This window comes from Marinobacter lacisalsi, from assembly GCF_042651045.1.
In the GTDB taxonomy this organism is placed as follows: Bacteria; Pseudomonadota; Gammaproteobacteria; order Pseudomonadales; family Oleiphilaceae; genus Marinobacter; species Marinobacter lacisalsi.
In genome coordinates this window covers 169401-227071 of sequence record NZ_JBHSDI010000007.1, presented here as the reverse complement: position 1 = coordinate 227071, position 57671 = coordinate 169401, and the positions used below count along the sequence as shown (strand labels likewise).

52 protein-coding genes (2 of these 52 cut by a window edge) are annotated in these 57671 nt (G+C 61.2%); 19 read left to right on the top strand and 33 right to left on the bottom strand.

Annotated features, from left to right (window positions below; genetic code table 11):
• The 5 genes from ACFOZ5_RS04605 to bioB all read right to left on the bottom strand — a co-directional run.
• On the bottom strand, nucleotides 1–391 hold the 5' portion of the coding sequence (locus tag ACFOZ5_RS04605; RefSeq protein ID WP_379885885.1) for a putative metalloprotease CJM1_0395 family protein. Its footprint begins 302 nt before the window's first position; 391 of the gene's 693 nt are visible here — the first part of the coding sequence; it begins with the start codon at nucleotides 389–391; its stop codon lies off the left edge, out of view.
• Nucleotides 392–419: 28 nt separating this feature from the next.
• On the bottom strand, nucleotides 420–665 hold the full coding sequence (locus ACFOZ5_RS04600; protein ID WP_379885883.1) for a flagellar biosynthesis protein FlgE: 246 nt from the start codon (nucleotides 663–665) through the stop codon (nucleotides 420–422).
• 407 nt (nucleotides 666–1072) lie between these two features.
• On the bottom strand, nucleotides 1073–1777 hold the full coding sequence (bioD, locus tag ACFOZ5_RS04595) for a dethiobiotin synthase (protein WP_379885763.1): 705 nt from the start codon (nucleotides 1775–1777) through the stop codon (nucleotides 1073–1075).
• Nucleotides 1778–1836: 59 nt separating this feature from the next.
• A complete protein-coding gene (gene bioF, locus ACFOZ5_RS04590) occupies nucleotides 1837–3018 on the bottom strand; it encodes an 8-amino-7-oxononanoate synthase (protein WP_379885761.1) in 1182 nt (393 codons plus the stop codon).
• Complete coding sequence (bioB, locus tag ACFOZ5_RS04585; RefSeq protein ID WP_379885759.1) at nucleotides 3018–4073, bottom strand: biotin synthase BioB; 1056 nt, start codon at nucleotides 4071–4073, stop codon at nucleotides 3018–3020. The genes bioF and bioB overlap by 1 nt, the downstream gene beginning before the upstream one ends.
• A gap of 49 nt (nucleotides 4074–4122) precedes the next feature.
• On the opposite strand from bioB, the gene ACFOZ5_RS04580 reads away from it, so the two are divergent.
• Nucleotides 4123–4968 (top strand): ComF family protein, encoded by an 846-nt coding sequence (locus ACFOZ5_RS04580; protein ID WP_379885757.1) that lies wholly within the window; start codon nucleotides 4123–4125, stop codon nucleotides 4966–4968.
• Here ACFOZ5_RS04580 and ACFOZ5_RS04575 read toward each other — a convergent pair.
• Nucleotides 4909–6018, bottom strand: coding sequence for an NAD(P)/FAD-dependent oxidoreductase (locus ACFOZ5_RS04575; protein ID WP_379885755.1), 1110 nt, complete (start codon nucleotides 6016–6018; stop codon nucleotides 4909–4911). The genes ACFOZ5_RS04580 and ACFOZ5_RS04575 overlap by 60 nt on opposite strands.
• A 152-nt stretch (nucleotides 6019–6170) precedes the next feature.
• Here ACFOZ5_RS04575 and ACFOZ5_RS04570 point away from each other — a divergent pair, with 152 nt between their 5' ends.
• From ACFOZ5_RS04570 to cmoB, 4 genes are all read left to right on the top strand, one after another.
• Nucleotides 6171–7190, top strand: a complete 1020-nt coding sequence (locus ACFOZ5_RS04570; RefSeq protein WP_379885753.1) for a serine/threonine protein kinase — start codon at nucleotides 6171–6173, stop codon at nucleotides 7188–7190.
• 76 nt (nucleotides 7191–7266) lie between these two features.
• Entirely contained in the window at nucleotides 7267–7623 is a 357-nt protein-coding gene (locus tag ACFOZ5_RS04565) for a kinase (RefSeq protein ID WP_379885751.1), read from the top strand.
• 10 nt (nucleotides 7624–7633) lie between these two features.
• The gene (cmoA, locus tag ACFOZ5_RS04560; protein ID WP_379885749.1) at nucleotides 7634–8395 is read left to right on the top strand and encodes a carboxy-S-adenosyl-L-methionine synthase CmoA; all 762 of its coding nucleotides are present in this window, start codon (nucleotides 7634–7636) and stop codon (nucleotides 8393–8395) included.
• Between the two features lie 54 nt (nucleotides 8396–8449).
• Complete coding sequence (gene cmoB, locus ACFOZ5_RS04555; RefSeq protein WP_379885881.1) at nucleotides 8450–9409, top strand: tRNA 5-methoxyuridine(34)/uridine 5-oxyacetic acid(34) synthase CmoB; 960 nt, start codon at nucleotides 8450–8452, stop codon at nucleotides 9407–9409.
• Nucleotides 9410–9487: 78 nt separating this feature from the next.
• Here cmoB and ACFOZ5_RS04550 read toward each other — a convergent pair whose 3' ends face one another.
• The 11 genes from ACFOZ5_RS04550 to ACFOZ5_RS04500 all read right to left on the bottom strand — a co-directional run bounded on the left by ACFOZ5_RS04550 (nucleotide 9488) and on the right by ACFOZ5_RS04500 (nucleotide 22832).
• Nucleotides 9488–10783, bottom strand: coding sequence for an adenylosuccinate synthase (locus ACFOZ5_RS04550; protein ID WP_379885747.1), 1296 nt, complete (start codon nucleotides 10781–10783; stop codon nucleotides 9488–9490).
• A gap of 84 nt (nucleotides 10784–10867) precedes the next feature.
• The gene (locus tag ACFOZ5_RS04545; RefSeq protein ID WP_379885745.1) at nucleotides 10868–12055 is read right to left on the bottom strand and encodes an ATP phosphoribosyltransferase regulatory subunit; all 1188 of its coding nucleotides are present in this window, start codon (nucleotides 12053–12055) and stop codon (nucleotides 10868–10870) included.
• A gap of 166 nt (nucleotides 12056–12221) precedes the next feature.
• Nucleotides 12222–13103: a protease modulator HflC gene (hflC, locus tag ACFOZ5_RS04540; protein WP_379885743.1), complete on the bottom strand. Its 882-nt coding sequence runs from the start codon at nucleotides 13101–13103 to the stop codon at nucleotides 12222–12224.
• A 2-nt stretch (nucleotides 13104–13105) separates the two neighbouring features.
• The gene (hflK, locus tag ACFOZ5_RS04535) at nucleotides 13106–14320 is read right to left on the bottom strand and encodes an FtsH protease activity modulator HflK (protein ID WP_379885741.1); all 1215 of its coding nucleotides are present in this window, start codon (nucleotides 14318–14320) and stop codon (nucleotides 13106–13108) included.
• Between the two features lie 116 nt (nucleotides 14321–14436).
• On the bottom strand, nucleotides 14437–15744 hold the full coding sequence (gene hflX, locus ACFOZ5_RS04530; protein ID WP_379885739.1) for a ribosome rescue GTPase HflX: 1308 nt from the start codon (nucleotides 15742–15744) through the stop codon (nucleotides 14437–14439).
• A gap of 174 nt (nucleotides 15745–15918) precedes the next feature.
• Complete coding sequence (gene hfq / locus ACFOZ5_RS04525) at nucleotides 15919–16170, bottom strand: RNA chaperone Hfq (protein ID WP_379885737.1); 252 nt, start codon at nucleotides 16168–16170, stop codon at nucleotides 15919–15921.
• Between the two features lie 149 nt (nucleotides 16171–16319).
• On the bottom strand, nucleotides 16320–17327 hold the full coding sequence (miaA, locus tag ACFOZ5_RS04520; RefSeq protein ID WP_379885735.1) for a tRNA (adenosine(37)-N6)-dimethylallyltransferase MiaA: 1008 nt from the start codon (nucleotides 17325–17327) through the stop codon (nucleotides 16320–16322).
• Nucleotides 17327–19261, bottom strand: a complete 1935-nt coding sequence (gene mutL / locus ACFOZ5_RS04515) for a DNA mismatch repair endonuclease MutL (protein WP_379885733.1) — start codon at nucleotides 19259–19261, stop codon at nucleotides 17327–17329. Before mutL ends, miaA begins: the two co-directional genes overlap by 1 nt.
• A gap of 116 nt (nucleotides 19262–19377) precedes the next feature.
• On the bottom strand, nucleotides 19378–20730 hold the full coding sequence (locus tag ACFOZ5_RS04510) for an N-acetylmuramoyl-L-alanine amidase (RefSeq protein WP_379885731.1): 1353 nt from the start codon (nucleotides 20728–20730) through the stop codon (nucleotides 19378–19380).
• Between the two features lie 10 nt (nucleotides 20731–20740).
• Nucleotides 20741–21274: a tRNA (adenosine(37)-N6)-threonylcarbamoyltransferase complex ATPase subunit type 1 TsaE gene (gene tsaE, locus ACFOZ5_RS04505; protein ID WP_379885729.1), complete on the bottom strand. Its 534-nt coding sequence runs from the start codon at nucleotides 21272–21274 to the stop codon at nucleotides 20741–20743.
• The gene (locus ACFOZ5_RS04500; RefSeq protein WP_379885727.1) at nucleotides 21267–22832 is read right to left on the bottom strand and encodes an NAD(P)H-hydrate dehydratase; all 1566 of its coding nucleotides are present in this window, start codon (nucleotides 22830–22832) and stop codon (nucleotides 21267–21269) included. The genes tsaE and ACFOZ5_RS04500 overlap by 8 nt, the downstream gene beginning before the upstream one ends.
• Nucleotides 22833–22948: 116 nt before the next feature.
• Here ACFOZ5_RS04500 and queG point away from each other — a divergent pair, with 116 nt between their 5' ends.
• Nucleotides 22949–24007, top strand: a complete 1059-nt coding sequence (gene queG / locus ACFOZ5_RS04495; RefSeq protein WP_379885725.1) for a tRNA epoxyqueuosine(34) reductase QueG — start codon at nucleotides 22949–22951, stop codon at nucleotides 24005–24007.
• Between the two features lie 182 nt (nucleotides 24008–24189).
• Here the strand turns inward: queG and orn are convergent, their stop codons facing one another.
• Nucleotides 24190–24738 (bottom strand): oligoribonuclease, encoded by a 549-nt coding sequence (gene orn, locus ACFOZ5_RS04490; RefSeq protein ID WP_379885723.1) that lies wholly within the window; start codon nucleotides 24736–24738, stop codon nucleotides 24190–24192.
• 75 nt (nucleotides 24739–24813) lie between these two features.
• Here orn and rsgA point away from each other — a divergent pair, with 75 nt between their 5' ends.
• Nucleotides 24814–25866 (top strand): small ribosomal subunit biogenesis GTPase RsgA, encoded by a 1053-nt coding sequence (gene rsgA, locus ACFOZ5_RS04485; RefSeq protein ID WP_379885721.1) that lies wholly within the window; start codon nucleotides 24814–24816, stop codon nucleotides 25864–25866.
• 11 nt (nucleotides 25867–25877) lie between these two features.
• On the opposite strand, the gene motB is transcribed toward rsgA, so the two are convergent.
• A complete protein-coding gene (gene motB, locus ACFOZ5_RS04480; RefSeq protein ID WP_379885720.1) occupies nucleotides 25878–26837 on the bottom strand; it encodes a flagellar motor protein MotB in 960 nt (319 codons plus the stop codon).
• Between the two features lie 62 nt (nucleotides 26838–26899).
• Nucleotides 26900–27751, bottom strand: coding sequence for a flagellar motor stator protein MotA (gene motA / locus ACFOZ5_RS04475; RefSeq protein WP_379885718.1), 852 nt, complete (start codon nucleotides 27749–27751; stop codon nucleotides 26900–26902).
• 212 nt (nucleotides 27752–27963) lie between these two features.
• On the opposite strand from motA, the gene asd reads away from it, so the two are divergent.
• Nucleotides 27964–28857 carry an archaetidylserine decarboxylase gene (gene asd / locus ACFOZ5_RS04470; protein WP_379885716.1) on the top strand — a complete coding sequence of 298 codons (894 nt, stop codon included), beginning with the start codon at nucleotides 27964–27966 and terminating at the stop codon, nucleotides 28855–28857.
• Here the strand turns inward: asd and epmA are convergent.
• Nucleotides 28820–29821 carry an EF-P lysine aminoacylase EpmA gene (gene epmA, locus ACFOZ5_RS04465; protein ID WP_379885714.1) on the bottom strand — a complete coding sequence of 334 codons (1002 nt, stop codon included), beginning with the start codon at nucleotides 29819–29821 and terminating at the stop codon, nucleotides 28820–28822. The genes asd and epmA overlap by 38 nt on opposite strands.
• 13 nt (nucleotides 29822–29834) lie before the next feature.
• On the bottom strand, nucleotides 29835–30407 hold the full coding sequence (gene efp / locus ACFOZ5_RS04460) for an elongation factor P (RefSeq protein ID WP_379885712.1): 573 nt from the start codon (nucleotides 30405–30407) through the stop codon (nucleotides 29835–29837).
• A gap of 45 nt (nucleotides 30408–30452) precedes the next feature.
• Here efp and epmB point away from each other — a divergent pair, with 45 nt between their 5' ends.
• The 3 genes from epmB to ACFOZ5_RS04445 all read left to right on the top strand — a co-directional run bounded on the left by epmB (nucleotide 30453) and on the right by ACFOZ5_RS04445 (nucleotide 35911).
• On the top strand, nucleotides 30453–31496 hold the full coding sequence (gene epmB, locus ACFOZ5_RS04455) for an EF-P beta-lysylation protein EpmB (RefSeq protein ID WP_379885710.1): 1044 nt from the start codon (nucleotides 30453–30455) through the stop codon (nucleotides 31494–31496).
• Nucleotides 31497–31741: 245 nt separating this feature from the next.
• Nucleotides 31742–33568 carry a GTPase gene (locus ACFOZ5_RS04450; RefSeq protein ID WP_379885708.1) on the top strand — a complete coding sequence of 609 codons (1827 nt, stop codon included), beginning with the start codon at nucleotides 31742–31744 and terminating at the stop codon, nucleotides 33566–33568.
• Between the two features lie 258 nt (nucleotides 33569–33826).
• Complete coding sequence (locus tag ACFOZ5_RS04445; RefSeq protein WP_379885706.1) at nucleotides 33827–35911, top strand: EAL domain-containing response regulator; 2085 nt, start codon at nucleotides 33827–33829, stop codon at nucleotides 35909–35911.
• Nucleotides 35912–35948: 37 nt separating this feature from the next.
• On the opposite strand, the gene serB is transcribed toward ACFOZ5_RS04445, so the two are convergent.
• Nucleotides 35949–37172, bottom strand: a complete 1224-nt coding sequence (serB, locus tag ACFOZ5_RS04440) for a phosphoserine phosphatase SerB (protein ID WP_379885704.1) — start codon at nucleotides 37170–37172, stop codon at nucleotides 35949–35951.
• Nucleotides 37165–39462 carry a DNA topoisomerase IV subunit A gene (gene parC, locus ACFOZ5_RS04435; RefSeq protein WP_379885702.1) on the bottom strand — a complete coding sequence of 766 codons (2298 nt, stop codon included), beginning with the start codon at nucleotides 39460–39462 and terminating at the stop codon, nucleotides 37165–37167. Before parC ends, serB begins: the two co-directional genes overlap by 8 nt.
• Nucleotides 39463–39769: 307 nt before the next feature.
• On the opposite strand from parC, the gene ACFOZ5_RS04430 reads away from it, so the two are divergent.
• A complete protein-coding gene (locus ACFOZ5_RS04430) occupies nucleotides 39770–40000 on the top strand; it encodes a hypothetical protein (RefSeq protein WP_379885700.1) in 231 nt (76 codons plus the stop codon).
• A gap of 39 nt (nucleotides 40001–40039) precedes the next feature.
• Here the strand turns inward: ACFOZ5_RS04430 and ACFOZ5_RS04425 are convergent, their stop codons facing one another.
• Nucleotides 40040–40621, bottom strand: a complete 582-nt coding sequence (locus ACFOZ5_RS04425) for a YceI family protein (protein WP_379885698.1) — start codon at nucleotides 40619–40621, stop codon at nucleotides 40040–40042.
• Between the two features lie 56 nt (nucleotides 40622–40677).
• The gene (locus ACFOZ5_RS04420) at nucleotides 40678–41238 is read right to left on the bottom strand and encodes a cytochrome b (RefSeq protein ID WP_379885696.1); all 561 of its coding nucleotides are present in this window, start codon (nucleotides 41236–41238) and stop codon (nucleotides 40678–40680) included.
• 548 nt (nucleotides 41239–41786) lie between these two features.
• Here ACFOZ5_RS04420 and ACFOZ5_RS04415 point away from each other — a divergent pair.
• Entirely contained in the window at nucleotides 41787–43073 is a 1287-nt protein-coding gene (locus ACFOZ5_RS04415) for an EAL domain-containing protein (RefSeq protein WP_379885694.1), read from the top strand.
• 29 nt (nucleotides 43074–43102) lie between these two features.
• On the opposite strand, the gene parE is transcribed toward ACFOZ5_RS04415, so the two are convergent.
• The 5 genes from parE to ACFOZ5_RS04390 form a co-directional block, all read right to left on the bottom strand.
• Nucleotides 43103–44998, bottom strand: a complete 1896-nt coding sequence (gene parE / locus ACFOZ5_RS04410; protein ID WP_379885692.1) for a DNA topoisomerase IV subunit B — start codon at nucleotides 44996–44998, stop codon at nucleotides 43103–43105.
• Nucleotides 44999–45098: 100 nt separating this feature from the next.
• Nucleotides 45099–45593, bottom strand: coding sequence for a protease complex subunit PrcB family protein (locus tag ACFOZ5_RS04405; RefSeq protein WP_379885690.1), 495 nt, complete (start codon nucleotides 45591–45593; stop codon nucleotides 45099–45101).
• Nucleotides 45594–45615: 22 nt separating this feature from the next.
• A complete protein-coding gene (locus ACFOZ5_RS04400) occupies nucleotides 45616–48294 on the bottom strand; it encodes a S8 family serine peptidase (RefSeq protein WP_379885688.1) in 2679 nt (892 codons plus the stop codon).
• A 195-nt stretch (nucleotides 48295–48489) separates the two neighbouring features.
• Entirely contained in the window at nucleotides 48490–49476 is a 987-nt protein-coding gene (locus tag ACFOZ5_RS04395; RefSeq protein ID WP_379885686.1) for an NADPH:quinone oxidoreductase family protein, read from the bottom strand.
• A 174-nt stretch (nucleotides 49477–49650) separates the two neighbouring features.
• A complete protein-coding gene (locus tag ACFOZ5_RS04390) occupies nucleotides 49651–50226 on the bottom strand; it encodes a BLUF domain-containing protein (protein WP_379885685.1) in 576 nt (191 codons plus the stop codon).
• 157 nt (nucleotides 50227–50383) lie between these two features.
• Here ACFOZ5_RS04390 and ACFOZ5_RS04385 point away from each other — a divergent pair, with 157 nt between their 5' ends.
• The 5 genes from ACFOZ5_RS04385 (at nucleotide 50384) to ACFOZ5_RS04365 (ending at nucleotide 54114) form a co-directional block, all read left to right on the top strand.
• The gene (locus ACFOZ5_RS04385) at nucleotides 50384–50998 is read left to right on the top strand and encodes a trimeric intracellular cation channel family protein (RefSeq protein ID WP_379885684.1); all 615 of its coding nucleotides are present in this window, start codon (nucleotides 50384–50386) and stop codon (nucleotides 50996–50998) included.
• Nucleotides 50999–51106: 108 nt separating this feature from the next.
• Nucleotides 51107–52402, top strand: a complete 1296-nt coding sequence (locus tag ACFOZ5_RS04380) for an NCS2 family permease (RefSeq protein ID WP_379885682.1) — start codon at nucleotides 51107–51109, stop codon at nucleotides 52400–52402.
• Between the two features lie 86 nt (nucleotides 52403–52488).
• On the top strand, nucleotides 52489–52965 hold the full coding sequence (locus ACFOZ5_RS04375; protein WP_379885680.1) for an adenine phosphoribosyltransferase: 477 nt from the start codon (nucleotides 52489–52491) through the stop codon (nucleotides 52963–52965).
• Nucleotides 52966–52982: 17 nt separating this feature from the next.
• Entirely contained in the window at nucleotides 52983–53645 is a 663-nt protein-coding gene (locus ACFOZ5_RS04370; RefSeq protein WP_379885679.1) for a fumarylacetoacetate hydrolase family protein, read from the top strand.
• Nucleotides 53646–53664: 19 nt separating this feature from the next.
• Nucleotides 53665–54114: a VOC family protein gene (locus tag ACFOZ5_RS04365; protein ID WP_379885677.1), complete on the top strand. Its 450-nt coding sequence runs from the start codon at nucleotides 53665–53667 to the stop codon at nucleotides 54112–54114.
• A 74-nt stretch (nucleotides 54115–54188) separates the two neighbouring features.
• On the opposite strand, the gene ACFOZ5_RS04360 is transcribed toward ACFOZ5_RS04365, so the two are convergent.
• A complete protein-coding gene (locus tag ACFOZ5_RS04360; RefSeq protein ID WP_379885675.1) occupies nucleotides 54189–56096 on the bottom strand; it encodes a RecQ family ATP-dependent DNA helicase in 1908 nt (635 codons plus the stop codon).
• A gap of 126 nt (nucleotides 56097–56222) precedes the next feature.
• Between ACFOZ5_RS04360 and ACFOZ5_RS04355 the strand changes: the two genes are divergently transcribed.
• Nucleotides 56223–57545, top strand: coding sequence for an ABC1 kinase family protein (locus ACFOZ5_RS04355; protein ID WP_379885674.1), 1323 nt, complete (start codon nucleotides 56223–56225; stop codon nucleotides 57543–57545).
• 19 nt (nucleotides 57546–57564) lie between these two features.
• Here ACFOZ5_RS04355 and ACFOZ5_RS04350 read toward each other — a convergent pair whose 3' ends face one another.
• On the bottom strand, nucleotides 57565–57671 hold the end of the coding sequence (locus ACFOZ5_RS04350; RefSeq protein ID WP_379885672.1) for a hypothetical protein. Its footprint extends 427 nt past the window's final position; only the last 107 of its 534 coding nucleotides appear in the window; the start codon falls outside the window, past its right edge; the stop codon is at nucleotides 57565–57567.

Below are 57671 nucleotides of genomic sequence, written 5' to 3'. Positions count from 1 at the left end.
TGGAGACTTCACCACCCACGGCATACTGGTTGCCGTCCGGGCCTCGCTGGTAGGTGTAGCTGACGGCGCCGGCATGCTGTCCACCCACGGCCTGATGGGCCTGTTCATGGGCCCGGACTTCCCGATCCCGGGCTTTCAGGTCCCGGAGCTCCTTGAGCTGGGCTTCATCGAATTGCTGGCCGTTCTGGCGGGTCTTGTCTTTAGCATCATCAGGACGCTGTTCGCCGCGGGCATTCCGGGCCTCGGAGGCTTCGTCGGTGGCCCGGGCCGTTTCCGGATCCCGGGATTCAGCGATGCTTCGGCTTTCCGAACCCGTCACAGGTTGTACGGTGCCACGGGCAGTGGCCGGCTGGACCGGGAACGGGTTAACAGAAGGGAGTGCTGAGGAAATCGCCATGGTCTGGCCCGGGACGGCTATATCAGGCGCGAAGATCCAGCAATGTGCCAAGAGTTTCGTCGGCGGTCTTGACCACCTGGGCGGAGGCTTCAACGCTGCGTTCGTAGAGTTTCAGGTCGACAATGGGTTCGATCATGCTGTTGCCGCCTTCGGCACTGCCACGGGGGCCGTCAACACCACCACGGGCGATCTTGCGGGCCGCGCCTTCCATGCCTTGCATGCCGTCCTGGATGCCCTGGATGCCAATGTTCAGTGCATTGTTGATCATCATGGGACTGCTCTCCAGACTCCGAACCAGACTATAGTGAGCCACAGATGTGTATAAATTTCAAACAGGATTGGTTACGGATTGTTGCCGGGCTGGGCCTTTGAACTTGGCGGGCTGAGCGATCAATTGGGGACCCTGTTCCGGGACACGCCGTGAATACATCCCTGTAGGCTCTTCGAAAACGTCCCTGTTTTCGAAGGTCCCGGAAAGCCATACCCGTCACTTGTTCCCCAAACTGAGGCGTGTAGTCAGCAACAGTTGAAGTGGAGAGGCCGCACAGGACCTGGGCTGCCGTCCATGGCCGAACCGTGAAACGCTGTCGCGTCTCACCCATGTTTTTGAAGGCCCCGGAACAAGGTTCCAGCCATTCTCTTCCGAGCCGGTGAGAAGCCCTCAAAGGATCAGCTTCAGATCTGGGGAGATATTCCCGTCAAAGGCGCGATGTCCAGCTCCGCCGCCAACGCATTAATATCCAGATTCGCTAACCAGGGCAGCACACCCAGGCAAGGTGCCCCCATATGCCCTTTCAGGAAATCCAGGGTTTCTTCCTCGCAGCTCATGACGGTTTCATCAGGCCGGTTGGCAACCCAGCCGGCGACCGTCAGGCCGTCGTGGCGGATGGCTTCGGCGGTGAGCAGGGCATGGTTGATGCAGCCCAGGCGCAGGGGGACGACGATAATGACGCCCAGACCCAGTTCGGCAGGGAGCCGGGCGTAGGTTTCCCGGTCGTTGAGGGGGACGCGCCAGCCGCCTGCTCCTTCGATGAGCATCAGGTCGGCGGGCTTCATCATCAGGCCACGAGCCAGGCCTACCATTCTTTGGGCGGAGAGTTTGCGGCCGGCCTGCTGGGCCGCCACGTGGGGGGCGATGGCCGGTTCCAGGGCGATGGGGTTGACCTGTTCATAGGGCAACACCTCGGTCATGTGCTCCATCAGCAGCAGGGCGTCTTCGTTCTTCAGGCCGTCAGGGGTCTGCTCGCACCCGGAGGCCACGGGCTTCATGGCGACGGTGCGCAGGGACAGGTCGGCGGCTTTCCGGAGGATAGAGGCGGATACAATACTCTTGCCGACTTCAGTGTCGGTGCCGGTGACAAAATAGGTTCTTCTGGCCAAGGCTCTGTCCTCCAGGTGAATGAGGGGCGGATTTGATGGATGCAGGCATCGGGACGGCGTCAGACGTTGGCGAGCGCCCGATCGGTCACCGCCCTGGGCGCACTTTCCCGCAGGGCATCGAGTAACTGGTCCAGCTGGTCTTCGGTGTGAGCAGCGCTGAAGGTTACCCGCAACCGGGATTCCCCCTTGGGCACTGTCGGCGGCCTTATCGCCGTGACCAGGATACCCCGCTTCTCAAGAGCGGTACTCAGGCGCATCGCCTCATGGGGATCGCCGATCATGATGGGCTGGATCGGCGTGGCCGATGGCATCAGGTCGTACCCCATGGTCGCGGCTTCCGAACGGAAACGGTTGACCAGACGTGCCAGGTGGCCGCGACGGTGCTCGTCATGCTCGACCAGGTCGACGCTGCGACAGGAGGCCGTGGCCAGGGCCGGAGGCATGGCCGTGGTGTAGATGTAGGAGCGGGCTTTCTGGACCAGGTAGTCGAGCAACATGGGTGGGCCGGCCACGAAGGCGCCGCTGGTGCCAAAGGCCTTGCCCAGGGTACCCACAACCAGGGGCACATCCTCTTCCGAGAGCCCGGCGTCCAGTACCGCCCCCCGGCCCTGCGGGCCGACACAGCCGAAGCCGTGGGCGTCATCCACAATCAGCAGGGCATCATGTTGACGACATAACGACGCCAGCTCCCGCAATGGCGCAATGTCGCCATCCATACTGAACACACCATCGGTTACCACCACCTTGTGGCCGTCGGTGGCCGCCAGCTGTTCCGCCAGGGTGGCGGTATCGGCGTGGGGATAGATGTTGACCTGCGCCCCGCTGAGGCGGCAACCGTCGATAATGGAGGCGTGGTTGAGGGCATCCGAGAAAATGGTATCGCCCTTCCCTGCAATCGCGGTGATCACGCCCACGTTGGCCATATAACCGGTGGAGAAGAACAGGGCTCCGGAGCGCCGGGTGAAAGCCGCCAGCCTGTCCTCAAGACGGTGGTGCTCGCTGTGGTGACCGCAAATCAGGTGAGACGAGGCACCGCCGAGGCCATGTTCGACCAGTCCGGAGGTGGCGGCATCCACCAGCTCCGGGTGGCTGGCCAGCCCCAGGTAGTCGTTGGAGCAGAAGGCCAGCACCGGGTCGCCATCCGCCGTCAGCATTGGCTGGTGGGGCCCGGACATGTGCCGGCGTATCCGGTAGAGCCCTGCCTCGCGGCGCTGCTCCAGTTCAGCGGCGAAGTCGCGCATCAGGCGCTCTTGGCAGCGTCGTAGAACAGGTGGCGGTTACGCTCTTCTTCCAGGGCGTGGACCAGGGCTTCTTCGTGTTCGTCTTCTGTGTGCTTGACGGCACGCTCTTCCGGACGGATGCCAAGGCGGTTAAACAGCTGGCGGTCATGGTCCGCTTCCGGGTTGGCGGTGGTCAGCAGTTTCTCGCCATAGAAGATGGAGTTGGCGCCGGCCAGGAAGCACAGGGCCTGCATCTGGTCGTTCATGTCTTCCCGACCAGCGGACAGGCGGACATGGGACTGCGGCATGAGAATGCGGGCCACGGCGATGGTGCGAACGAACTCGAACGGGTCCAGGTCTTCCACGTCTTCCATGGGGGTACCGGCCACCTTCACCAGCATGTTGATGGGCACGCTTTCCGGGTGGTGCGGCAGGTTGGCCAGCTGCATCAACAGTCCGGAGCGGTCGTCAGCATCCTCGCCCATGCCCATGATGCCGCCACAACACACCTTCATGCCGGCCTTACGCACCCGCTCCAGCGTATCCAGGCGATCCTGGTAGGTGCGGGTGGTGATGATGTGGTTGTAGAACTTCTCGGAGGTGTCCAGGTTGTGGTTGTAATAATCCAGCCCGGCGTCGGCCAGTTCGGTGGCCTGGTCGTCGTTGAGCATACCCAGGGTCATGCAGGTTTCCAGGCCCAGGGATTTCACCTGGCGGACCATTTCCGTGACGTAGGGCATGTCCTTCTTGGTGGGGCTGCGCCAGGCGGCCCCCATGCAGAACCGGGAGGCGCCCTTCTCTCTCGCGGCCTGGGCTTCCGCCACCACCTTTTCGATCTCCAGCAGCTTTTCCTTTTCCAGACCGGTGTTGTAGTGTCCGCTCTGGGGGCAGTACTTGCAGTCCTCCGGACAGGCACCGGTCTTGATGGACAGCAGGGTACTGACCTGTACTTCATTGGGGTCGAAATGCTGCCGGTGGACACCCTGGGCCCGGAAGATCAGGTCGTTGAAGGGGAGCGCGAACAGCTCGTTGATTTCCTGAAGGGACCAGTCGTGTCGGATGGCAGTAGCAGTCATGGGGTTATCCTGTTAACTTTTTCGCGAATCAGGTTTACGGATAAACCGCATGATAAAGCCCCGCTCCCTCCTGTCAACCGGATTTCGAAATCTGGTTAACCGTTTTGGCCACTGGCGCGAGCCAATCGCCGCATCAACATCACGACGGGCTCACCAGCTGTTACCGGATCTGTGCGTCACCTGCCTGGCGCCGGATGCGGTAGACGGGCTGTGTCATGGCTGCCGGCAGGACCTGCCGAGAAATACAATGCCCTGCTATCGCTGCGGCCTGCCCCTGGCCCTCGCGGCACCGGCTGACAGCCTGGTCTGCGGTGAATGTCTCAAGCGACCGCCCGCCTTCACCCACGCGTTTATCCCCTGGTGCTACCAGTTTCCGGTGGACCGGATGATCGGCCAGTACAAGTATCGGGGGCAGCGGCACTTTGTGCGACCGTTGCTGGCGGGGTTTGGTGCTCTGGCCCAACAGAGAATGGAGGAGGACCCCGACCAGCGGCCCCAGCTGTTGGTGCCCGCCCCCATGCACCGGAAACGTCAGCGCAAACGCGTCTTTAACCAGGCGGAGGACATTGCCGAAGCACTCAGTCTTGCAACCGGCATACCCTGGAGCGCCGAACTGCTACAAAGGAAACGGGCCACACCCGCCCAGTCCGGCCTGGACCGGCGCCAGCGGCTGTCAAACCTTAAAGGGGTTTTCGAAGTAATGGGCGAGGTCCCCGCCCATGTGGCGTTGGTGGACGACGTGGTCACCACCGGGGCCACCGCCCGTACCCTGGCCACCTTGCTGCAACAACACGGCGCGCAGACGGTGGAGATCTGGGCACTGGCCCGCACCCCGTCAGGCCAGTCGTTCCCTCACCTCACGGGCAATGGCCAGACTGGCGGTCAGCCCGGGTGACTCAATGCCCAGCAGATGGACCAGGCCGGCAATACCGTGGTGACGTTCGTCGTCGATGCGGAAGTCCATTGATCCGGCCTCGGGCCCCGCCAGCTTGGGTCGCACCCCGGCGTAGGCCGGCTGCAGGCGATCCTGGTCCAGCCCGGGCCACCAGCGACGGATGGACTCGGCGAAGGCGTGGCGACGATCCGGATCCACGGTGTACTCCGGTCCCGGTATCCACTCCACGTCGGGCCCGAAGCGGGCCTGCCCCGCCAGATCCAGGGTCAGGTGCACACCCAGACCGCCGGGTTCCGGCACCGGGTAGATCAGGGTATCAAAGGGATGCCTGCCGCTATAGCTGAAATACACGCCACGGGCATACCAGGCCTGTGGGCAGGTTGACGGGTCCTGGCCCTGCCACGAACGGGCCAGGGGAATGGCTGCCAGGCCGGCGGCGTTGACCACTCGCTGGCACTGCAGCTCGCAGGGCGCGGCGCCGCCCACCGTCAGCCGGTGTCCCTGGCCGTCGCTCGAAGCCGACGCTACCGGTGCGTGACACACCAGCTGCCCCCCAGCCGCTTCCAGTTCCCCCAGCAGTGACACCATCAGGTCATGGCTGCTGATGATGCCGGTTCGTGGAGAGAAGAGTCCGGCGACAGCGGTAACGTCCGGCAGTTGATCGGCCAGCTGGCTGTGATCAGCCTCCTCAAGCTCTACCCCATTGGCCTGCGCTGCCCGCTGCACCTGGTCCAGCTGTTCAAGCTGGCCCGTATCGCTGGCAATAATCCATTTACCGGTCTGCCGATAACCCACCGGAAAGCGCCGGCAGTAATCGTACAGCCGTTCCCGGCCCTCCAGGCACAGTCGCGCCTTGAGGGAACCCTGTCGGTAGTAGATACCGGCATGGATCACTTCGCTGTTACGGGACGAGATGCCTTCCCCGAAATGGCCGGCACGCTCCAGCACAATCACCTGCTGGCCGGCGAGCGCCAGCTCACGGGCCACCGCCAGCCCCACCACGCCAGCGCCGATAACCACGGTATCGATTTCCAGGGTTTCCAAAATCATCTCCTCCCTTGTGTTCAGACTGGCGCCTTGGTCAGCGTCCTCAGAGGCAAGCAGTAGATTAAGGAATCAGCCAGACGGGACACCAGGGCTGAACTGTCAGCGACGGAACCGGTATACTCTCTTTCTTATTCTATCAACGCAACGGGAGCACCATGTCCTCGGACAATCAGCCGGCCAGTGCCAGCAGCCACCCCTACGACGCACTGAAACCGGACATCCTGCTGGATGCGGTGGAAGACGAGGGGTTTCCCGTCAGCGGTCGCCTGTTCGCCCTCAACAGTTACGAGAACCGGGTCTACCAGATTGGACTCGATGATGCCCCGCCGGTAATCGCCAAGTTTTACCGGCCCGGCCGCTGGAGCGAAGCCCAGATCCTGGAGGAGCATGGGTTCACCCTGGAACTCGAAGAAGCCGGCGTGCCGGTGGTGGCACCACTGAAGCTTCCGTCTGGCGGCACCCTGGGGCGTAGTGGCGAGTTCCTGTTTGCCGTTTTCCCCCAGCGCGGGGGGCACGCGCCAGATACCAGCACACCGGACACCCTCTACCGTCTGGGGCAGTGGCTGGGGCAACTCCATAATATCGGTGCCCGGGAGCCGTTCAGCCACCGGCCGGCCATGTCGATCCTGCCCGCCATTACCGATTTCAGCCGCTACCTGACAGACAACGACTGGGTACCACAGGATCTTCGCCCGGCCTGGGACAGCCTGATTCCCGATCTGATCGATGGTTGCGCCCGACTGGTTGAGGAAGCCGGCGAACTCACCAATATCCGCCTGCATGGTGACTGCCACGCCGGCAATATTCTGGTGCGGGAAGACCAGTTGCTGTTTGTGGATCTCGACGACTGCCGTACCGGACCGGCCATCCAGGACCTTTGGCTGCTGCTCAACGGCGACGACCAGGAACGCAGCCTGCAGTTCGGAGAACTGCTGGAAGGCTACGAGATGTTCCGGGATTTCAATCGCCGGGAACGCTACCTGATCGAGCCACTACGCTGTTACCGTCAGCTCTCCCACTGTGCCTGGCTGGCCCAGCGCTGGGATGACCCGGCCTTCCCCCGTTTTTTCCCCTGGTTCGCCCAGCCCCGGTTCTGGTCCGACCAGGTCCTGTCGCTGCGGGAACAGCTTGGCGCCCTGCAGGGGCCGGTGCTGAATATTCCGGGCCAGTATTAAACTGACGTACTGCCTGGCGCTTGATGGCACGTTCAGCGCCAGACCCTGACAACTCTGCCATGCATTCGGAGACACCATGAGCCAACCCGAGGCCACATTTACCATCCGCAGTCTGATCGTTACCGCCATTGCCAGCATTGTCGGCACCGTGCTGGTATTGGAGGTCAGCGGCAAGATCAGCCACAGCGACAACAAGGATCATGTACCGGTGGGCGAGTTTGAGGCCATCCACGTCACACCGGACGAGCCGTTCCGCATGTCTTCCCGGCAGTCGGAACTCCATGCCACGTGCCAGAACGGTTATCTGGCCATCGCCGCCGACGCGGACCCGGATTACCGGGGCATCCTGGTGGACTACAAGAACCGGGGCGTGCGCTGCCACCCGGCGGCACTGGCCAACGGGCCCGATGAGGCCCAGCGGGAAAACCAGTGACGGAGGCCCCATGACTGACCACCGCAAGCCGGGAAAGCCGGCCCAGGCGCTGGATACCCTGTATGCGTCGGACCAGCCACGCCAGGACTTCCGTTTCGATGCTTCGGTAGCCCGGGTGTTTCCGGACATGATCCGGCGCTCGGTGCCCGGCTATACCACCATCATTCCGATGATCGAGGTGATCACCGAGCAGTACATGCAGCCGGGCTCCCATGGTTACGACCTTGGCTGTTCCCTGGGCGCCTCCACCCTGGCCATGCGCCATGGCATGCCGGACTCCGGCTGTACCCTGGTGGGGGTGGACAACTCCGACGCCATGATTGAGCGTTGCGAGCATTTCATTGCCCTGGACGACCATCCCCTGCCAGTGGAGCTGCGTTGCGAGGACATCCTGGACACCGCCATCGAGAACGCGTCGGTGACCACCCTCAACTTCACCCTGCAGTTTGTCGATCCGGACCGACGCCTGGAGCTGTTGTCACGGATTGCCAACGCCACGAGACCTGGCGGTGTACTGATCCTGTCGGAGAAGATCCGTTTTGAGAGCGACGCCGAGCAGGCGACCCAGACCCTGCTGCATCACGAGTTCAAGCGGGCCAACGGCTACTCCGGCCTGGAGATCAGCCAGAAACGTTCGGCCCTGGAACAGGTATTGATCCCCGAAACGCTGGCGGAACATCGCAAACGGCTCGAGCAGGCCGGCTTCCACAACGTCATGGTCTGGTATCAGTGCTTCAATTTCATATCCATGCTGGCCTTCAAGCCGGCCTGATTCTTGAGGAGAAACCCCATGGCGGAGTTCGACTGGCAGACCACCTGGTCAGACATGCTGCTGCGTCTGGAGCAGGAAGGCTGGCAGGACTGGGCAGAAGCCATCCACCAGCAGCTTCATCGTCGCTTTGTCGAGAATCCCCACGGCGACCTGCCCCGCTGGCTGGCCGCCCTGGAGCAACTGCCCGACCGGCGGGATGCGATTGCCTACAATGATCGCAGTGAAGTGACGGTGGACAGCCTGATCCCCCTGTCCAGCCCGGAAGACGCGGAACTGGAAAAGGGTCTGCGAGGCCTGATGCCCTGGCGCAAGGGGCCCTTCCGCTTCTTCGGAACCCTGGTCGACACCGAATGGCGTTCCGACTGGAAATGGGACCGGGTGGCCCCGGCTCTTTCCAGCCTGGACGGGCGCCGCGTGCTCGATGTGGGGTGTGGTTCCGGCTATCACCTGTGGCGAATGTATGGGGCCGGCGCGGCGGAAGTGATTGGTATCGACCCGGGCATGCTGTTCCTGTGTCAGTTCCTGGCGGTGAAACGCTACCAGCCTTCGGCCCCGGTCGATTTGCTTCCCTTGCGCATCGAGGATCTGGTCCGGCCCCTGGAGTATTTCGATACCACTTTTTCCATGGGGGTGCTCTATCATCGGCGTTCGCCCATCGATCATCTGCTGGAACTGAAGGATACCCTGCGCCCGGGCGGTGAACTGGTCCTGGAAACCCTGGTAGTGGAAGGACCGGAGGGCTACACCCTGATGCCGGAAGACCGTTATGGCCGCATGCGAAACGTCTGGTTCCTGCCCTCCTGCGACACCCTGTTACGGTGGATGGCCAGGGCCGGCCTGGAGGACGCCCGGGTGGTGGATGTGACAGTGACCACCACCGACGAGCAACGAGCAACGGACTGGATGCAGTTCCAGTCACTGGAGCACTTCCTGGATCCGAACGATCCCACCCGCACTATCGAAGGCTATCCCGGGCCCCGCAGGGCCACGATCATTGCCCGCAAACCCGGGTAACCCTACCCCTGAAAAAGCAAAAAGCCCCTGGGCGATGTCCGCTCCAGGGGCTCAATTATCCAAAGGCCTCAGCCCCGGTCAGGCGCCGAATGGATGGCGCATGGTGATGGTCTCCACCCGGTCCGGGCCGGTGGAAATGATATCAATGGGCGCCTCGATCTGCTCTTCCAGGAACTGGATGTAGGCACGGGCGTTGGCCGGCAGCTGGTCGACGCTGGTGAGACCTACCGTGCTCTCACTCCAGCCCGGCAACTCCTCGTAAACCGGCTCAATCAGACCATATTCTTCCACATTGATCGGCGGACGGTTCATCTCACCGTCCGGCGTCTTATACCCCACACAGACCTTGACGGTTTCCATGCCGTCGAGCACATCCAGCTTGGTCAGGCAGATGCCCGATACACTGTTGATCTGGATGGCATGACGCAGGGCAACCGCATCGAACCATCCGCAACGACGGGAACGGCCCGTGGTTGTACCAATTTCGTTACCCTTGACCGCCAGATGCTGCCCCATGTCGTCGAATAACTCGGTGGGGAAAGGACCCGAACCCACCCGGGTGGTGTAGGCTTTGGTGATACCCAACACATAGTCGAGGAACAGCGGGCCGAAACCGGTTCCGGTTGCCGTGCCGCCAGCGGTGGTGTTGGAGGAAGTCACATACGGGTAGGTACCCAGGTCAATGTCCAGCAGGGAACCCTGCGCACCTTCGAAGAGGATATTCTCGCCACGCTTGCGGTAACCATGCAGCAGATCGGTGACGTCCGCCGCCATGGGCAGGATCTCTTCGCCCATTTTCTTCAGGGTGGCCAGGGCCTGATCCACGTCCTCCGGTTCTTCCTTGAAGTACTCGGTGAGTACGAAATTGTGGTACTGCATGATTTCACGCAGCTTCTGCTCGAAGGCCTCGGGGTTATGCAGATCACCCAGGCGCAGGCCTCGACGGGAGACCTTGTCTTCGTAGGCAGGGCCGATGCCACGACCCGTGGTGCCAATCTTGTCGTTACCACGGGCCTTTTCCCGAGCCAGGTCAATGCGGACATGGGTAGGCAGGATCAACGGGCAGGCGTAACTGATGCGCAGCCGGTCCCGAACTGCCACGCCGTTTTCCTCCAGCTCCCGCACTTCCTTCAGCAGGGCATCCGGGGACAGCACCACGCCGTTACCGATCAGGCACTGGACATGCTTGCGCAGGATGCCGGAAGGAATCAGGTGAAGCGCCGTTTTCTTGCCTTCTATCACCAGAGTATGGCCCGCATTGTGGCCACCCTGGAAGCGCACCACAGCTGCCACCTGATCGGTCAGCAGGTCAACGATCTTACCCTTGCCTTCGTCACCCCATTGGGTGCCCAGCACTACGACGTTCTTTCCCATGACAATCTCTCATACCGTCCGGCCAGGGACCGGCCGCTGTCAAAATGAATGCAGGCGCATTGGCGAACAGGGCATTAACCCGGTTCAGCACGCCCCCAGTTGTTCAACTACCCATTGCCCGTCACGCTTGACCAGGATCCGGTCACAGCCACGCTCGGCCGGGTTGACGCTGACATCCTCTGGCAGTGCCCGTACCACGGTTTCCGTCATTCGCAGGCCGGCAACGGTGGAATCCAGTGCCGGGTCCGCATCCGCGGGCGCCCAGATGGCCGAACGAACCCGCCCGGCCCGTTGCCCCAGCCCCACCAGGGCCCGCACATCCAGGCTGAACCCTGTTGCGGGCCGGGCACGACCAAAATCCTGGCCAATGGCGTCGTAACGTCCGCCCTTGCCGACAGCGTCACCGTGGCCCTGAACATAGGCGGCGAACACCAGCCCGGTGTGGTAGTTGTAGCCCCGCAGTTCACAGAAATCGAAGCCGAGATTCAGGTCCGGATGAGTCTCCAGCAGATGGTCTGCCACCCGCTGCAACTGGTCCAGCGCCCGGATAACGTTGGCCGGTGCGCCGGCCAGGGCCTCGCGGGCCTTACCCAGGGCATCGCGGCCACCACTCACCCTGGCCAGGACCCGCAGCAGGGCTCCGGGCGATTCAGGGGGGCAATTCCCCAGCAGTTGATCCAGCTCGGGAATCGACTTGCGGGCCATGGCGTCGAAAATCGCCGCCTCGGTTTCATCACTGAACTGCGCCGCCTCGATCAGCGACTGATAAATGGCCACATGAGCCAGATCCAGATGCACATCGCTGATTCCGGCCACCCGCAGGGTCTCCAGCATCAGCCGGATCACTTCCAGGTCAGCGTCTTCCGAGGCACTGCCGAACAGCTCGCAGCCAGCCTGGATGGGCGTACGCCCCGTCAGCATGTGCTGGGGGCGGGCATGAAGCACATGACCGGCATAACAAAGGCGGGTGATGCCTTCCTGGTGCAGGGTATGGGCATCAATACGGGCCGCCTGGGGAGTCATGTCGGCACGAACCCCCATCATCCGACCAGTCAGCTGATCGGTCAGCTTGAAGGTCTGCAGGGCCAGGTCATGGCCGGTGCCAGTAAACAGGGACTCCAGGTATTCGATCAGCGGTGGTATCACCAGCTGGTAGCCCCAGCGCTGGCAGGTATCCATGATGTCCCGGCGCAGGGATTCGATCTGGCCCGCCAGTGGCGGCAGAATGTCCTCGACGCCGTCAGGGAGCAGCCAGCGGTCAGAAACCGTCATATCCTGTTTACCTTCTGCAGAATTCAGTGTGGGCCAGGGGTTCGGGCAACGGCGTTATCGGTCGCCGGCATTTGGCCAAACCCGGCGGATTTTACACCTTTGCCAGTCACAAAAAAACCGGACCGCCCGGTGGCGGCCCGGTTTCCCGGGTCAGCAACAGCGAACGTTAGTTGACGTTCGCCGGGTTCGCGTCCTTGAGGTACTTCAGGAACGCATTGTCACTGTCGATCACCATGATGTCATCCTTGCCCGAGAAGGTCTTCTGATAGGCCTCCAGGCTCCGGTATAACTGGTAGAACTCCGGATCGCTTCCATAGGCATTGGCGTAGATACGGGCGGCTTCACCGTCACCCTCACCCCGGGTTTCCTCGGCGGTGGCAAAGGCTTCAGCCAGTGTCACCGTGCGCTGGCGGTCAGCGTCGGCACGGATACCCTCAGCCAGCTCGCGGCCCCGTGAACGGAACTCCTGGGCCAGTTTCTCACGCTCGGTGGCCATGCGACGATAGACGTTCTCGCTAACCGACTGGGGCAGTTCGATGGCCTTGACGCGGATATCCACCACTTCAATACCGAATGCCTCCATCACCCGCTCATTGACACGCTCGGTAAGGTTTTCCATCAGCTCGTCCCGCTGGCCAGAGACCACCTCGTGCATGGTGCGCACACCAAACTCATCCCGCAGGCCGTTGTCGATACGCGACAGCAGCAGCGACTGGGCACGCAACTCATCGCCACCCGTGGACCGGTAATACTCGTCCACGTCACGAATGCGCCAGGCCACGTAGGAATCCACATCCAGCGGTTTCTTCTCGATGGTCAGGTACTGCTTGGCAGGAAGATCGGTGGTCAGCAACCGGATATCGAACTGCCGTACCTGCTCAACCACCGGTATCTTGAAGTGCAGCCCCGCCGGCACATCGGTCTCCACCAGCTCACCGAAGCGCAGGACCACGCCCCGGTGAGTTTCCGGGATAATGAAAACACTCGACAAGACCAGCAGGATAACGACCAGGGCCCCTGCAAGGCCCGCTATGCTTTTAGGCCCCATGATTATCGACTCCTCGGACTGTTACTCATTTCCTGACGGTTGCGCAGCTCCTCAATGACGCGATCTGTCAGCGCCTGAATGCTCTGCTCATCACCCCTCTGACTGCTGTCCTGGGCGCCAGAGCTGCCCGAGGTACTACCGCTGCCGGCCTGGCCACTGAACATACGGTCCAGGGGCAGGTACATCATGTTGCCAGTACTCGCTGTATCCACCAGCACCTTGGTGGTGTTGGAGTACACGTTTTCCAGAGCCTGCAGGTACATGCGTTCACGGGTCACCACGGGGGCGTCCTCATAAACGGACAGCAACTCGGTAAAGCGGGCAGTTTCACCACGGGCCCGCTCGATCACCTCGGCGCGGTAGGCATTAGCCTCCTCAATCAGGCGCTGGGCGCGACCACGGGCTTCTGGTACAACCCGGTTGCGGTAGGTTTCCGCCTCTTCCTTGAAACGTTGCTCGTCTTCACGGGCCCGCTGTACTTCCCGGAAGGCGTCCTGCACGGCCGCTGGCGGCTGTGTGCTTTCCACGTTGACCTGAACAATCTCCAGCCCGGTACTGTAGTCAGCCAGGAAATTCTGCAGCCGTTGCTCGACACGGATGGCCAGTTCGGCCCGCCCCTCGGTCAGCACATCGTCCAGCACCGAGCTGCCCACTTCGTGACGCAGGGCGCTGTCGGTGGCAAAGGCCAGGGCCTGGTTGGAATCGCGGACGTTCAGTACGTAAGCCTTGGCGTCAGAGACCCGGTACTGCACCTGGAGATCCACGGTGACGATATTCTCGTCTTCGGTCAGCATCTGACCTGCGGATTCGGCGTTACGGACGTTGGTCACGCGAACCTTGGTGGCCGATTCCACCAGCGGCAGCTTGAACCGCAGGCCCGGGTTCTCGGTGCGATGGTATTCACCAAAACGGAGGACAACAGCCCGTTCCTGTTCGTCAACCGTGTAGAAAGACTGGAAGACCACATAGCCGACCACAATAATGGCGCCCAGGGCGAACACGGCACCAAGACCAGCACCACCCCCCTTGCCACCGGAGCCGCCGGAACCACCGGAGCGGTTACCGCCCTTGCCTCCGAGCATGCGGTTGAGCTTGTCCAGCCCTTTTTTCAGGGCCTCATCCAGGTCGGGCGGCCCCTGATCTTTACCACCACGGCCACCACCGGTGCCCCAGGGGTCGTTGTCGTTGCGATTTCCACCCGGTTCATTCCAGGCCATAAATCTCTCCGTCTGTGCGTTTTAAGCGATGCGAATGGCTGCAAATACTAGGGATTTATACGGGCCCCGGCAATAGCTAGTCTACCGTTTGGTTAATGCGCTGACCTACTGACCCACTACCGGGGCGCTTCCGGGGCTTCCACCCTGACCTGATCTGCAAGCAAGCCCGCGCGACTGAGAAGCTGGAACCAGTCCCGACTCTGCAGGCGGACTTCCACCACGACGTCGCCATTGTCACGATATGTCTCATCAATGACCGACCCGGCCTCATGGAGCAACGCCCGCAGCTTGCCATCCGCCGGCCCCAGTACCACACACTGGTGCAGCAGATCCTCGGCGAGCCGTTCAACAATGGCATCGAACAATAGCTCCATGCCGGCACCAGTGTAGGCAGACACCCAAACCCGGACCGGTTCGCCGGTCTCATTGCGCTCCACTCTCGGCTCGAAATCGCCAAGCAGGTCAATCTTGTTGAACACCTGCAGCACCGGTACTTCGTCAGCGCCAATCTCATGGAGCACCGAATCCACCTGCTCCATGTTCTCCTCCCTCCGCTCGTCGTGACAGTCGACAACGTGCAACAACAGGGAAGCCAGTGTGGTTTCTTCCAGGGTCGCCCTGAAGGCCTCCACCAGCTTGTGGGGAAGATGGCGAATAAACCCTACTGTGTCCGCAATAACGACAGGCCCGATGTCCGGAAGTTCCAGCCGTCGCAATGTCGGATCCAGGGTGGCGAACAGCTGGTCCGCTGCATAGACCCCGGATTTTGTAATGTGATTGAACAGGGTGGACTTGCCGGCGTTGGTATAGCCCACCAGGGAAACCGTGGGAATATCCGCACGCTTGCGCGCCCGTCGCCCCTGGTCCCGTTGACGGCGCACCTTTTCCAGTCGCTTGTGAATCGCCTTGATACGCTCCCGCAGAAGGCGGCGATCGGTTTCCAGCTGGGTCTCACCCGGGCCGCGCAGACCAATACCGCCTTTCTGGCGCTCAAGGTGAGTCCAGCCACGGACCAGCCGGGTAGCCATATGATCCAGCTGGGCCAGCTCCACCTGAAGCTTGCCTTCATGGGTGCGGGCGCGCTGGGCAAAGATGTCCAGGATCACCCCGGTACGGTCCAGCACCCGGCATTTCAGTTCACGCTCGATATTGCGTTCCTGGCTGGGGCTGAGGGCGTGATTGAACAGTACCACATCCGCTTCGCAGGCCCTGGCAATATCGCCGATTTCCTCCAGCTTGCCCTCGCCCACAAAGAGGCGGGGACTGGGCTGGTTACGGGATCCGGTCACTTCTGCCACGGGCTCTACGCCGGCGGACGTCACCAGCTCACGGAATTCCCCCAGATCTTCGGCCTCGCTGCCGCGGGAACTGAATTCGATGTGAACGAGCACCGCCCGTTCGCCGACATCAGGACGTTCAAACAATCAATCTTTCTCCAGTCATTGGGGAAGCGTCGTCAACGGGCATACGCAAAGAGCGACAGGCCCTTTCACAGGCCTTGTCCGCTATCCGATCGTATCAATGCAAAAACCCGCACAGGCCGGACCAGTCATTGCTGGCCAGCCTGTGCGGGTTCGCCGACAAACCCGAAGGATCTGTCACTCTTCCGTTTCATTTTCTCCGGCCGGGTTCTGCTGGGGAACACGGACATTGCGGGCCGGCACAACGGTAGAAATAGCGTGCTTGTATACCATCTGGCTGACGGTGTTCTTCAGCAGAATCACGAACTGGTCAAACGACTCTACCTGGCCCTGCAGCTTGATACCGTTCACCAGGAAGATGGAAACCGGGATTCGCTCCTTGCGCAGTGCATTGAGGTAAGGGTCTTGTAGAGAGTGCCCTTTTGACATGTTATTTCTCCTGTTTTTCTGATAATGCAGATCGTCATTGTTTAGCAGCCGCGGGAGCCACCAACGTTAATCAACGCAGGGCCAGCAGCCAATCGAGACCGGACCCCTCCAGCGGAGTTCCCGGCGAAGCTCCGGAGCAGCCAGTTTATCTAGTGTCCCGGATTCAATGTGGAGTGAGATTCAATTTTTTTCAAGGCAATAGCGGTATTTTGCCCGGCCCCGGTCTCGAGCCAGGTCACATTCCGCCACTTTCTCAACCAGGTCAGCTGGCGCTTGGCCAGCTGGCGGGTTGCAGCCATGCCCTTTTCCACCATGTCGGCGTAGTCTCCCTCGCCAGCCAGCCAGGACCAGACCTGCCGATACCCCACACACCGCATTGAAGGCATGTCCGACGACAGATCACCCCGGGCCATCAGCCCTCTCACTTCATCCACAAAGCCCTGTCCAAGCATGGCCTGGAAGCGGACACCGATACGCTCATGGAGCTGGTGCCGCTGCGCTGGCGACAGTGCGAACTGAGCGACAGTATACGGGAGCTGGTGATCGGCGTCTGCCTGCCATTTCGTTGTATACGGGTAATCCTTGATATTTTCCTCATCCTGCCAACAGGAGGAAATCGGGCGCCCGGTCACCTCGAAGACTTCCAGTGCCCGCAGCAAACGCTGCCGGTTGTTGGGATGAATAAGCGTTGCCGCCACCGGATCGACGCTGGCTAACCGGCGATGCATCTCGCCCCAGCCCAGCTCTGCCGCCTCGGCCTCCAGCCGCCGCCGCACCGCAGGATCCGCTGACGGCAGGTCGCCCATACCCTGCAGCAGCGCCTTGTAGTACATCATGGTGCCACCCACCAGCAGGGGGATACGCCCGGCACGGGTGATTTCCGCCATCTCGACCAGGGCATCGCGACGGAAGTCGGCGGCGGAATAGGTTTCAGCGGGATCGCAGATATCAATCAGCCGGTGCGGTGCCTGCGCCAGCTCTTCAGCCGACGGCTTGGCGGTACCGATATCCATGCCCCGGTAGATCATCGCCGAGTCGACGCTGATGATGTCACAGGGCAACTGCTGACAGAGCTCGATGGCCAGATCCGTCTTGCCCGAGGCTGTCGGCCCCATGATCAGTATCGCCAGAGGTGGCTGGCTGCCTGCCGCGCTCATCAACGGCCCCGCAGGAACAGCTTGTCCAGTTCCGGCAAGGTGACCAGGGTCCAGGTGGGCCGGCCATGATTGCACTGACCACTGCGCTCAGTGGCCTCCATATCCCGTAACAGCGCATTCATTTCAGGGATGGTCAGTTGCCGGTTGGCCCGCACCGAGCCATGGCAGGCCATGGTGCCCAGGAGTTCATGGGTCTGGGCCTCGACCCGGTCACTGCTGCCATCGGCAATCAGGTCGGCCAGTACGTCCCGCAGCAACTGCTCGGCATCCGCCCCACGCAACAGGGCGGGCAACTGGCGCACCGCCAGGGTCTCCGGCCCGATGCGCTCCACCACCAGGCCCAGGGTGGCCAGCTCCACCGCATGGTCCTCCGCCAGGCCCGCTTCCTTCTGACTGACCGCCACGGAAACCGGCACCAGCAACGGCTGACTGGTCAAATCTTCGGCGTCCAGCGCCCGTTTCATGCGCTCATAGGTAATGCGCTCGTGGGCCGCATGCATGTCGACAATGATCATGCCCTGGCGGCTCTGGGCCAGGATGTAGATACCGTGCAACTGGGCGATGGCGTACCCCAGGGGCGGCTCGCCGTTCTCTCCCTCCACGGCGGTTGAGGAACCCATGGCGGGCGTGGGCTGACCTTGCGGATAGGTACGGGGTTCCGCCAGCGCGGTCGACGCGTCGGCACCAACCGGGCCACCACCCTCGTTGAGGGAGCGGTAGAGCGCCATCTGATCCTGGGCTGCCCAGGGCGATTGCTGGCCCGGGGGAGCATTATTGCCCTGATAGCCACCAAACCCTCCGGGCGATGCGCCGGAGGCGCCACCCGGAACACCGGCCGGCTGGGCTCCTGGCATGGCCGACGGCTGCATTCCTGGTGGCCCGCCTTCACGCCCCAGTGACTGGGCCACGGCACCACGGAAGTGGTCATCCGGGCGCACGTCCGCCAGCGCCCGATGCAGGGTGCGGAAGATAAAGTCATGCACCAGCCGGCCATCCCGGAAGCGTACTTCATGCTTGGTGGGGTGAACGTTTACATCCACATTGGCCGGATCCAGCTCCAGGTACAGTACGAAGGCGGGATGGCGGTTGTTGTAAAGCACATCGCGATAGGCCTGGCGCACGGCATGGGCCACCAGCCGGTCGCGGATGACGCGGCCATTGACGAAAAAGTACTGCAGGTCCGCCTGGCTGCGGGAGAACGTGGGCAGGGCCACCCAGCCGCGCAGGCGCAGCCCCGTGGCCTCGGCATCGATCACCACGGCATTGTCGATAAACTTCTGGCCACAGAGCGAACCGATGCGGCGCTCGTGGTCCAGTTCAGTCTCCGCTGGCCGCAGACTGTGCACCACTTTCTGGTTATGGCGCAGGGTAAAACCGGTATCGAAGCGACCCAGCGCCTGGCGACGCAGCACTTCCTCGACATGACCGAACTCGGTTTTCTCCGTACGCAGAAACTTGCGCCGGGCCGGGGTATTGAAGAACAGGTCCCGCACTTCCACGGTGGTTCCCACCGGATGGGCTGCTGGCGACACCCTGGCATCCATGTCACGGCCCTCCACTTCCACGCGGCTGGCGGCTTCCTGCTCCACCGTGCGGGACGTAAGCGTCAGGCGCGATACCGAACTGATACTGGCCAGAGCCTCACCCCGGAAAGCCAATGAACCGACCGCTTCCAGATCGTCCAGCGTGGCAATCTTGCTGGTAGCATGGCGACTCAGGGCCAGGGGCAGCTCAGCTTCGGGGATACCGACGCCATCGTCCCGCACCCGAATCAGCCGCGCACCTCCCTGCTCCACCTCCACATCAACGCGCCGGGCGCCGGCATCCAGGGCGTTTTCAACCAGTTCCTTGAGGACCGAGGCCGGCCGTTCAACCACCTCCCCGGCAGCAATCTGGTTGGCCAGCCGGGGGGACAGCAGCTTGATGGAAGGCATGGGGGTCTCTGTCTCCAGACTTCAGTGAATGATGGTCCGGATGATAACAGATTCAATACGGCGAACGCTGCGGCCACGGGAGATAGACCCATGACCGCAGCAAGGAGGAAGGGGGATCAGGAGTTGGGAATCTGCAGGGTCTGGCCCACCAATACCACGTCGTCGGTAAGGCCATTGACACGCTTTAGCGCTTCCACGGACACCTGATTCCTCCGGGCCACCGCCGATAGCGTGTCACCGCGCTGGACGCGATACTCACTAGCGACCGCGCCACCCTGCTGACGTTTCTGCCAGGCCAGCAACGTGCCGGGGGGCGGCACGTTGTTGAAGTAGGCATCAATGCCGTCAAACACCGCCCGGGCCACCTTGCGCTGGTGGTTGGCGCTGGCCAGGTTGCGCTCCTCGCGGGGGTTGGAAATGAAGCCGGCCTCCACAAGAATCGAGGGAATATCAGGTGATTTCAGCACCACAAAAGCCGCCTGCTCCACGCCGCGCTTGTGCAGCTTGGTGACATCACCAAGCTGGTCCAGGATGTAGCCACCCACACCCACACTGGCATTGATACTGGCGGTCATGGACAGATCCAGCAGCACACCGGCGAGGACATCGTCCTTGTCACCAAGGGTCACACCGCCTTCGCCGCCAATCAGATCCGAGCGGTTTTCGCTGCGGGCCAGCCAGCGGGCTGTCTCACTGGTGGCGCCCCGCTGAGACAGGGCAAACACGGACGCCCCGCTGGGCTGCGGGCTGCGAAAGGCGTCCGCATGTACCGATACAAACAGATCCGCGTTGTGCTTGCGGGCAAGCAGGGTGCGGCGACGCAGGTCAATGTAATAGTCGCCCGTCCGGGTCAGCCGGGCCTCGTAACCCGGCTTGCTGTCAATCAGTTCTTCCAGCCTGCGGGCCATGGCCAGCACCACGTCCTTCTCGCGGGTGCCGCCCGGCCCGATGGCGCCCGGATCCTCGCCGCCATGTCCGGCATCAATCACCACGATGATGTCGCGCTTGCTATCGCTCTGGTCGCGGACAATCGGCTTGGTCAGCTCATCCAGGGATTCCCGGTCCTCCTGGATCAGGTCCACCACCAGGCGATGGCCATACTGCTGGTTGGGCTCCAGCAGGAAGCTACGGGGTTTGATGTCCTTTTCCAGATCCAGCACTACCCGCAGGTCATTGCCGTTACGGGGCGCGCTGCGGATCCGTTTTACCGGGCTGTTGCTGAGGTCCAGCCGGTCCAGGTTGGCACCCAGACTGGTGTCCTGCATGTCGATCACCAGCCGCGACGGATTCTCCAGCGAGAATATGGTGTGTCTGACCTGCGACCGGGTATCAAACACCAGCCGCGTGTGGTCCGGCGCCGGCCAGATCCGGGCGCCCTCCACTTCCGTAGCGGCGATGCCTGCGGCAGGACTCAACGAAACGACAACCACCAACAGCAGTCGCAAACAATCCCTGACTGTTATTATCATATGCGGGCCCTCAATCCTGGTCCGTCCTGTCCAAGTTCTGCGGCTGACCACCAGCCGCCGAATCACTCTGTTCCTGCATCCGGTCAAGCAAGGCCTGACCAGCTTCGGTGCGGGGCTCAAAGACCAGCGACCGCCCTTCACCCTCCGGCGTCAGGGTCAGGTCCAGGTCTGGCCCGGGCAGAACGCCCGCACCCCGTTCCGGCCACTCCACCAGGCATACATTGCCGGGAGCCAGATAGTCCCGGATACCCATGAACTCCAGCTCTTCCGGGTCGCCCAGGCGGTAGAGGTCAAAATGCCAGGTCGCCGGCTCCAGCTGGTCATAAGGCTCAACCAACGTATACGTCGGGCTCTTGACCGCCCCCCGGTGCCCCAGCCCCTGAATCAGGCCACGACTGAACGTCGTCTTGCCCGCTCCCAGCGTGCCATGGAGAAATATAACAAGGCCCCGGGCGGAAGGCACCGATTTCAGCGCATTGGCAAGACTTTTACCCATGTTCACCGTGGCGGCCTCATCCGCCAGCCATACGGCACGCTCAGCCATTGGTCGCCTCCACCTGACCAGACTCTGCGGCCATCAGTACCGGAGCCATGGCATCCATGACATCCGATGGCAGCAGGGCGCGGTAACCAAGGCGCCGTGAGGCTACGTTGGCCGCTGCCAGATGCAGGGTTGCGGCGTTGACTACCGCGTCGTCCAACGCCATGGCACGGCTACGCACCGCCTGCGCCAAGAATCCACCGGCGATACCAGAGAGCACATCACCCATGCCGCCGGTAGCCATACCAGGATTGGCGCCGCCAACCACCACCGGGAGCTGATCCGGTGCCGCCACCAGCGTACCGGCGCCCTTGAGCAGGGCAACTCCGCCATAGCGTTGCTGCAGCGCCTGGACCGCCGCCAGGCGATCGGCCTCCACGTCAGCCACAGAACACGCCAGCAGACGGGCAGCCTCACCCGGATGTGGTGTAATGACCTGACAGGCCTCCGCGCTGGGCGCCTGTGTGGCCAGCAGATTCAGTGCATCGGCATCCAGCAGGCGCGGCTTGTCGGAGGCGAGCACCTGTTGCAGCATCTGCCGGCCCCACGCGCCCTGACCAATACCCGGACCGCAGACCACTGCATCCGCCTTATCCAGCAAAGACTGAAGATCGTTTCCGTGCTCCACGCCCCGCACCATCAACGACGGGCACCGGCTCAATGCGGCAGCCACATGCTCAGGGCGAGTTGCCAGACTGACCAGCCCGGCACCACTGCGGGCGGCGGCTTCCGCGGCCAGCAGGCCAGCCCCCCCGAAGCCGTGATCGCCAGCGATGATCAGAACATGGCCAAAATCCCCCTTGTGGGCCCCTGGAGAAAGCGCTGGTAAAGTCACTTTTCTGTTTGCCCAGGTGGCCAGCTTCGCAACCGGCTCGACCTTGCAGCCTTCAATCTGCCTCTCGGCACCCAGGGTTTCATAGGCTACCTGACCGGCGTAGTGCGGCCCCTTACCGGTTACCAGCCCCAGCTTGCGGCCAATAAAGGTAGCGGTAACATCGGCCTGAACCGCCTCGCCCTCGGCCGTTCCCAGGCTGGCATCCAGGCCCGACGGAACATCCACCGCCAGTACCGGCCTGCCGCTGCCATTCACCCAGGCGATAACCTCATCAACCGGAGATCGCGGACGCCCCCGGGCGCCCGTGCCCAGCATCGCATCCACCAGCACCACGCCGTCGCCGGAGAGGCCGGCCTTTTTGCTCTCGTCCAGGCCTGACCAGTCGGTCATTGGCACACCGGCCTCATCAGCGTCCCGCCAGGCCTTGCGCGCATCGCCGGACAATTTCTGAGGATCGGCAACCGCCACACAGGTCACCTCCAGACCATGACGCAAAGCATTAAGGGCTACCAGATAGCCATCGCCACCATTGTTCCCGGCGCCGCACAGCACCACAACATGCCCCGCTGACGGCCAGTGACGCAGCACCTGACGGAAGGCGGCACGTGCTGCTTTCTGCATGAGGCCATAGCCCTCAACACCGCGTTCATCGATCAAAAAGCGGTCCAGAGCCTGCACGCCATCTGCAGTGAAAAGCGATTCTGTTAAGCTATCGAGTGTCACCATAATTGCCCGTATCATTACCTGTTCAAGAATCCGGTTTAACTGTTTGGGCCATATCTCTGTTCAGCATAGCAAAATTCGCGATCAGGCCATACTTTGATCAATAGTAGCGTCAATCCATGACTCCTGCACTTAAAGATTTTCCATCCCGGATCCGGCAACTGGCACAGGATCTGGGCTTCAGCGACGTGGGGATTACCCGCCCTGACACCGGCGTGCATGCCGAACGCCTGCAGCAGTGGCTGGATAACGGCATGCATGGGGAAATGGCGTGGATGGGCGACCACGGCGACAAACGCTACACCCCTACCTCACTGGTACCGGGCACTGAACGCATCATCTCCGTGCGCATGGACTACCGCTGGTCACCGGACAATCCACAGGGCGTACTGCAGGACCGGGAAAAGGCTTACGTCACCCGCTACGCCCTGGGACGGGACTACCACAAACTGATCCGCAAGCGCCTTGCAAAACTCGCCAAAGCCATCGATCAGGAACTGGAGGGCTACGATTACCGCGCCTTCACCGACAGCGCCCCGGTTATGGAAAAGGCCCTGGCCCAGCGGGCGGGGCTGGGCTGGATTGGCAAGAACACCCTGCTGCTGACCCCGAAGGCGGGCTCCTGGTTCTTCCTGGGGGAAATCTTCACCAACGCGCCGCTGCCCCTGACTGAACCCTTCGAAAAGGACCACTGCGGCACCTGTAGCGCCTGCCTCGACACCTGCCCCACCAATGCTTTTGCCGGCCCCTACGTGCTCGATGCCCGCCGCTGCATCAGCTACCTGACCATCGAGCTCAAAGGCTCCATTCCCGAGGAGCTGCGCCCGCTGATGGGCAACCGGGTGTTCGGCTGCGACGACTGCCAGCTGGCCTGCCCCTGGAACCGCTTCAGCAAGCCGACGCAGGAGGACGACTTCCAGCCCCGGAACGATCTGGACAACAGCACCCTGGCGGAGCTGTTCATGTGGACGGAGGAGGAGTTTCTGAAGCGCACCGAAGGATCGGCGATACGGCGAACCGGTTACGAAGGCTGGTTGCGGAATATCGCGGTCGGGCTGGGGAATGCGCCCTCGACTATTCCAGTCATTGAGGCACTCAAAGCGCGGTCAAACCACCCATCGGAGTTGGTACGAGAGCATGTGCAATGGGCGCTAAAAAGGCACCTAACAGGAGCGTAGAGCTCGCAGACTATACCCCAGTCAGCGAGGGGGATTGCGCGAGTTGTCGCGGTCATTTTCGTAACAGCGCCATGGATGGCGCGGAGCAAGGCAGGCCCAGGGATGGGCCTTGAATTGCGGTGAAGAAAATGACCGCGACAACTCTCGCAAGCGCCCGCCCTACTCCAAATCACCCAACCTAATCAGAGCTTAAAAAACGTCTCCCGATAATGCTGAAGCTCAACAATCGAATCCCGGATATCATCCAGGGCCAGATGCGAGCCCTTCTTCTTCACGCCCTCCAGCACATCCGGCCGCCAGCGCCGTGCCAACTCCTTGATGGTACTCACATCCAGGTTCCGATAATGGAAAAAGCCTTCCAGACGGGGCATGTACTTTACCAGGAAGCGCCGGTCCTGACCGATACTGTTACCGCACAGGGGCGACTTGCCGGGCTCAAGATACTGGGCCAGAAAATTCAGCGTCTGCTCCTCAGCCGCCGACTCCGTAATCGGCGATTCCTTCACCCGTTTGGTCAGACCGCTATTACCGTGAGTCCGGGTACACCACTCGTCCATGGCGTCCAGCAACTCGTCCGACTGATGAACCGCCAGCACCGGCCCCTCGGCGATCACCTTCAGGTTCGAATCCGTGACAATCGTCGCGATCTCGATGATCCGCTCCTGTTCAGGGTCCAGCCCTGTCATCTCCAGATCAATCCAGACCAGGCGATCATTATGTTCTTCTGCCATGGAGTCCTCCGCCACAGTGTCCAATAAGGTCTGGTATGATGGACCATCCCCACTTCCAGAACAATCAGGATACCCATGGCCAAGCGCCGTCTGAGCAAGCAGCAGCAACATCGCATCGGCAAGATCCAGGAAGAACGGGCCCGCCGGGCCGGTAAACGCGAGAAGGCCATCGACGCCAAACGGGAAGCCGGAGAACTGGGCCAGGAGCAGGCCGGGCTGATCATCGCCCATTATGGCCAGCAACTGGACGTGGAAGCCCTGGAGGGCGACCGCCGCGGCGAACTGTTCCGCTGCTTTGTCAGGGCCAACATTGACAGCCTGGTGACCGGTGACCGGGTGGTCTGGTGCCTGGGGGACGACAATGTCGGTGTAATCGTTGCCCGACAGGAGCGTCACACCCTGCTGCAACGCCCCGACAACTTTGGCCAGCTCAAACCCGTGGCCGCCAACATCGACCACATCGTGCTGGTCATCGCACCGGAACCGGAACCCCACGACAACCTGATCGACCGTTACCTGGTGGCTGCGGAAAACACCGGCATTCCCGCCGTCATCCTGCTGAACAAGGCTGACCTGATCAATGACCACAACCGTGACAGGCTGGAAGCCCTGCTCGACCGCTACCGGAACCTCGGTTATCCGGTACTGAAGGCCTCGGCCCACCACCCGGATGAGCACGATGACGCCATCACGTCCCTGGTGAAGGACCGCACCAGCGTGTTCGTTGGCCAGTCAGGCGTGGGCAAGTCATCCATTATCCAGACCCTGGTACCCGACCGGGAGCTCAGGGTAGGCGCACTGTCTGAGAGCACCGGCAAAGGCACCCACACCACCACCACGGCAACACTGTTCCACCTGGATCGTGGCGGCGACCTGATCGATTCCCCCGGCATTCGTGAATTCGGCCTGTGGCACATGACGACGGACGAAATCGAGTACGGCTTCCGGGAGATTCGCGAGATTATCGGGCTATGCCGGTTCCGGGACTGTCGCCATCAGGGCGAACCGGGGTGTGCGCTTGACAAAGCGGCAGCGGAGGGGCGCATCACACCGGAGCGACTGCACAGTTTCCGGCGGATACTGCAGACCATGGCCGAACAACAGGCCCGGGGGCTGAAACTCAGTTAGGAAGGGGCCACTTACCAGTTCAGCTCACCAGGCTGCACCGGCTCCTTTTCCTGCTGCCAGTCACCACTTTCCAACTGCTCCCTGGCCGTTTCCTGCTCTTCCTCGGTGGGCTTGGTCAGATCGATCAATGGCTCACCGGAGCGGCTCGCCCGGCCCTGTATTTCCCCGGCAGCCTTCTTGTTGAGCACAATGATCGATATACGCCGGTTAACCGGGGCGGTGGGATCATCCTGGTCGAAAAGTACCGAGTCGCTCAACCCCACCACACGACCAATCTGCTCAGGCCGCACACCCCCGGTCACCAGGGCGCGGCGGGCCGTGTTGGCACGGTCCGCTGACAGCTCCCAGTTGGTGTAACCGGGCCGGCCAACAAACGGCGTGGCGTCGGCATGACCCGTGATGGAGAGTTTATTGGGTACCGACCCCAGGGGTTTGGCCAGCTCGAACAGGATGTCCTGGGAATAGTACTTGAGCTGGGCGCTGCCACTGTCGAACATTGGCCGCTGGGAACGGTCCACAATCTGGATCCTCAGGCCTTCGTCGGTAATATCGATCAGCAGCTGGTCCCTGAATTCGCTGAGGGTGTCGCTGCTTTCAATCTGTTCCTTGAGATCCTGGAACAGCGCCTCCATCTGCCGCTGCTCCAGTTGTTGCGCCATGGTCTCGATGCGCTCATCGTCAACAGGCACTTCATTGCCCGCCTGGTCCGCCGCGCTGGCTTCCACCACCGAGGCGCTGCCTCCCATGTCCACCGGATTGCGGGAACCACCTTCGGTATAGCCCACCGGGTCCTTGAAGTAGCCTTCCACGGCACGTTTCTGCTCAGGGGACGCATTAGTGGTCAGCCACAGCACCAGGAAGAACGCCATCATCGCGGTCGCGAAATCGGCAAAGGCCACCTTCCACGAGCCACCGTGATGGGCGGCCGCCACCTTCTTGACCCGTTTGATGATGATTGGTTGCTCGTCCACTGGTGTCTCGCCTGATTAACCCGTTAACTCACCGGTTCAGCCCGCCTGGGGCGGAGCATCAACTACTTGGACCGCACGTGATCATTGAGTTCCTGGAAGCTCGGCCGCTTGTCGCTGGGCAGAGCCTTGCGGCCGAACTCAATGGCCATCTGGGGCGCCTGGCCAGACACCGTGGCGATAATGGCCGCCTTGGCGCACTCGTACGCCTTCAGTTCAAACTTGGCGTGATGCTCCAGAGCGATGGAGGTGGGGCCGACGAAACCGTAGCCCAGGAAGATCCCCAGAAACGTACCCACGAGGGCCGCGGCGACACTGAGGCCGATTTTTTCCGGCCCCTCGGTCATGAAGTTCATGGTAATAACAATACCCAGCACCGCCGCCACGATCCCCAGGCCCGGCAGGGCGTCGGCAATCTTGTTGAGGGCATGGGCCGGTTCTTCCAGCTCATGCTGCCGGGTGTCCAGCTCCTGATCCATCAGACCCTCGAGCTCATGAGGGGCCATGTTGCCGGCACTGATAATACGGAGGTAATCGGTCACGAAAGCGGTCAGATGCCTGGACTTGGTGATGGCGGGATAGCGGGTAAAGATCTGGCTGTCTTCCGGGTTGTCGATGTCCTCCTCGATCGACATCACACCCTGCTTGCGGGACTTGTCGAAGATGTCATACAGCAGGCTCAGCAGGTCCATATAGAACGCCTTGTTGAACGGCGTACCGGTGATCAGGCGCATGCTGCCCGCAAACACTTCCTTGATGGTATGGAACGGGTTGGCAATGATGAAGGAACCCACCGCTGCGCCGCCAATAATCAACACCTCCGTTGGCTGCCACAGCACCATCAGGTTGCCACCATGGAGGACGTAACCTGTGAGCACACAGGCCAGGACAATGATCGAACCGAGTATCAGACCCATGAAACGCTACTACACCTGTTTGACGGATTGAGGACACAGAGAGGACATTCTGCGCCATGCCGGACGCCAGCTGCCGACATGACAGGCAGGTTATGATGCCTTCTATAATGATAGCAATGCCATTTTGTAACCATGAAAATCATAAACCGTTTCTAACCGCCCGCACGGGTTTGCTAAACTCACGCGCCCGATGACCAAAGGCGTCCGACCCTATGCTTGACCGGCTTTTTGTCCTGGTACAATACGTTCTGCCGCAGCTCCTGCTTTCCCGGCTGGCGGGAAAACTGGCCGATGCCCGGCCGCCTGCAGCCATCAGGAATGCCGTTATCAAGTGGTTTATCGGCCGCTACGGCGTCGACATGAGCGAGGCGGCCGATGAAAACCCGGACAGCTACCCCTCTTTCAACGAGTTTTTCACCCGCGAGCTCAAACCGGGCCTGCGCCCCCTGGCCGGTGGTACGCACACCATTATCAGCCCGGTGGACGGTACCGTCAGTCAGCTTGGCCAGATCAACCGGGACAGCGTTTTCCAGGCCAAGGGGCAGTCCTTCAACCTGACAAAACTGCTCGGCGGTGATGAGGAACGGGCACGCCCCTTCGTGGACGGTCAGTTTACCACTATCTATCTGGCCCCCAGGGACTACCACCGCATTCATATGCCCCTGGCCGGGCGGCTCCAGGAAATGGTGTATATTCCTGGCCGGCTGTTCTCCGTCAATCCGGTAACGGCCGCCGCGGTACCCGGCCTGTTTGCCCGCAACGAACGGGTGGTGGCAACCTTTGATACCGACGCCGGGCCCATGGCAATGATCCTGGTTGGCGCAATGATCGTCGGCAGCGTGGAAACCCGCTGGGCCGGCATTGTGGCCCCCACCGATGGCCGCCGCGAGGTGAGCGTATCCGACTACCGGCACCTGGCGCCGGGTATCCGCTACGACCGCGGCGAGGAAATGGGGCGTTTCCGCCTCGGCTCCACCGTTATCCTGGTGTTCCCGAAAGGCGTCAACCGCTGGCAGGACACACTCGCCACGCAATCCAGGGTACGTCTGGGCGAAAACCTGGGTACGATCACGAACGCTCAGCCGGAAACGTCAGCACCTCGCTGATATCGTCCACACCGCTCTTCAGCATCAGCAGCCGGTCGAGCCCCAGGGCAACGCCGGCGCACTCGGGCAGGCCGGATTCCAGGGCAGCCAGGAAGCGCTCGTCCACTGGCATCTCCGGTTTGCCCTGGCTACGTCTGCGGTCATTGTCGTCGTGAAAGCGGCGCCTCTGCTCCTGGGGGTCGGTCAGTTCCCAGTAGCCATTGCACAACTCAATGCCCCGCACGTATAACTCGAAACGGTGGGCCACCGGGTGGCCATCGTCCTCGGAGAGTCGCGCCAGTGCCGCCTGGCTGGCCGGGTAGCTGGTAACAAAGACCGGACGATCAAAACCCAGCGCCGGCTCTACCCGCAAGCTCATCAACAGGTCCAGGCATCCATCCCGGTCCAGCTCCGCCAGCAGATCTTCACTGCCAACGAGGGGGTGGCATGCGTCTCGTAAATCGCGGGTACTGGCCGTGAAAGGATCAATGCCGGCGTAGTCCTGCAGCAACTGCCGGTAGCCAATGCGGTCCGGCTCCGGCAAGTCCAGCCAGCCGCACACCAGTTCAGCCACCTCAGACATCAGCTGCTCATCGTCAAGACCGGGGCGATACCATTCCAACAGTGAGAATTCCGGGTTGTGGCGACGGCCCCGCTCGCCATCGCGAAACACATGGCTGACCTGGTAGATGCTGCCACTGCCCGCCGCCAGCAGGCGCTTCATGTGGTATTCCGGTGAGGTCTGCAGCCAGCCCCGACCGGTTTGCTGGCCCGCCACCGCCATGGGCGAGGCGGCAATGCTGTCGATGTTCAGATCGGTCACGCCACACTGACCCAGCACTGGTGTTTCCACCTCCAGCACTCCCCGGCTCGCAAAAAAGCCGCGCACCCAGCTGAGCTGTTGTGCGCGGCCTTCCAGAATCTGCCTGCTGGCGGATGGCTGCCAGCATGGCGCTGTCGGTGATGTTTGCCGACCTGATCCCATGATCCGGACCTGATCAGGTCTTCACCCGGCCGACATACTCCCCGGTACGGGTATCTACCTTCAGTACCTCGCCAATGGTAATGAACAGAGGCACGTTCACCACGGCACCGGTGGACAGGGTCGCCGGCTTGGAGCCACCCTGGGCGGTATCACCCTTCATGCCGGGATCGGTTTCCACCACCTCGAGCTCGACAAAGTTAGGGGGCGTTACCGTCAGCGGAGCGCCGTTGTACAGGGTAACAGTGTATACATCCTGCTCTTTCAGCCACTTCATGGCGTCGCCCACGGCCTTTTCGTCAGCCGGGAACTGCTCAAACGAGCCGTCTGTCTTCATGAAATGCCAGAATTCACCGTCGGTGTACAAGTATTCCATGTCCTGATCGATCACGTCGGCGGCTTCCAGGCTTTCACCGGACTTGAAGGTACGCTCCCACTGGCGGTTGGTCATCAGGTTACGGAGCTTGACGCGGTTGAAGGCCTGACCCTTGCCGGGCTTGACGAACTCGTTGTCCAGGATGATACAGGGGTCGCCGTCGAGCAAAACCTTAAGACCGCTGCGGAATTCGTTGGTAGAATACGATGCCATGAAATACTCACCTGAAAAGACGCTGTTGGAATGTGAAAGTCCGCTATGATACAGCGAACCGCCGCCCGTATTGAAGCCCGCGACCTGGATAATGAGCAGCCCAGCTGGCAAACCCTGCTGGCCCGTTCAGTTACCCGGCCGGAAACCCTGCTGCGGCGCCTCGGCCTGGATCCCGGGCTGCTGGCGGAGGGTGCACGCACCGGGCATGAGGCTTTTCCGGTCAGGGTACCCGAGCCCTGGCTGGCCAGAATCCGCTACGGCGACCCCGACGACCCCCTGCTGCGCCAGGTGCTGCCGCTGGCCGATGAAGGCGAGCCGCGCCCTGGTTTCGTCAGTGACCCTTTGCAGGAGGCCGGGGCGACGGCCGCTCCCGGGCTGATCCGCAAGTATCGCAGCCGGACCCTGCTGATGGTGACGGGACAATGCGCCATCAATTGCCGCTACTGTTTCCGCCGGCATTTCCCCTATGAAGACCACAGGCTGACGCCGGCACAGCGGGACCACGTTATCGATACCCTGACCAACAGCCCGGAAATCAACGAAGTCATCCTCAGCGGGGGCGACCCCCTGGCGGTGAATGACCGTCTGCTGGCGCAATGGTCGTCGGCACTGGCGTCGGTACCCTCGCTGAAACGTCTGCGCATTCACAGCCGGTTACCGGTGGTAATTCCCCAGCGGGTGGACGACTCGCTGCTGGGCTGGATTGAACAGTCTCGCCTGGACGTTGTGATGGTGGTCCACATCAACCACCCGGCGGAAATCGACGATGACGTCCGGCACGCCATGGCCAGGCTCAGGAGCGCCGGTGTTACATTACTGAACCAGAGCGTCATCCTGCGTGGCGTCAACGATCACCCGGATACGCTGCAAGGGCTGAGCGAAGCACTCTTTACCGCTGGCATCCTGCCCTATTACCTGCACGCTTTTGACCCGGTGGCCGGCGCCCATCACTTTGACGTGAGCGATGACCTGGCCCGGGAAATGGTGCGCGAGCTCCAGGCCAGGCTGCCCGGCTACCTGGTGCCGAGGCTGGTGCGGGAAGTGCCGGACCGCCCGGGCAAGACCCTGCTGGACGTGGGCATGGAATGATACGGATCGCCCTGCAACGGTGTCACAAGCCACGACTGGGAAGGGATCACACCCCTGACACTGTCAAACCTTGTCAATATTACGGATTACTGGCTTTCTATAGTGTCTTTGCTATTTTAAGGTTAATCTGGGAAAGGCGCATAACAACATGTAATTCCGGAAAAATCCCTCAGCAATGTGCGGGTCCGGTGAAATCACTAACCGTGCAGGCAGTCTGAGCGAGCGGTATAACTGGTCTAGAGAGAATGCAGAAACCCCAACTCACAGTTCCAGAACCCCGGATTGCGAGCCTGTCCTTTTGCGATTCGAACCCCAAGGCTTTCCGCCGCTGGGTTGACCGCCTGCCCATGGCCAACCTCGGGGAGTTGTCCCGGCAGCTGTACCACGCCATCATCGAGCTCAACCAGCTGTTCTGCTCCCCCGCCCAGCGGCTGCAACTACTGGAACTGTTGCGCCCCAGATTGCGTTTTGTCTGCGACGAGCTTTCCCGGCATTACCTGGGCATGGCCATTGCCCTGCCCGAGAAACAACGCAAGATCGCCAACCTGTCCCAGGCGTTGCAGCTTCACCTGGCATCCGGCTACAAACTCACCATCATGGAACTGCTGGACAGTGGCAGCATCGACCGCCAGCGCAAGCCCCTGGCCCAGGCCTGCCATCGCGCGCTGACCGAGCTGGGCGCCACGATCCTGCGCTCGCAGAAGCTGTATACCACCAGTCCCGCCGGCAGCTGGCAGGAGAGCCACCGGCTGTTCCGCTTCGCCTGCGAACACCGGCTGCAGGACCTGGTGGTCAGTGACGATCAGCGAGCGCGCCGGGGCGAATCCACGGTAGCCGACGCCTATGCCCAGACACTCCTGCTGGGCTGCGCCAGGACCAACCAGTTGCGCCAGAATGAAATGGAGCAGGCGGCTGAACTGTTCGAACTCTGGGCGCCGGAGGTCAGTTGCGGGCCGGAGCTTGCGGCTTCCGCGGTCTTCCTGGTGGACATGGAAAACGATGCCCCTCCCTGCTACCGCTCCCTCGCGCCATCACCTGACAGCCCGGGCTGGTGGGGCTTTGACACGGCCGCGCTGGCCAGCCGGATCAATGACCACCTGAACGAAACCCCGGGCGCCAGGCCAAGCCAGGGCAAGGAAACAAAGAAAAACCAGGAAAACATCGGGCTCCCCGTCACTGCCCGGGTCAGCGATCTTCTCCTGGCCCACCTTGGCGAGGCCCTGGCGCTGCTGACCCAGCGCAACTTCAATCGACTGAACTCCGACGGCCAGCTGCAGATCTGCGCCGGGCTGACGGCCGTGCACTACTTTGTTGCCGGCGAAAAGCCCTTCAACGAGTTCGTGGTCGGCAACGCCTCCCCCTCATCCGGTGAAGAAAACCGTTTCATGAAATCCCGCAGCCGGGATGCCTGGTCTGACGCCTTCGACGCCGGCCTGTCTGAAGAGCGTATCCGGCCTTCGGCCGACACCCCGATCGACTACCAGGCTGCGGGCAATTCGACCAGCACGGGGACCGGACGCAACCTGCCGCGCTCCTACCTGACCCGGGTGGTGAATACCAGCCCCGGGGGCTATTGCGTTATCTGGAGCGCCAGCATCCCTGCCACCCTGCAGGCCGGGGAAGTACTGGGGGTACGGGAGCACCGCAACCACCCCTGGAGCGTGGCCATCGTGCGATGGCTCCGGCAGAATCGTGGTGAAGGCACCCGCGTCGGTATTGAGGTGATCGCCCCCAACGCGACCCCCTGTGGCGTCCAGCTGATCCAGAAGACCGGCAACAGCAGCGAATTCCTCCGCGGCCTGCTACTCCCGGAGATTCCTGGCGCCCATCAGCCCAGAAGCCTGGTGACTCCCAAACTCCCGTTCCAGACAGGCGCCCGGATTACCCTGCTGCATAAGGGCACGCAGGACCAGGGCACGCTGGGCAGGCGCATTGCCGCCACGGGCAGCATCAGCCAGTTCGAACTTCGCCTCTCCAGCCGACCGGTCGAACCGGACCCTGAGTCCACCAGGAGGAAGAGCCCTTACGGGGCGAGTGAGGACGAATTCGACTCGCTCTGGCCAAACTTGTAACCGAAGACAACAGGTGCCCGGATAGTCCTGCCAAAACTGCGCGTCAGCTCCCGCTACAGGTAGCGCAGGCTTGTTATTGGTGATTATCCTCTGCATCATTCAAGGTTACCGGTTCATGGCCTGTCCGTCATGAACAACAGCACAAGGGCCCGGGGCAAGCGTAACGTGCAGAACTGCCGACCCAGGCAATGGATGGCCCGTTGAAGACCACAAGTGCCAGAGTGTAGTGCACCAGACATACAGCGAGACCGTCAGCGCATGCAGAAGCAAAAGACCACCGTCCACCTGCTGATCATGGACCCATCCCAGAACGATGCGGAATCCCTGGTCAGCCTGCTGAGGAATTCCGGGCGGGCCACCCGTGCTCACCGGGTCACCTCCGAAGAAGACCTGGACGAGGCCATCCGTACCGGCCAGTGGGACCTTTTCCTGGCGAGAGATTCCCGGGAAGAGTTCATTCCAGACGACGCCCTGACCATGATACGACGCCTGGACAAGGACATCCCTTTCATACTGCTGACCGAGCAGGACGACAGCGAACGCTCCCTGGCCATCATGAAGGCCGGCGCCCAGGATACTGCCCCGATCAAGGAAACCGAACGGCTGATGCTGGTCATCAACCGGGAACTGGGCAACCTTGAGGAACGCCGCCGCCGGCGTGTGCTGGAATCCCACCTCAGGGAATCGGAACAGCGCTGCCAACTGCTGCTGGAAAGCTCCAAGGACGCCATTGCCTACGTCAACGATGGCATGCATGTATACGCCAACCAGGCTTACATGGAATTCCTGGGCTATGACGACCTGGATGAACTGATGTGCATCCCGTTGCTGGACACCCTGGCGCCGGAAAGCCAGGACAGCATGCGCAAGTTCATGAAAGCGTTTTCCGAAACCGGCGAAGACGGCATGAAACTCAACTGTGTGGCCCGCCGCAGCGACGAGCAGGACCTGAACATCACCATGACCGTGTCCGCCGCCACCTATGACGGCGAAGCCTGCATGCAGGTGGTGGTCCAGCCGGAACACAACGATGCCGAACTGCAGGAAAAGATTCGCGAAATCAGTAACCAGGACCTGCTGACCGGCCTGCACAACCGTCAATACCTGATGGAGCGGCTGACCTCCACCATCGCCACAGCCGGCGAGAAGAACGAAACCGGCGCCCTGGCCTACATCGGCATCGACGGCTTCGTGGCCTTCAAGAATGATCTGGGCATCGCTGGCACCGACCTGCTGTTACGGGACTTTGCCGCCCTGCTGGAAGAACACACATCGGATGACATGACGCTGGCGCGGATCAGTGACGAGGCTTTCTGCATCCTTGCGCAACCCTGTACGGAACAGGCCATGGCCGAACTGTGTGAATCCATACGCAAGGCCGTGGACGATCATCTGTTCGACATCCAGGGGCGCACCGCCCAGGTGACCGTTTCCATCGGCGTAGCCGCCATCACCGAAAACGCCCCCAAGGCCGCTGACCTGCTCAGCCGCGCCCATACCGCCCATAGCGCGGTTCGTGAGCAGGCTGGCAAGGAAAACGGCAACGGGGTGGTGACCTACAATCCGGCGGATTACGAAAAACTCGATGACGCCAACTCCATGGATGCCATCGCCAAGGCGCTGGAGGAGAACCGTTTCCGCCTGCTGTTCCAGCCCATCATCAATCTTCGCGGCGAAGGCGAGGAGCACTACGAAGCCCTGGTACGCATGCTCGACAATGACGACAAGGAAGTCTCGCCCTACGACTTCCTGCCGCCGGCGGGCCCGTCGGACATGGCCATGCGCATTGATCGCTGGGTTATCCTGCAGACCATCAAACAGCTGTCCCAGCATCGAAGCCGCGGCCATGACACCCGCCTGTTCCTGAACGTGACTGCGGAGACCCTGCAGGACAAGACCTTCAGCCAATGGCTCAGTGTTGCCCTGAAAGCCGCTCGTCTGCCCGGGGACTCGCTGATCTTCCAGATGCGGGAAGGCGACGCCACCAATTACCTGAAGCAGGCCAGAGAGTTTGCCAAGAAGCTCCACGAGCTGCACTGCAAGGTGGCCATCTCCCAGTTCGGCTGTGCACTGAATCCCTTCAACACCCTCAAGCACGTGGAAGTGGATTACGTGAAGATCGACGGTTCCTTTACCGAGGAAATCCAGAAGAACGATGAGGCCAAGGACAAGGTCAAGGAAATGGTCCAGTCCCTGCAAAGCAGCGGCAAGCTGACCATCATTCCGCTGGTGGAAAATGCGTCCGTGCTGGCGACCCTGTGGCAGGCCGGGGTGAACTACATTCAGGGTTACTACCTGCAGGCACCGGTACCCGAGATGAACTACGACTTCGGCGACCAGTAACCCACACCCCCTGCCATTCAAGACAGGGGGCGGTGTGTTAGTCCGGTGACGCCAGGCGAGCCTCGGATTCCCGGTACCCCAGAAGGTACAGGATAGCGTCTAGGCCCAGGGTGGAAATGGCGTGGCGGGCGGATTCCTTGACCAACGGCTTGGCCCGGAAGGCAACCCCCAGGCCGGCCTGGCTGAGCATGGGCAGGTCGTTGGCCCCGTCCCCTACCGCAATCACCTGCTCCCGGGAGATTTTCTCCCGCTCGGCGATCTCCAGCAGCAACTGCGCCTTGCGGGCACCGTCCACGATGGACCCCACAACCCGACCGGTGACCTTGCCATCCACAATTTCCAATTCATTGGCATAGACGTAGTCGATACCCAGCTTCTTTTGTAGATGATGGGCAAAGTAGTTGAAACCGCCCGACAGGATCGCAGTCCGGTAGCCCAGCGAGCGCAGGGTACGAATCAGGTATTCCGCACCTTCGGTAAACGTCAGCCGCGCCGCAATGCCCTCCAGCACGGATTCATCCAGCCCCTTCAGCAACGCCAGCCGCTCCGCAAAACTCTCGCTGAAGTCCAGCTCGCCCCGCATGGCCCGCTCGGTGATCGCCGCCACCTGCTCACCCACACCCGCTTCCAGGGCCAGTTCATCGATCACCTCCGCCTCAATCAGGGTGGAATCCATATCAAACACCACCAGGCGACGGTTCCGGCGGAAAATCGAGTCTTCCTGGAAGGCGATATCCACATTCATATCGCCGGCAATCTTGAGGAAGTCCGTGCGCAGGGCTTCCAGGTCTTCCGGCGTGCCCCTTACCGAGAACTCCACGCAGGCAATGCGGTTGTCTGAATGGGACAGGGACGGACGCGCCGACAGGCGGGTGATATTGTCGATGTTCAGGCCATGGCGGGCGGTAATGGCGGATACCCGTGCAATCTGCTCGGCCTTGATGTCCCGGGACAACAGCGTGACCATGTAACAGGCCCGGTTGCGGCCCTCGGCCCACTGCTGGTATTCAGCTTCAGTAATGGGGGCAAAGCGCACCTGAAGATCCAGGGCATGCAGCCGGAACAGCAACTCGCGGATCACCGGCGACGCCTGGGTTTCGTCCGGTATCTCCGCCAGGATGCCCCAGGTCAGGTAGTCATGGATCACCGCCTGGCCGATATCCAGTATCCGCACGTCGTACCGGCCCATGATGCCGGTGATTTCCGAGGTCAGGCCCGGCTTGTCCCGGCCGGACACGTTAATCAGGACCAGTTCACTCACTGTCATTATCTCCGGCGGCTGATTCTTCGGTGCCTGCGGCGGCAATCACGTCGATACCGTCCACCCGTTGCAGGCCCCTGGGCAGCTTGTGGCCACGGCGCCCACGCTCGCCCAGGTAGTGTTCCAGGTCACTGAAGCGTAGCCCAAGCTTACGTTTGCCGGCGCGGATCTCAAGCTGATCCGCCTCGCCGAACACGCAAAGCGCCACCACGAACTCCTCGCGGTTCTGCACCCGGGCCGAGGGAATACTGATGATCTTGTTTCCCTTGCCCCGGGCCAGCTCCGGCAACTGTTCCAGCGGGAACACCAGCATGCGGCCCTCGTTGGAAATGGCCGCCAGGTACAGGGTCTGCTCCCGGCGCGGGATGACCACGGGCTCCAGCAGGTTGGCGCCTTTGGGAATCGACACCACAGACTTGCCATTGCGGTTCTTGCTGATCAGATCCGATGCCGTGGCCACAAAGCCGTAACCGGCGTCGGTGGCCAACAGGTATTTCTCCTCCGGATTGGCCACCATCAGGCCGGCAAAGTGGGCACCGGGTGGCGGATTGATCCGCCCGGTCAGGGGCTCCCCCTGCCCCCGGGCTGACGGCAGGCTATGGGCCATCAGCGAGTAGGCACGGCCGGTGGAGTCGAGGAATACCGCGTTCTGGTTGTTGCGCCCCCTCGCCGCCAGGGCGAACTTGTCGCCGGCCTTGTAGCTGAGGCCCTCCGGGTCGATATCATGGCCCTTGGCAGCGCGCACCCAGCCCTTCTCGGACAGCACCACGGTGACCGGGTCGTTGGACACCAGGTCGGCCTCGGAGAAGGCACGGGCCTCCTGGCGCTCAACAATCGGCGAGCGACGGTCGTCACCATAGGTTTCGGCATCCGCCAGCAACTCTTCCTTGATCAGCGACCGCAGCCGTTCCTCTGAGCCCAGGATGGCCTGCAGCTCGTCTCTTTCAGCGGACAGCTCGTCCTGCTCGCCGCGAATCTTCATTTCCTCGAGCTTGGCCAGGTGGCGCAGCTTCAGCTCCAGGATGGCTTCCGCCTGCTCGGCAGACAGCCCGAAGCGCTTGATCAGTTCCGCCTTGGGTTCGTCCTCGTAGCGGATGATGTTGATCACCTCGTCGATGTTCAGATAGGCGATCAGCAGGCCTTCCAGCAAATGCAGACGCGCCAGCACCTTGTCCAGGCGGTGCTGCAAACGACGGGTGACCGTGGTCTTACGATAGGCAAGCCACTCGGTAAGCATGGTGTGAAGATTCTTCACCGCCGGGCGGCCATCGTTGCCGATGACATTCAGGTTAACCCGATACGTCTTCTCCAGGTCGGTGCTGGCAAACAGGTGAGCCATCAGGCCGTCCACGTCCACCCGGGAGGACCGGGGCACAATCACCAGCCGCGTGGGATTCTCGTGGTCCGACTCGTCCCGCAGGTCGGCCACCATGGGTAGCTTGCGGGTCTGCATCTGATGGGCGATCTGTTCCAGCACCCGGTTACCGGATACCTGGTGTGGCAGGTCCGTCACCACCACCTCACCGTTCTCACGGATCCAGCGGGCCCGCATGCGCAGGCTGCCACGGCCGGTCTGGTACATCTGCCGCAGATCCCGGCGGGGGGTAATCACCTCAGCGCTTGTGGGAAAGTCGGGGCCCTTGATGTGTTCGCACAGCTCGTCAACGTCGGCATCCGGTTTGTCCAGCAGGCGGATACACGCGGCTGTCACCTCCCGCACGTTGTGGGGCGGGATATCCGTGGCCATACCCACCGCGATACCGGTGGTGCCATTGAGCAGCACGTGGGGCAGCCGTGCTGGCAACGTGGAGGGTTCATCCATGGTGCCGTCAAAGTTAGGCACCCAGTCGACGGTGCCCTGGCCCAGTTCGGTGAGCAATACCTCGGAGAACCTGGACAGGCGGGATTCGGTATACCGCATCGCGGCAAAGGACTTGGGATCATCCGGCGAGCCCCAGTTGCCCTGACCGTCCACCAGCGGGTAACGGTACGAGAAAGGTTGGGCCATGAGCACCATGGCTTCGTAGCAGGCGCTGTCGCCATGGGGGTGGAACTTACCGAGCACGTCACCGACGGTACGGGCAGATTTCTTGTATTTGCTGGTGGACTTCAGCCCCAGCTCGGACATGGCGTAGATGATGCGCCGCTGCACCGGCTTGAGGCCGTCACCCACGTTGGGCAGGGCCCGGTCAAGGATGACGTACATGGAATAGTCCAGATACGCCTTCTCGGTATAGTCCCTTAGTGAAACCCGCTCAAAGCCCTCGTCGGTCGTTTCAAACTCTGGCATGGAAGCCCCTTGCTCCAGGAATGTATTCACACGAATCCCCTGACCGGATCACGGCCCCGGCCTCGTGGTTGAGCGGGACACTCCGACTGGCGGGATTCAAGACTGCTGTAAGGCGCAGACATTATATGGAGGGAGAACACAATAGACCAATAGTGCGGAGGAAATCCCCGGAGCGATTTTCCAATAGCGGAATTCCCGCATGTTTCCGGCACACGCCCAGCCGTATTCTGCTTGAGGATTCAGGTAGTGTCCTGAAGAAATCGATGTCGGATTACCGAATTTCGGCTTTTCAATCAGAGCGAACACTATGAAACCCACTCTCAAGGCATGCCGTCAGGCGGTTCTGACCGCTGTTATAAACGGCGCATTGGCCCTGGCATTAATGCTCCTAGTGGAATTCTCGCTCAGTGGCAGCCTGGCACTGACAAGGCCATTTCTGATAGCTGGTTTGCTGGTCGCCATGGTCATTTTCGTGGCCCAGTTCTTTCGCCAACTCAGGCTCTGTCGCTGTCATGAAAACGAAAACGGGGTCCACTGAAGACCCCGTTTTTCCATTCAGCGCACTAACCGCCAGCAATTACTGGCGGATACCTTCCACTGAAATTTCCAGCTTCACCGTTTCCGATGCCTTGCCAAGGTTGGTGGGTATGCCGAAGTCGGCCAGCCTGATTTCGGTCTCCGCATCAAAGCCCATGCGGTAGCCGCCCCAGGGGTCTTCGCCATAACCCTGCATTTCCGCATCGAGGGTGACCTCGCGGGTAACACCGCGAAGGGTCAGCTCTCCCACGATATCGGCTTCGTCATCCCCATCCATCTCGATACGGGTGCTTTTGAAGGTCGCCTGCGGATACTCGTCCACGTACAGGAAGTCTTCGCTGCGCAGATGCTTGTCCCGTTCACCATGGTTGCTGTCGACGCTTGCAGTGTCGATGGTCACTTCAACACGGCTGTTTTCGGGGTTGGCCGCGTCATACACGAACTCACCGTCAAAATCATTGAAGCGGCCATACAGGGTGCTGTAGCCCAGATGGGAAATCTCGAAGGTGATGAATTGATGCGCACCCTCGGTATCGAAGGCATAGGTGCCACTGTGCTGGTCCGCCTGAACGGCGCCGGCCATGGCCAGGGATACCGCTGAAGCCAGTAATGTCTTTTTCATTTCGTCAGTCTCCTTGCTTGATGTGCGTGCGTTGTCTGTAGTCCTGGAATAACCGGTTATGACCTCTTCAGTCGAACCGGCAACATGCGCCTGAGGGTATCGTCCCGATCAACAAGATGATGCTTTACGGCAGCCAGCCCGTGGAGAACACCCAGCCCCACCAGTGCCCAGGTGACCCAGTAGTGAACGTCACCGGCAACATCTTCCATTCTTTCGATCCGACCGGTCAGCGACGGTACCTCGAACCAGTCAAATACCCGTACGCCCGAGCCGTCGGCCGTGGAAATCAGGTAGCCACTGACCATGGCCACCAGCATCAGCAGGTACAGCAACCAGTGGGCAAGGTGTGCCGACAACACTTCGAACCGGGAATGTGCGGGTAATGGTGACGGGACGGTGCCCGAGAAGCGCCAAAGCAGGCGCAATGTCACCACGGCGAACAGAAGAATACCGATACTGCGGTGAATATGAGGTGCCAGTCGATACCACTGGTCGTAATAGGTCAGGTCGACCATGTAAAAGCCCAGACCAAACAACGTGAACACGGCCAGTGCTACCAGCCAGTGCAAGCTGGCGCTGACTGCTCCGTATCGTGCCCTGGAATTCCTAAACTGCATTGCCCGCCAACTCCGTCACCGTGACTCGTGAAACCGTGTCCCAGAATAGGAAGTTATGGCCGAAGGACCAACCACAATATTCTGCTCACCCTGTTCAGTTTTTCTGATGATAAAGGCCCGGTGACCATCCGCCCAATGACACAGGACCGGTCCTGGGATGACACCTGAGCCTTTCGTCGTATACGGGTTTTACGGATTCACGAATGCTATCGCCCCCATATAATGGATTTATAACTGATCTCAACTGATAGTCTTTCAAGGAGCAACAACCATGGAATTCGAATTCGACGAAACCGTAGTCGTCCCCAGCAATAACTGATCTTCAACAGAGTCCGCATCTACTTCTTTCAGACTACTGAAAACACAGGACACGCAGAAAGACGGCCAACAAGAACATTCATGTCACAGGGTAACAAAGTTTGACATAACCGGCTGGCGCCAATGAAGAACTTCTGGCATGCTCCAAGCTGAATGCCCGTTCCGTCGGGATTTCGAAGGCTTGCGTGACAGGCCTGCGGGTTCTAATCAGCAGTCAGAATTGCGGCCCAATGACCTATCTGTCAGACCATCTCTCAGGCGCAGACCTGGAATTGCTAGATCCCCTGCTTCACCAGCAGGATGATCACTGGACCGGCCTGTTCCACGGCCTGGTTCTGCGTACCGCACTGCAACCTATCTTCAGCATTTCCCACAAGCGAATCATAGGCTACGAGGCACTGATACGAGCCTTTGACCCAGACCGTGCCAGTGTACCGCCGTTCCAGCTATTCGATCTGCCGGAATCCGACCAGGAAAACGTGCTGCTGGACCGCCTTTGCCGACTGCTGCATATTCGCAACTACAGCGCATTCCAGGATGACGTGAACTGGCTGTTTCTTAACGTCTCCCCCCAAGTCGTGGCTTCCGGCTACCGTTATGATTCCTTCTTTGGTGAGCTGTTGCGCCGGACCGGTTTGCCGCCCCACAGGATTGTGGTAGAGATTGTGGAGCAGCCCACAGACGACTCCGAGCGCCTGCGGGAAACAGTGGAATACTACAAGGAGCTGGGATGCCTGACTGCCATCGACGACTTCGGGGCGGGACATTCCAACTTCGAGCGTATCTGGAACCTGTCCCCTGATATCGTCAAGCTCGACCGCACCCTGACTCTCAGGGCCAGCAACGACCCCAAGGCCCGGCAGATCCTCAATGGCATTGTCACCCTACTCCACCAGTCGAGTTGCCTGGTGCTGCTGGAAGGGGTGGAAACCCATGACCAGGCCATGATCGCCATCGACGCCGGCGTGGATTTCGTGCAGGGCTTCTACTTCAGCCACCCCCGGGTGGAACTGGAACAGATACGGGCCAACGGTCCAGACTTTGAAACGCTGCTGTCGGACTACAAGGACCGGAACCGTATTCGCCTTGACCCCACACAGCAGCTGGCGGAGTTCTTCACCAGCCATTTCCAGCGGGCAACGCGCCGCATGCAGGAGGGAGAGAACCTGCATGACGCCTGCGCCGATATCATGGCCCACCACACCGTATCGCGGTGTTACCTGATCGACCAACGCGGTGTCCAGATTGATGACACCCTGGCCTCAGACTCTGCGGTCGGTCAGCTGGACCCCCGGTACCGCCCCCTGGAGAACACCAGCAGTGCCGACTGGTATCGACAGCACTACCTGAAACAGGCCCTGGCCCAGCCCAACCGCATGCAGGTGACCAGCCCCTACCTGTCCATTTCCGGGGTCTACATGTGTGTCACCCTGTCACTGGGCTTTCGCTACCAGGGCAAGTTGCGGGTACTGTGCTGCGACATTCTTGCCGAGCAGGGCCCCCTGGCCAGCCGCTGACTGACGGGCAAGTAACCCTCCTGAAAGGATCAGACCGCCACGTCGGCCATATTGCCGTAAGCTTCCAGCCAGCTGCGACGATCTCCCGCCCGCTTCTTGCCCAGCAGCATATCCATACGCTCGATGGTGTCGTCACCGTCCTCGATGGTGAGCATGACCAGGCGACGGGTATCCGGCGCCATGGTGGTTTCACGAAGCTGCAGCGGATTCATCTCCCCCAGGCCCTTGAAGCGGGTGACCTGGATCTTGCCCTTGCGTTTCTCGGCGGCCAGGCGGTCGATGATGCCCTGCTTCTCGTGCTCATCCAGGGCATAGAAGGTTTCCTTGCCCAGATCCACCCGGTACAGCGGCGGCATGGCCACAAATACGTGGCCGGCTTCCACCACCGGGCGGAAGTGCTTGACGAACAGGGCGCACAGCAGCGTGGCAATGTGCAGGCCGTCGGAGTCCGCATCGGCAAGGATGCAGATCTTGTTGTAGCGGACGCCTTCAAGCTTGTCGGAGCCCGGGTCCACCCCGATCGCGACGGCAATGTCATGCACTTCCTGGGAAGCCAGGATCTCCGATGAGTCCACTTCCCAGGTATTGAGGATCTTGCCCCGCAACGGCATTACCGCCTGGAATTCCCGGTCCCGGGCCTGCTTGGCGGAACCACCAGCGGAATCCCCCTCCACCAGGAACAGCTCGGAACGGCTGGCATCGGCACCGGAGCAGTCCGCCAGCTTGCCCGGCAACGCCGGCCCTGAAGTAACACGCTTGCGGGCCACCTTGCGGCTGGCCTTCAGGCGACGCTGGGCATTGCTGATAAACAGCTCCGCCAGGGCTTCAGCCACATCAGTATGCTGATTCAGCCACAGGCTGAAGGCGTCTTTCACCACACCGGAGATAAACGCCGCCGCCTCGCGGGACGACAGTCGCTCCTTGGTCTGGCCGGAGAACTGCGGGTCCTGCATCTTGAAGGAGAGCACATAGGCACAGCGCTCCCAGATATCTTCCGGCGTCAGCTTCACACCCCGGGGCAGCAGACTGCGGAACTCGCAGAACTCCCGCATCGCTTCCAGCAGGCCGGTGCGAAACCCATTGGTGTGAGTGCCGCCCTGGGTGGTCGGGATCAGGTTGACGTAGCTTTCGGTTACGGACTCACCACCTTCCGGCAGCCACTGCACCGCCCAGTCCACCTGCTCACTGTTACCGGAGAAATGCCCGGTAAACGGGTCCAGGGGCACCGCCTCCACATCCGCCAACTCGGTACGCAGGTAGTCCCGCAGACCATCCTCGTAGAACCACTCGTCTTTCTCGCCAGTGGCTTCCTGCAGGAAGGTCACCGTCAACCCCGGGCACAGCACCGCCTTGGCCCGCAGATTGTGGCGCAAACGGCTGACCGAGAACTTTGGCGAATCAAAGTACTTCGGATCCGGTACGAAATGCAGGCGGGTACCGGTGTTGCGCTTGCCCACCGTATCCACCACTGCCAGTTCGGAGGCCTTCTCGCCATCGGCAAAGGTCATCCGGTAAAGGTTGCCGTCCCGTTTGATGGAGATTTCGAGATGGGTGGACAGGGCGTTGACCACGGATACACCCACACCATGCAAGCCACCGGAGAAGTTGTAGTTGCCCTGCGAGAACTTGCCACCGGCGTGAAGGCGACTGAGGATCAGCTCTACCCCTGGCAGGCCTTCCTCTTTGTGGATGTCCACCGGCATACCCCGGCCATCGTCCTCCACCGCCAGCGAGCCGTCACTGTAAAGCACCACGTCCAGCCGGTGGGCATGCCCCGCCAGGGCCTCGTCCACGCTGTTGTCGATGACTTCCTGAGCCAGATGGTTGGGCCGACTGGTGTCGGTGTACATGCCCGGGCGCTTGCGTACCGGGTCAAGACCGGTGAGAACTTCAATGGAGTCGGCGTTGTAGGTTTTCTGGCTCATAGGGTGGGTACAGCTCCGGATCGACAGGGACATGTGGGCTCATAGCTTAGGGAATCTGGGGCAAAGATCAATGTCCGGCCCTTTCCGAATGCGCAATGGGTCACCGGCTGACCGACAACTCATCAAACCCCGGGCCGGACACCCGCACCCGCTCCCAGCCTTCCGCCGTCACCGCCAGTAACGCACAGGGGCTGGTCAGGGCCTGGGTGACCATCTGGTCCGGCGACGGTGTACGCACGTCGACGGAAATCTCGAGTACGCCATCACGGATGCGGGAATCCTCAAGGGCCACGCCGTAGCCGCCGGTCGGCTTGCGCCCCGCCGCGACAAGCACCAGGTGCTCGCGGTCAAAATCATGGTTCTCGGGTGCGACAAGGTTGGCTCCCCGGGTTTCGGCCAGGGTCTCCAGACGCTCACGTGAATCCATGTAGACCACCCCCGGACCGGAGAAGCCGCACTGGCCGGAGGCGGTGATCTGCCTGGCCAGGGGGGCGCCGGCGGAGGTAGAGTCACTGTTCATGGCACAGGCGGAAAGGCCCGCCGTCAGCGCAAGACCGGCAAGCAATACCCGGACTGCCTGATTCGTTTTACCCATACAATCTCCCAAAAAGTGCCCGCTATTGGACCTGTTTATCCACGGGCTGGTCGCCGGTTAACCGATCCGGCACCGGGTACCCTTCAAAACCGTAGCGGGGCAGGCCCATCTCACCAAGGGAAGGCCGGCGGAAGCTGGTGGTCATGTCCAGTTGCAGCGCCTCGCCACTGCCGATGGAGATGATCTCCCGGTCCCCCGCCCTGGGGTACTCGGCACAGGCTTCACCGTTTTCGCAGATAACGCCATTGTTGTCGAGATCAGTACCCGCTACAAGGATGTAGTCCCCGGAAGCAACCTCACTGAACCCGTACTCATACTTGCCCGAGTCGTAGTCCGCGACCACGCCCTGTGACCTGGCAGAACCAAAATCGTTGATGTCCAGAAGCAGGACATAGTGGCGACCGGCGGTACGCTGACTTTCTTCGTCGGTAGCCTGAACATACACCGGTAACACCAGATCCCGTGTTCCGGAATCGGCGGTAGAATCTGCCGTATAGGTAATAATGATTTCTTCGGCGAGCGGTCGCCCTTCAGGCACCTGATCCGGATCGACTCGCACATTCAGGGACCCATCAAGCAGGTCACCGCTCTGAACCGGGTCTCCATTGCCATGGGTCAATATGAAGGGCGCCGGAACTGTCGGTGCACCGCTGACCTGAGGGGCTGCAGCGGTCGATTCCTTCAGTACTTCCAGTAACGCCTGAGACTCATTGCCGGAAGGCGACAGTTCCAGTAGCCGCGGCCAGGCGCTGACCACGGTGGGAAACTGCCCTACCGTTCCCGGATCCATCGCCTTATTGGCGTCCAACAGACCTGCACCATGGAGCGCATAATCATAGTTATTCAGGCTGGCGGCGTCTGTGTTGGTCAGGTTGCCGGCAATCAACTGGGCGCGGAACTGATCCGGGGTCACATTGGCCACATCCTTCATCAGGGCATAGACACCCGTCACATGAGGTGCCGCCATGGAGGTTCCCGCCAGGTAGGCATAGCCGGAGGAAATATTGTTGCTACCATCAACATCGCCATAGGCATTGACGATACCATCGTCCAGGGAACCACCGGGGGCCAGCAGATCCACTGACTGACCATAGTTGGAGTAGCTGGCCAGATCCCGGTTTCGGTCAGTCGCACCCACCCCAAGCACGCGCCAGTTGGCCGCCGGGTAGGTGGCGGACGCATCACCACTGTTACCACCTGCCGCGACCACCAGAATGCCATTGCCATAGGCAAAGTCAGTGACGGTTTGCAAAGCTTCCAACTGCGGCAGACCGCCAAGACTCAGGTTGATCACATCCACCTGATCCGCCCGGTTTGCGGCGGTTGCGATAGCGTCCAACAGATCCGACAGGGAACCGACGCCATCCCGTCCGGTGACCGAGTCTACCCCCAGAACCCGGTACGGCATGATGGTCGCCTCGTAGGCAATCCCTATGGTGCCGCTGGCGTTATCGACGGCGGCAACAATGCCCGCCACGTGGGTGCCATGGAAGCTGGTGCTGGCCTCACTGTCGGGCGTCAGCGGTGTAGCGGGGTTGGCATCCCGTCCACCGGTTCCGTCAACATCGTAGGTGCTGCTGACAAAATCCAGCGTACCACCCTCGGCAACCACATTAGCTGCCAGATCCTCGTGCCAGGCGCCATAGGTACCCAGGTTGGTACTGAGCAGGCCCGTGTCCATAATCGCCACACCCACGCCCTGGCCAGAGGGATCACCAGCCCGTGACCAGGCACTGGACATGTTGATCTGATCCAGATTCCAGTTGTCAGGACCCTCGCCGCTGCTACTTACATAAAACTCGTCGTCCCCGGTAGGGGCGGTATGGCGAAACAGGTAGTTTGGCTCTACGGCCAACCCGAACTCTTCCCGCATGGTCCGGATCCACTCAATGGTTTCAGCCCGGGGATCACTGCTCGCGGATGGTCCGGTGGACAGGGCCCTTACCCCCATATCCCGCCTGATGTGCCAGAGATCCGGACCAATAGAGCGCATGCTGTCCATCACCGAGGTTGCCTGCTGGCCGGATGACGACAAGGTGCTGGTAACCGCCGCCGGACCGGACAGCACCGCCTCATTCACCTGCAGGTCCGGCTCTGGCCAGCGGGCATCAAACGACCTCAGGGAACCCTGGGGGGCAATGGTCAGCACATAGCGGAAGGGGCCACCCGCCGACGAGGATACAGAAATGGTTGCATGACCGGACGGGGGCACGGTGCCACCGGAGCCACAGGCAGTATTACTGATGACCGGCGTTCCATCCAGCAAGAGCGTCGCATCAAGATCATCAACGCTGCCGTCATCCGAGGGGAAACACTGCAGGGAATACCGGTCACCCTCTAACAGTGACACCGTATATTCATCGGCCGCGTCTGCGGGATAACCGAGATCGGTGCCCTCATAGGTGCCTCCGCTGGCGCTCAGGTAACCGGCAGCGGTTGCCGGAATCGGCAGGTCGACGGAGGTGCCACTCCCGGGAGGCCAGGACTCCCCATTAACCCGCCACAGGTCGGCATAGTCACTATCCACCCGACTGCCGGATTCTATCGACATGATTCCCTGAATGGTGGACGAACCGGAGCCGTCCCGCCCAAGGTCAGAGTCTCCACCTCCACCACCGCCGCCACAGCCGGCGAGAAAACCACTGGTTGCGATAATAGCCAACGAATAACCACGGTATTGCCCGAACGAAAACATGCTCATACCAACCCTGACATCATGATGAATGCACACCGGCATCAGCCAGCCATGCCCTGATCGCAACGGCTCGATAACGGATCAAAGACAACGTCTATATACGACAGATTAGCAGCTGGAGACGAGAAAAAATGAGAAACGGGGCTCCCTGGGGAGCCCCGTCGTCAGGAGGGACAGGTTTCTGTAGCCAGAAACGCGAATTCAGTCACTTACCTTCAACACCACCTTGCCCGTGGCGGTACGACCAGTCAGGGCATCCAGGGCATTGACGTAGTCCTCAAAGGCGAACACTTCGCTGACCTTGGGTTTGATCTTGCCCTCGGCGTGCATCTGGAACAGTTCCTTCATGTTCTGCACGTGATTCTGCGGCTCTTTCTGGGTGAAGGCTCCCCAGAACACGCCCACTACGGAGCAGCTCTTGAGCAGGGTCAGGTTGGCGGGAATCTTGGGAATATCGCCGGCGGCGAAGCCGATGATCAGGTGACGGCCATTCCAGGCCATGGCCCGCAGGGCCTGCTCGGTGAAGTCGCCGCCCACGGGATCGTAGATCACGTCAACGCCCTTGCCGCCGGTCATTTCCTTGATCACGTCTTTCAGGGGCTTGTCGGTATTGCTGTAGTTGAGCAGTTCGTCAGCGCCGGCTTCCTTCGCCACCTGCAGCTTCGCGTCAGTGCTTGCGGCCGCGATCACGTGCGCGCCCATGGCCTTGCCCAGCTCGACAGCCGCCAGGCCCACACCGCCGCTGGCACCCAGCACCAACAGACTTTCACCGGGCTGGATGTTGGCCCGCTGCTTGAGGGCGTGATAGGAGGTGCCATACACCATGGTAAAGGCGGCACCTTCCTCGTTGCTCATGCCTTCAGCCAGGGGCAGCAGGCGGTTTTCTTCCACCAGCATTTCTTCGGCAAAGGCACCGTAACCGGTCATGCCGATTACCCGGTCACCAACCTTGAAGCGGGTCACCTTGTCGCCAACCGCAACCACTTCACCGGCCATTTCGCCACCCGGGGAGAAAGGCATCTCCGGTTTGATCTGGTATTTACCCTCAATGATCAGGGTATCCGGGAAGTTCAGGCCTGCCGCCTTGACGCGAACCTTGACCTGGTTGCCAGAGGGTTCCGGGCATTCGATGTCCTCGATCACCAGCTTTTCCGCCGGGCCATACTCCTTGCAGAGAATTGCACGCATTCTGTTGCTCCGATCCTGTATCAGGGTATTGATGTTGTTGGTTGGTGCCCCAGCCTCCCACAAAAGGTTCGGAACGGGCCACCGGCAATAACCGATCAAGCTACCCCGACACAAGTCATGAATCAAATAAAGATAGCTTATGGAGCCACATCATCGTGATTGATCGGGACGAAGCTATGGCAACAACAAGGTACCCCCAGCGACCAGGGCCACCACCAGAGTCGCCGCCGCGAAGACCAGCCCCCTGCGCGCACCAGGCGTCAAAACACTGTCATCCCCGGATTTTGCGGCACCTGCCCCGTGGCTTATCAACCGGTCGCCGCTGCTGCTGTCACGGATTACAGCAATCATTTCCTCGCACAGGTTGCGGTCGAAGCGGTCGGGTTCGAAATGGTCCATACCCTGCCCCTCCAGCATACGCTGCACATCATCCGCCTGGGGGACATACTTCATGGACCAGTGCTCGAAGGTACGTTGCTGCAGCGGTTCATCGAGCAACGTCTTGATGTGGCGATGGCGGTCATCCTTGCGGATGCGATCGTATACCGCCCTGACCTCATCCTCTTCGCCTTCAAGATACTGGAAGAACCGGTGATTACCGTAGTAGAGACCACCAACCACGGCCTGCCTGGCATTGTTGCGCCTTGAGGCAAGCAGAATCCTGGCCACGTGTGGCTCCACGCCGGATTGGTCCGTGCCGGGTTTGAACGTAGCCTCGCTGGCGTAGGCCAATCGGATCAGAGACATCATGAAACTCCTGAATGAAGGCAAATCTGCATCTATCAGATACAGATTTTACGGCCAACTGGATCAGTTCCCGCCCGGCACTCCGGTAGTCGCCGGATGAATCCTGACCGAAAATCGGCTATTCTTCGCGCTCCGTTCACTCCCTGTCCTGACCTGCCCTATGCCCGACATCATCTATCTGCTGGAAATGATCGGCGTTGTTGCCTTTGCCATATCCGGCATGATCGTCGCGCAGCAGAAAAACATGGACCCTGTGGGGGTGTTCACCATTGGTTTCGTTGCCGCCCTGGGCGGCGGCACATTGCGGGACCTGATGATGGACAACCACCCACTGTACTGGATCAAGCACCAGGAGCAGCCGATCCTGATCCTGGTGATGGCGCTGGTGTTCAGCTATGCCGGGCTGGGCAAGCGCATCCGCGAATCACGCATTGTGTTCCCGGACGCCATCGGCCTGGGGATCTTTTCCATTCTGGGGGCACAACTGGCACTGGACCTGGAGCATTCCTGGTTTATCGCATCGCTGCTGGGCGTGATGACCGGCACCTTCGGCGGGGCCCTGCGGGACACGCTGTGTAACGAGGTGCCTTTCATCTTCCGCAAGGACCAGATCTACGCGTCTATATCCTTTGCCGGTTGCTGGCTGTATTTCGTTTGCCAGTGGCTGCTCGAGAGCGAGACCCTGGCACTGACCATCGGCCTGCTGTTCATTGTGATCGTCCGCATGGCCGCCGTGCGCTTTGATATCCGGTTGCAACGGGACAGCCACCACTGACAGGCTTACACTTGGCCCGGTTCTCTCATGGTCTGACCTGACGGCCTGAGGTATCATTACGCCCCTTTAACGTTTGCACTCAACCTGAACGCATCGAGGCCTCCCCCCATGCTCGAAAAACTCTTCCAGCTGCAGGCTCACGGCACCACCGTCAAGCGTGAGATCATCGCCGGAATTACCACCTTCCTGACCATGGCCTATATCGTGGTGGTCAATCCGTCCATCCTGTCCAACACCGGCATGGACTTCGGTGCCGTCTTCGTAGCCACCTGTATTGCCGCCGTGATCGGCACCCTGATCATGGGACTCTGGGCCAACTACCCCATTGCCCTGGCACCGGGGATGGGGCTGAATGCCTTTTTCTCGTTCACCGTGGTGGGCAGCATGGGCTACAGCTGGCAGGTGGCCCTGGGGGCCGTATTCCTGTCCGGCATGATTTTCTTCCTGCTGAGCATCCTCAAGGTACGGGAATGGATCATCAACAGCATTCCGCTGTCGCTGCGTTTCGGTATCTCCGCCGGCATCGGGTTCTTCCTGGCGCTGATTGCCCTCAAGAACGCCGGCATTGTGGTGGACAACCCCGCCACCCTGGTGGGCATGGGCGAGGTCAAGACACCGGAAGCAGTACTGTTTTTCCTCGGCTTTGTCGCCATCTGCGCCATGGCCTACCGGCAGATTACCGGCGCGGTGATGATCGGCATTCTGGCGATCACCGTGATTGCCATGGCACTCGGTATGGTGGAGTACCAGGGTCTGGTGTCCGCACCGCCCAGCCTGGCCCCCACTTTTCTGCAGCTGGACATCGCCGGCGCCTTCAATGTGGGCATGATTTCGGTGATCTTCGCGTTCCTGTTTGTGGATCTGTTTGATACCTCCGGCACACTGATCGGTTCCGCCCAGCGTGGCGGCCTGCTGGACAAGGATGGCAAACTGCCGCGCCTGGGCCGGGCGCTGATGTCCGACTCGGTGGCCACCATGTCCGGGGCGGCCCTGGGCACCTCTACCACCACCAGCTATGTGGAATCCACCGCCGGGATTACCGCCGGTGGCCGCACCGGGCTGACCGCCGTGGTCGTCGCGATTCTGTTCCTGGCCTGCCTGCTGTTCGCCCCCATTGCCAGCGTGATTCCTGCCTATGCCACCGCCCCGGCCCTGCTCTACGTGGCCGTGCTGATGGCCGGTGGCCTCAAGCTGATCGACTGGGACGATGTCACCGACGCAGCGCCAGCCGTGGTCACCGCCCTGGTCATGCCGCTGACCTTTTCCATTGCCGATGGCATCGCTGCCGGGTTCATCACCTATGCTGCCGTCAAGGCGCTGAGCGGGCGCTGGTCCGACCTGAATGCCAGCGTGTCGGTGATCGCCGTCGTTTTTGTTCTCAAATTCATCTTCCTTGACGCCTGAGCCGTCACCGGAGCCCCGCTATGGACTACTTTGCCGACAGCATCAAGAAAGCCATCCGCACGGTACCAGACTGACCCAAACCGGGCGTGGCGTTTCGCGATATCACCACGGTGCTGCAGGACCGCACCGCCTTCCGCAAACTGGTGGATGCGTTTGTTCACCGCTATCATGATCAAAAGATCGACGCCGTAGCCGCCATCGATGCCCGTGGCTTTATTATCGGATCGCCCCTGGCCTACGAGCTCAACGCCGGGCTGGTGCTGGTGCGCAAGAAGGGCAAACTGCCCTTCGACACACTGGTGGAAGACTACGAGCTGGAATACGGCACTGCGTCAGTTGAATTGCACAAGGACGCCTTCAAACCGGGAGATAAGGTAGTACTGGTGGATGACCTGATTGCCACCGGTGGCACCATGCTCGCCGCAAGTCGCCTGATTCGTCAGATTGGCGCCGAGATCGTGGAAGTCTCCGCGATGATCGACCTGCCGGATCTGGGCGGTTCCCGCAAGCTGCGGGATGAGGGGCTTAACGTTTATACCGTCTGTCAGTTCGAGGGCGACTGATACTGACCGGAGGATCCATGGGTTACCAGCACCAGTGGCAGGATGGCCGCCCCGTTGAGTGGCCCCTTGGCAAGGTGGTGTGCGTCGGCCGCAACTACGCCGAACACGCCGCCGAACTGAACAACCCGATTCCCGACCAGCCGCTGCTGTTCATGAAACCAGCCACGGCCGCCGTGCCACTCACCGCCCCCCTGCACCTGCCAACCGGAGAGGGAGAGGTCCATTACGAGGCAGAGCTGGCCGTACTCATCGGCAAGCCGTTGCGCCATGCCAGCGAAAGCGCGGTCCGCGAGGCCATCGCCGGCATCGGTCTGGCCCTTGACCTGACCCTCCGCGACCTGCAGTCGGAACTCAAAGCCAAAGGCCATCCCTGGGAGCGCGCCAAAGCCTTTGACGGCGCCTGCCCGCTGTCCGCGTTCGTACCATTCAAGCAGGGGGATGACTTCGGCAAGCTCTCGTTCTCCCTGTCCATTGACGGCCAGATTCGTCAGCGCGGCCACACCGGCAATATGATCACCCCGGTGCTGACGCTGATTGCCTACGCCTCGGAAACCTTCACCCTCCAGCCAGGCGATGTGGTGTTAACGGGTACCCCCGCCGGCGTCGGCGAACTGCATTCCGGTCAACGCCTGGAGCTTGAGCTGGAAGGCCGGCTGCATGTGGAAACCAGCGTGGAGTGAAAGCCGCCAAGGAGACAGCATGACGGTCAAACGTATGGATAACGTCGGCATCGTGGTGGAAGATATTGATGCCGCCGTCGAGTTTTTCACCGAACTCGGCCTTACTCTTGAAGGCCGCATGCCGATCGAAGACGAATGGGCCGGCCGTGTCACCGGAATACGCGGCCAGCGGGTCGAGATCGCCATGATGCGCACCCCTGACGGCCACAGCCGTATCGAGCTCTCGCGTTTCGACGCCCCCGCCGTCGCATCCGACCACCGCACAGCCCCGGTGAACTCGTTGGGGTACCTGCGCGTCATGTTTACAGTCGAAGACATCGACGACACCTTGGCCCGGCTCAGAAAGCTCGGTGCGACGCTGGTTGATGAAGTTGTGAATTACGAAGACATCTACCGGCTATGCTACATACGGGGTCCCGAAGGAATCCTCATCGGGCTTGCTCAACAGCTTGAACAGCAGAACTCGTGAATCCTGGTTCCAGTTAATTTTTCTGTCAGGGAGTGGCTCACCAGCCCGGGCCATCATAACGCTGCGAAAATGCTTCAACCATCGAGCCGCTCACACGCCTCAAGCACCCGGGTGAAGGGTGTTTCAGCCAGGGCGCCAAAGTGTGGGTGCTTACCGAGTCTGGCGCGGCTGGCTTTCGGGCTGGTGATACCGCACAGAAAACGCGCCAACTGGCGGGGCTGGGCAAGTGCCTGGTGCTGCTCGTTATTTACCGCTCGTACAATCTCCGGATCGACCGGACTGCTCTGGCGCGGCGGCAGCTCATGGCTCTGGCCCAGGCAGCCACTGCATCGGCCGCAGGGTTGTTGCAGGGTTTCGCCAAAATAGGCCATGAGCGGCTGTTGCAGGCAGCCTTGCGTCTGGGCCCAGTCACACACGCCATGAAGCCGGTCAATATCCCGCTCTTCCCGCTCACGGAACAGCCTGGCCATGTGGTCAATCAGTCCGTCCATATCCGCCGGCACCCGCACCAGGCGATAGCCCTGCCGCAGGCCAGCCACTTTCAGCTCGACCATGTCCTGCTGCTCCAGGTAGTTCAGCGCGTTGATGATTCTGGATTGTTTCTCCCCCAGCAGCTCTGCCGCTTCGCTGGGTTTGATGGTCAGCCAGACGCGCCCTGCCTTGCCGGTGGCGAAAAGGCGCTGGAGAAACTCCGCCCTCGCCGGGTCAAAACTGGCCAGAACCTCACTCTCGGGCCTGGTGAAGCCGATTTTGTACTCGGTGTAAAAAGGCGCCGTGGCAGCGAGAATGCCTTCCAGTTCCAGATAGGTCAGCAGGGTATTGAGCACCAGCGGCCGCACGTCGAACTGCTGCGAAAGCTCATAACCCGACAGGTCAAAATGCTCCGGCTGGTCGCAGAGCCAGTGCACCAACCCGGCAAGCGCTTCAGGATCGGGGGTATCGCCGTAGGTGAAATTCTCCAGCACGGTGAGGTCGTCGCGACAGGCCAGCAGCTGGCACCGGGAGTCGCCGCCATCGCGCCCGGCACGGCCGATTTCCTGCATGTAGTTTTCCAGCGATTTGGGCAGGTTGTAGTGATAGATCGCCCGTATATCCGACTTGTCGATGCCCATACCGAACGCAATGGTTGCCACCACGATGGGGGTTGCGCCACTCATGAAGGCGTCCTGGGTAGCGCTGCGCTCTTCGTCCTTCAACCCGGCGTGGTATGGCCGGGCGCTGTAGCCCTGCTCGTTCAGAAAGTTGGCCACCGAGTGTGCCGTTTTCTGCAGGGTCACATAGATAATCGAGGGTTCCGCCGGCCGGCTGCTGATCAGTTCCAGCAGTCGCTCACGGCGCTGGTTTGCCGAGCATGGCGTTACGCCGATCTGAAGGTTCGGCCGGTAGAAACCGGTCTGGATATGATCCTGTGGTGCAATGCCGAAATTCGTACAGATCTGCTCAGCCACCTTCGGTGTGGCGGTCGCGGTCAGGGCCAGCACCCGCCCCACATTCAGGCTGTCCGCCAAGCGGGCCAGCTTCAGGTAGTCGGGGCGGAAATTGTGGCCCCACTCGGACACGCAGTGAGCTTCATCCACAGCCATCAGGCTGATCTTCTGGCCTGCCAGGCGGGTGAGGAAACGCTCATTGGCCAGCCGCTCAGGTGCTACGTACAACAACTTGAGATCGCCCTGCTCCATGGACTGGTATATTGTCTGGACCTCCTCCAGGGTACGGCTCGAATCCAGGCGAGCAGCGGGCACCCCCAGGGCATTCAGGGAATCGACCTGGTCCTTCATCAGGGCGATGAGCGGCGACACCACCAGCGTCAGGCCGTCGAACATCAGCGCAGGCAGCTGATAGCACAGGCTTTTGCCACCGCCGGTGGGGAAAATCGCCAGGGCAGAGCGACCCTGTAAAAGCGTGGTGATCACCGCCTCCTGGCCCGGCCGAAACTGTTGGAGCCCGAAGGTTTGCCGCAGGAGTTCGTTAGCGCTGTCCATGGCATTGGTTCCCTGTGAGTGGATGGCGGCACATTGTAACGCGGAAGTCGTGCTGGTGCCGCTGGGACGGACGGGCCAAAGAGCGTACACTCGATAACACGAATATCCTCGCCGCGTAGCCGCCCTATGTCGAAAAAACCTGTCACGTCCCGCAGAGGTCGCTTTCTGAAACTTGCCGGTATGACCGCCTCGGTGGCGGGGCAGTATGCCGGCCAGCGTGCACGTCGCGTATTCGGCCGCGAATCGGACGAACAGCGCTCGCTGCAGTATGCCCGCATGGCCGATGAAATTGTCGATACCCTGGGTGAGCTCAAGGGTGCGGTGATGAAGGTGGGCCAGGTGGCCTCGCAGACCCAGGACTTCCTGCCGAAAGAGTTCTCCGACGCCCTGCAGCGTCTGCAGAAAGAAGCGCCCCCCATGCCCTTTGAGGTTATCCGCCAGCAGGTTGAGGCGGAACTTGGCGCCCCGGTGGACGAGCTGTTCGACGAACTCCGTGAGGAACCCTACGCCGCCGCTTCCATTGGCCAGGTCCACCGGGCTCGCCTGAAGGATGGTACCGAGGTCATCGTGAAGGTCCAGTATCCGGGCGTGGACGAATCCTGCGACTCGGACCTCAAGCAGCTACGCATGGCATTGCGCTTTGGCGGGTTACTGCGGATGCCCAGGGAAAGTGCCGACCGGCTGTTCGACGAAATCCGTGCACGCCTCAAGGAGGAGCTGGACTACGAGAACGAAGCCTCCAACCTCCGGCGGTTCCGCGACTACCATCAGCGCCACCCCTGGGTGATCATCCCGCGGGTGATCGACAGCCATTCAACGCGGCATGTACTGACGCTGGAACTGGCGGAAGGCGACCACCTGCGCCAGGTCACCCCGGAGCGCTACAGTCAGGACACCATCAACCTGCTGGGTGAGCGGTTGTTCGTAACCATGGCGGATGAGCTGTTCGACTTCCAGTGCATTCACGGCGACCCCCACGCCGGGAACTTTGCTTTCCGGCCGGATGGCACCCTGATTCTGTACGACTTCGGCTGCGTGAAGTCGTTGCGACCGTCTGTGGTCGCCCATTACCGGCAGGCGCTGATTGCCGCACTGGATGAAAATTACGAAGCCCTGGACCGGCATCTGATCGACCTGGGCGCCCGCGTGGCGGAAAAACCGGCGATTACCCCCGACTACTACGCCATGTGGCGTAACCTGCTGATCGAGCCCTTCGATGGCGACGAGCCCTACGATTTCGGCCGTTCCGATCTGCACCAGCAGATCGCCGCCCACACTCACACAGTATTCCGCTACCTGGACCGCCTGCAGCCTGCCGTGGACAGTATGTTCATTGACCGCATGGTGGCGGGGCACTACTGGATCCTGAAGCAGTTGGGGGTGCAGGCCGCCTTCCGTGTTCACCTGGAAAGTTACCTTCGAGACGAACCCGCCACCCTGTCAGACTGAGTTCAGGCCGGACCTGGCTTCAGAAGCTCCGCACCGTATTGATATGCCGGTCCTTGAGGTAGCGCTTGGCCTCACCCACCTGATCCCTGTCGCGAGCATGAATGGTGACCATGTAATAGCCCTTGC

Coding starts and splice junctions, on each gene's coding strand:
- ACFOZ5_RS04600 (WP_379885883.1), bottom strand. CDS start 665: ATGATCAACAATGCACTGAACATTGGCATCCAGGGCATCCAGGACGGC.
- bioF (WP_379885761.1), bottom strand. CDS start 3,018: ATGCGCGACTTCGCCGCTGAACTGGAGCAGCGCCGCGAGGCAGGGCTC.
- bioB (WP_379885759.1), bottom strand. CDS start 4,073: ATGACTGCTACTGCCATCCGACACGACTGGTCCCTTCAGGAAATCAAC.
- ACFOZ5_RS04580 (WP_379885757.1), top strand. CDS start 4,123: ATGATAAAGCCCCGCTCCCTCCTGTCAACCGGATTTCGAAATCTGGTT.
- ACFOZ5_RS04575 (WP_379885755.1), bottom strand. CDS start 6,018: ATGATTTTGGAAACCCTGGAAATCGATACCGTGGTTATCGGCGCTGGC.
- ACFOZ5_RS04570 (WP_379885753.1), top strand. CDS start 6,171: ATGTCCTCGGACAATCAGCCGGCCAGTGCCAGCAGCCACCCCTACGAC.
- ACFOZ5_RS04565 (WP_379885751.1), top strand. CDS start 7,267: ATGAGCCAACCCGAGGCCACATTTACCATCCGCAGTCTGATCGTTACC.
- cmoA (WP_379885749.1), top strand. CDS start 7,634: ATGACTGACCACCGCAAGCCGGGAAAGCCGGCCCAGGCGCTGGATACC.
- cmoB (WP_379885881.1), top strand. CDS start 8,450: ATGCTGCTGCGTCTGGAGCAGGAAGGCTGGCAGGACTGGGCAGAAGCC.
- ACFOZ5_RS04550 (WP_379885747.1), bottom strand. CDS start 10,783: ATGGGAAAGAACGTCGTAGTGCTGGGCACCCAATGGGGTGACGAAGGC.
- ACFOZ5_RS04545 (WP_379885745.1), bottom strand. CDS start 12,055: ATGACGGTTTCTGACCGCTGGCTGCTCCCTGACGGCGTCGAGGACATT.
- hflC (WP_379885743.1), bottom strand. CDS start 13,103: ATGGGGCCTAAAAGCATAGCGGGCCTTGCAGGGGCCCTGGTCGTTATC.
- hflK (WP_379885741.1), bottom strand. CDS start 14,320: ATGGCCTGGAATGAACCGGGTGGAAATCGCAACGACAACGACCCCTGG.
- hfq (WP_379885737.1), bottom strand. CDS start 16,170: ATGTCAAAAGGGCACTCTCTACAAGACCCTTACCTCAATGCACTGCGC.
- miaA (WP_379885735.1), bottom strand. CDS start 17,327: ATGAGCGCGGCAGGCAGCCAGCCACCTCTGGCGATACTGATCATGGGG.
- mutL (WP_379885733.1), bottom strand. CDS start 19,261: ATGCCTTCCATCAAGCTGCTGTCCCCCCGGCTGGCCAACCAGATTGCT.
- ACFOZ5_RS04510 (WP_379885731.1), bottom strand. CDS start 20,730: ATGATAATAACAGTCAGGGATTGTTTGCGACTGCTGTTGGTGGTTGTC.
- tsaE (WP_379885729.1), bottom strand. CDS start 21,274: ATGGCTGAGCGTGCCGTATGGCTGGCGGATGAGGCCGCCACGGTGAAC.
- ACFOZ5_RS04500 (WP_379885727.1), bottom strand. CDS start 22,832: ATGGTGACACTCGATAGCTTAACAGAATCGCTTTTCACTGCAGATGGC.
- queG (WP_379885725.1), top strand. CDS start 22,949: ATGACTCCTGCACTTAAAGATTTTCCATCCCGGATCCGGCAACTGGCA.
- orn (WP_379885723.1), bottom strand. CDS start 24,738: ATGGCAGAAGAACATAATGATCGCCTGGTCTGGATTGATCTGGAGATG.
- rsgA (WP_379885721.1), top strand. CDS start 24,814: ATGGCCAAGCGCCGTCTGAGCAAGCAGCAGCAACATCGCATCGGCAAG.
- motA (WP_379885718.1), bottom strand. CDS start 27,751: ATGGGTCTGATACTCGGTTCGATCATTGTCCTGGCCTGTGTGCTCACA.
- asd (WP_379885716.1), top strand. CDS start 27,964: ATGCTTGACCGGCTTTTTGTCCTGGTACAATACGTTCTGCCGCAGCTC.
- epmA (WP_379885714.1), bottom strand. CDS start 29,821: ATGGGATCAGGTCGGCAAACATCACCGACAGCGCCATGCTGGCAGCCA.
- efp (WP_379885712.1), bottom strand. CDS start 30,407: ATGGCATCGTATTCTACCAACGAATTCCGCAGCGGTCTTAAGGTTTTG.
- epmB (WP_379885710.1), top strand. CDS start 30,453: ATGATACAGCGAACCGCCGCCCGTATTGAAGCCCGCGACCTGGATAAT.
- ACFOZ5_RS04450 (WP_379885708.1), top strand. CDS start 31,742: ATGCAGAAACCCCAACTCACAGTTCCAGAACCCCGGATTGCGAGCCTG.
- ACFOZ5_RS04445 (WP_379885706.1), top strand. CDS start 33,827: ATGCAGAAGCAAAAGACCACCGTCCACCTGCTGATCATGGACCCATCC.
- parC (WP_379885702.1), bottom strand. CDS start 39,462: ATGCCAGAGTTTGAAACGACCGACGAGGGCTTTGAGCGGGTTTCACTA.
- ACFOZ5_RS04430 (WP_379885700.1), top strand. CDS start 39,770: ATGAAACCCACTCTCAAGGCATGCCGTCAGGCGGTTCTGACCGCTGTT.
- ACFOZ5_RS04425 (WP_379885698.1), bottom strand. CDS start 40,621: ATGAAAAAGACATTACTGGCTTCAGCGGTATCCCTGGCCATGGCCGGC.
- ACFOZ5_RS04420 (WP_379885696.1), bottom strand. CDS start 41,238: ATGCAGTTTAGGAATTCCAGGGCACGATACGGAGCAGTCAGCGCCAGC.
- ACFOZ5_RS04415 (WP_379885694.1), top strand. CDS start 41,787: ATGACCTATCTGTCAGACCATCTCTCAGGCGCAGACCTGGAATTGCTA.
- parE (WP_379885692.1), bottom strand. CDS start 44,998: ATGAGCCAGAAAACCTACAACGCCGACTCCATTGAAGTTCTCACCGGT.
- ACFOZ5_RS04405 (WP_379885690.1), bottom strand. CDS start 45,593: ATGGGTAAAACGAATCAGGCAGTCCGGGTATTGCTTGCCGGTCTTGCG.
- ACFOZ5_RS04400 (WP_379885688.1), bottom strand. CDS start 48,294: ATGAGCATGTTTTCGTTCGGGCAATACCGTGGTTATTCGTTGGCTATT.
- ACFOZ5_RS04395 (WP_379885686.1), bottom strand. CDS start 49,476: ATGCGTGCAATTCTCTGCAAGGAGTATGGCCCGGCGGAAAAGCTGGTG.
- ACFOZ5_RS04390 (WP_379885685.1), bottom strand. CDS start 50,226: ATGATGTCTCTGATCCGATTGGCCTACGCCAGCGAGGCTACGTTCAAA.
- ACFOZ5_RS04385 (WP_379885684.1), top strand. CDS start 50,384: ATGCCCGACATCATCTATCTGCTGGAAATGATCGGCGTTGTTGCCTTT.
- ACFOZ5_RS04380 (WP_379885682.1), top strand. CDS start 51,107: ATGCTCGAAAAACTCTTCCAGCTGCAGGCTCACGGCACCACCGTCAAG.
- ACFOZ5_RS04370 (WP_379885679.1), top strand. CDS start 52,983: ATGGGTTACCAGCACCAGTGGCAGGATGGCCGCCCCGTTGAGTGGCCC.
- ACFOZ5_RS04365 (WP_379885677.1), top strand. CDS start 53,665: ATGACGGTCAAACGTATGGATAACGTCGGCATCGTGGTGGAAGATATT.
- ACFOZ5_RS04360 (WP_379885675.1), bottom strand. CDS start 56,096: ATGGACAGCGCTAACGAACTCCTGCGGCAAACCTTCGGGCTCCAACAG.
- ACFOZ5_RS04355 (WP_379885674.1), top strand. CDS start 56,223: ATGTCGAAAAAACCTGTCACGTCCCGCAGAGGTCGCTTTCTGAAACTT.